The organism is Paenarthrobacter sp. NPDC058040 (assembly GCF_042885775.1).
GTDB lineage: Bacteria > Actinomycetota > Actinomycetes > Actinomycetales > Micrococcaceae > Arthrobacter.
The window spans coordinates 115,343-160,514 of record NZ_JBHVRN010000014.1 but is presented as its reverse complement, the minus strand read 5'-3'; the positions used below and the strand labels follow the sequence as shown (position 1 = coordinate 160,514).

43 protein-coding genes, 1 tRNA gene and 1 rRNA gene (1 of these 45 only partly in view) are annotated in these 45,172 nt (G+C 64.2%); 31 read left to right on the top strand and 14 right to left on the bottom strand.

The features are described 5' to 3' along the window. The 10 genes from rrf to xerD form a co-directional block, all read left to right on the top strand. Positions 1 to 94: ribosomal RNA gene (gene rrf / locus ACFVSJ_RS19375) — 5S ribosomal RNA — on the top strand; the annotation flags it as partial. 259 nt (positions 95 to 353) lie between these two features. Beyond that, complete coding sequence (locus ACFVSJ_RS19370) at positions 354 to 2,183, top strand: hypothetical protein (RefSeq protein WP_387438649.1); 1,830 nt, start codon at positions 354 to 356, stop codon at positions 2,181 to 2,183. After that, positions 2,176 to 3,162 carry an HAD-IIA family hydrolase gene (locus tag ACFVSJ_RS19365; protein WP_387438647.1) on the top strand — a complete coding sequence of 329 codons (987 nt, stop codon included), beginning with the start codon at positions 2,176 to 2,178 and terminating at the stop codon, positions 3,160 to 3,162. The genes ACFVSJ_RS19370 and ACFVSJ_RS19365 overlap by 8 nt, the downstream gene beginning before the upstream one ends. Positions 3,163 to 3,171: 9 nt before the next feature. After that, positions 3,172 to 3,399, top strand: coding sequence for a hypothetical protein (locus tag ACFVSJ_RS19360; RefSeq protein WP_387438645.1), 228 nt, complete (start codon positions 3,172 to 3,174; stop codon positions 3,397 to 3,399). A gap of 3 nt (positions 3,400 to 3,402) precedes the next feature. Beyond that, positions 3,403 to 4,233 (top strand): TlyA family RNA methyltransferase, encoded by an 831-nt coding sequence (locus tag ACFVSJ_RS19355; RefSeq protein WP_387438644.1) that lies wholly within the window; start codon positions 3,403 to 3,405, stop codon positions 4,231 to 4,233. Continuing rightward, a complete protein-coding gene (locus tag ACFVSJ_RS19350) occupies positions 4,230 to 5,252 on the top strand; it encodes an NAD kinase (RefSeq protein WP_387438643.1) in 1,023 nt (340 codons plus the stop codon). The genes ACFVSJ_RS19355 and ACFVSJ_RS19350 overlap by 4 nt, the downstream gene beginning before the upstream one ends. A 3-nt stretch (positions 5,253 to 5,255) precedes the next feature. Continuing rightward, positions 5,256 to 6,995, top strand: a complete 1,740-nt coding sequence (recN, locus tag ACFVSJ_RS19345; RefSeq protein ID WP_387438641.1) for a DNA repair protein RecN — start codon at positions 5,256 to 5,258, stop codon at positions 6,993 to 6,995. Between the two features lie 135 nt (positions 6,996 to 7,130). After that, positions 7,131 to 8,876 (top strand): CTP synthase, encoded by a 1,746-nt coding sequence (locus tag ACFVSJ_RS19340; RefSeq protein ID WP_387438640.1) that lies wholly within the window; start codon positions 7,131 to 7,133, stop codon positions 8,874 to 8,876. 28 nt (positions 8,877 to 8,904) lie between these two features. Then, positions 8,905 to 9,567: an NUDIX domain-containing protein gene (locus ACFVSJ_RS19335; protein WP_387438638.1), complete on the top strand. Its 663-nt coding sequence runs from the start codon at positions 8,905 to 8,907 to the stop codon at positions 9,565 to 9,567. Continuing rightward, on the top strand, positions 9,540 to 10,529 hold the full coding sequence (xerD, locus tag ACFVSJ_RS19330) for a site-specific tyrosine recombinase XerD (RefSeq protein WP_387438637.1): 990 nt from the start codon (positions 9,540 to 9,542) through the stop codon (positions 10,527 to 10,529). Before ACFVSJ_RS19335 ends, xerD begins: the two co-directional genes overlap by 28 nt. On the opposite strand, the gene ACFVSJ_RS19325 is transcribed toward xerD, so the two are convergent. Further along, positions 10,526 to 11,293, bottom strand: a complete 768-nt coding sequence (locus ACFVSJ_RS19325) for a hypothetical protein (protein ID WP_387438635.1) — start codon at positions 11,291 to 11,293, stop codon at positions 10,526 to 10,528. The two genes, xerD and ACFVSJ_RS19325, sit on opposite strands and share 4 nt — an antisense overlap. Positions 11,294 to 11,349: 56 nt before the next feature. Between ACFVSJ_RS19325 and ACFVSJ_RS19320 the strand changes: the two genes are divergently transcribed. Then, positions 11,350 to 11,844 carry an 8-oxo-dGTP diphosphatase gene (locus ACFVSJ_RS19320; protein ID WP_387438633.1) on the top strand — a complete coding sequence of 165 codons (495 nt, stop codon included), beginning with the start codon at positions 11,350 to 11,352 and terminating at the stop codon, positions 11,842 to 11,844. A gap of 21 nt (positions 11,845 to 11,865) precedes the next feature. Here the strand turns inward: ACFVSJ_RS19320 and ACFVSJ_RS19315 are convergent, their stop codons facing one another. The 6 genes from ACFVSJ_RS19315 to ACFVSJ_RS19290 all read right to left on the bottom strand — a co-directional run bounded on the left by ACFVSJ_RS19315 (position 11,866) and on the right by ACFVSJ_RS19290 (position 18,613). Further along, complete coding sequence (locus tag ACFVSJ_RS19315; protein ID WP_387438631.1) at positions 11,866 to 13,005, bottom strand: bifunctional 2-methylcitrate synthase/citrate synthase; 1,140 nt, start codon at positions 13,003 to 13,005, stop codon at positions 11,866 to 11,868. Positions 13,006 to 13,073: 68 nt separating this feature from the next. Beyond that, positions 13,074 to 13,979, bottom strand: coding sequence for a methylisocitrate lyase (gene prpB / locus ACFVSJ_RS19310; RefSeq protein ID WP_387438630.1), 906 nt, complete (start codon positions 13,977 to 13,979; stop codon positions 13,074 to 13,076). Next, positions 13,980 to 15,500 (bottom strand): MmgE/PrpD family protein, encoded by a 1,521-nt coding sequence (locus ACFVSJ_RS19305; RefSeq protein ID WP_387438629.1) that lies wholly within the window; start codon positions 15,498 to 15,500, stop codon positions 13,980 to 13,982. 10 nt (positions 15,501 to 15,510) lie between these two features. Next, positions 15,511 to 16,164, bottom strand: a complete 654-nt coding sequence (locus ACFVSJ_RS19300; RefSeq protein WP_387438627.1) for a GntR family transcriptional regulator — start codon at positions 16,162 to 16,164, stop codon at positions 15,511 to 15,513. A 74-nt stretch (positions 16,165 to 16,238) separates the two neighbouring features. Next, positions 16,239 to 16,952 carry a response regulator gene (locus ACFVSJ_RS19295; protein WP_387438625.1) on the bottom strand — a complete coding sequence of 238 codons (714 nt, stop codon included), beginning with the start codon at positions 16,950 to 16,952 and terminating at the stop codon, positions 16,239 to 16,241. After that, entirely contained in the window at positions 16,949 to 18,613 is a 1,665-nt protein-coding gene (locus ACFVSJ_RS19290; RefSeq protein WP_387438624.1) for an ATP-binding protein, read from the bottom strand. Before ACFVSJ_RS19290 ends, ACFVSJ_RS19295 begins: the two co-directional genes overlap by 4 nt. 140 nt (positions 18,614 to 18,753) lie before the next feature. Between ACFVSJ_RS19290 and ACFVSJ_RS19285 the strand changes: the two genes are divergently transcribed. The 10 genes from ACFVSJ_RS19285 to ACFVSJ_RS19240 all read left to right on the top strand — a co-directional run bounded on the left by ACFVSJ_RS19285 (position 18,754) and on the right by ACFVSJ_RS19240 (position 28,469). Continuing rightward, positions 18,754 to 20,097 (top strand): cation:dicarboxylate symporter family transporter, encoded by a 1,344-nt coding sequence (locus tag ACFVSJ_RS19285; protein ID WP_387438622.1) that lies wholly within the window; start codon positions 18,754 to 18,756, stop codon positions 20,095 to 20,097. 241 nt (positions 20,098 to 20,338) lie between these two features. Beyond that, positions 20,339 to 21,238 carry a ParA family protein gene (locus ACFVSJ_RS19280; protein WP_387438621.1) on the top strand — a complete coding sequence of 300 codons (900 nt, stop codon included), beginning with the start codon at positions 20,339 to 20,341 and terminating at the stop codon, positions 21,236 to 21,238. Positions 21,239 to 21,276: 38 nt separating this feature from the next. Next, positions 21,277 to 22,143 carry a segregation and condensation protein A gene (locus ACFVSJ_RS19275; RefSeq protein ID WP_387438651.1) on the top strand — a complete coding sequence of 289 codons (867 nt, stop codon included), beginning with the start codon at positions 21,277 to 21,279 and terminating at the stop codon, positions 22,141 to 22,143. Further along, the gene (locus ACFVSJ_RS19270) at positions 22,136 to 22,792 is read left to right on the top strand and encodes an SMC-Scp complex subunit ScpB (protein WP_387438619.1); all 657 of its coding nucleotides are present in this window, start codon (positions 22,136 to 22,138) and stop codon (positions 22,790 to 22,792) included. Before ACFVSJ_RS19275 ends, ACFVSJ_RS19270 begins: the two co-directional genes overlap by 8 nt. 134 nt (positions 22,793 to 22,926) lie before the next feature. After that, a complete protein-coding gene (locus ACFVSJ_RS19265; protein ID WP_387438618.1) occupies positions 22,927 to 24,144 on the top strand; it encodes a pseudouridine synthase in 1,218 nt (405 codons plus the stop codon). 2 nt (positions 24,145 to 24,146) lie between these two features. Beyond that, positions 24,147 to 25,253: a prephenate dehydrogenase gene (locus ACFVSJ_RS19260; RefSeq protein WP_387438617.1), complete on the top strand. Its 1,107-nt coding sequence runs from the start codon at positions 24,147 to 24,149 to the stop codon at positions 25,251 to 25,253. After that, positions 25,253 to 25,966 carry a (d)CMP kinase gene (gene cmk / locus ACFVSJ_RS19255; protein ID WP_387438615.1) on the top strand — a complete coding sequence of 238 codons (714 nt, stop codon included), beginning with the start codon at positions 25,253 to 25,255 and terminating at the stop codon, positions 25,964 to 25,966. Before ACFVSJ_RS19260 ends, cmk begins: the two co-directional genes overlap by 1 nt. Continuing rightward, positions 25,956 to 26,690, top strand: coding sequence for a lysophospholipid acyltransferase family protein (locus ACFVSJ_RS19250; protein WP_387438613.1), 735 nt, complete (start codon positions 25,956 to 25,958; stop codon positions 26,688 to 26,690). The genes cmk and ACFVSJ_RS19250 overlap by 11 nt, the downstream gene beginning before the upstream one ends. A 10-nt stretch (positions 26,691 to 26,700) precedes the next feature. Further along, complete coding sequence (der, locus tag ACFVSJ_RS19245) at positions 26,701 to 28,251, top strand: ribosome biogenesis GTPase Der (protein ID WP_387438611.1); 1,551 nt, start codon at positions 26,701 to 26,703, stop codon at positions 28,249 to 28,251. 141 nt (positions 28,252 to 28,392) lie between these two features. After that, positions 28,393 to 28,469 (top strand) — tRNA-Pro (locus ACFVSJ_RS19240). Positions 28,470 to 28,582: 113 nt separating this feature from the next. On the opposite strand, the gene ACFVSJ_RS19235 is transcribed toward ACFVSJ_RS19240, so the two are convergent. After that, complete coding sequence (locus tag ACFVSJ_RS19235) at positions 28,583 to 29,029, bottom strand: MarR family winged helix-turn-helix transcriptional regulator (protein ID WP_387438610.1); 447 nt, start codon at positions 29,027 to 29,029, stop codon at positions 28,583 to 28,585. Between the two features lie 175 nt (positions 29,030 to 29,204). Between ACFVSJ_RS19235 and ACFVSJ_RS19230 the strand changes: the two genes are divergently transcribed. Beyond that, a complete protein-coding gene (locus ACFVSJ_RS19230) occupies positions 29,205 to 30,413 on the top strand; it encodes an MFS transporter (RefSeq protein ID WP_387438608.1) in 1,209 nt (402 codons plus the stop codon). A gap of 64 nt (positions 30,414 to 30,477) precedes the next feature. Here ACFVSJ_RS19230 and ACFVSJ_RS19225 read toward each other — a convergent pair whose 3' ends face one another. Beyond that, on the bottom strand, positions 30,478 to 31,068 hold the full coding sequence (locus tag ACFVSJ_RS19225; protein ID WP_387438606.1) for a hypothetical protein: 591 nt from the start codon (positions 31,066 to 31,068) through the stop codon (positions 30,478 to 30,480). Between the two features lie 117 nt (positions 31,069 to 31,185). On the opposite strand from ACFVSJ_RS19225, the gene gcvH reads away from it, so the two are divergent. From gcvH to ACFVSJ_RS19200, 5 genes are all read left to right on the top strand, one after another. After that, positions 31,186 to 31,572, top strand: coding sequence for a glycine cleavage system protein GcvH (gcvH, locus tag ACFVSJ_RS19220; protein WP_387438605.1), 387 nt, complete (start codon positions 31,186 to 31,188; stop codon positions 31,570 to 31,572). Positions 31,573 to 31,711: 139 nt separating this feature from the next. Next, the gene (locus ACFVSJ_RS19215; RefSeq protein WP_387438604.1) at positions 31,712 to 32,188 is read left to right on the top strand and encodes an FHA domain-containing protein; all 477 of its coding nucleotides are present in this window, start codon (positions 31,712 to 31,714) and stop codon (positions 32,186 to 32,188) included. 23 nt (positions 32,189 to 32,211) lie between these two features. After that, positions 32,212 to 32,928: a MerR family transcriptional regulator gene (locus ACFVSJ_RS19210; RefSeq protein WP_387438603.1), complete on the top strand. Its 717-nt coding sequence runs from the start codon at positions 32,212 to 32,214 to the stop codon at positions 32,926 to 32,928. Then, complete coding sequence (locus ACFVSJ_RS19205; protein WP_387438601.1) at positions 32,928 to 33,431, top strand: bifunctional nuclease family protein; 504 nt, start codon at positions 32,928 to 32,930, stop codon at positions 33,429 to 33,431. Before ACFVSJ_RS19210 ends, ACFVSJ_RS19205 begins: the two co-directional genes overlap by 1 nt. Before the next feature lie 236 nt (positions 33,432 to 33,667). After that, positions 33,668 to 34,261: a MerR family transcriptional regulator gene (locus tag ACFVSJ_RS19200; RefSeq protein WP_387438600.1), complete on the top strand. Its 594-nt coding sequence runs from the start codon at positions 33,668 to 33,670 to the stop codon at positions 34,259 to 34,261. Between the two features lie 87 nt (positions 34,262 to 34,348). Here ACFVSJ_RS19200 and ACFVSJ_RS19195 read toward each other — a convergent pair whose 3' ends face one another. Then, positions 34,349 to 35,158: a ParA family protein gene (locus ACFVSJ_RS19195; RefSeq protein ID WP_387438598.1), complete on the bottom strand. Its 810-nt coding sequence runs from the start codon at positions 35,156 to 35,158 to the stop codon at positions 34,349 to 34,351. A 307-nt stretch (positions 35,159 to 35,465) separates the two neighbouring features. Here ACFVSJ_RS19195 and ACFVSJ_RS19190 point away from each other — a divergent pair, with 307 nt between their 5' ends. Further along, complete coding sequence (locus ACFVSJ_RS19190; RefSeq protein WP_387438596.1) at positions 35,466 to 38,861, top strand: pyruvate carboxylase; 3,396 nt, start codon at positions 35,466 to 35,468, stop codon at positions 38,859 to 38,861. Positions 38,862 to 38,940: 79 nt separating this feature from the next. On the opposite strand, the gene ACFVSJ_RS19185 is transcribed toward ACFVSJ_RS19190, so the two are convergent. Further along, on the bottom strand, positions 38,941 to 40,752 hold the full coding sequence (locus ACFVSJ_RS19185) for an AMP-dependent synthetase/ligase (RefSeq protein ID WP_387438594.1): 1,812 nt from the start codon (positions 40,750 to 40,752) through the stop codon (positions 38,941 to 38,943). Positions 40,753 to 40,939: 187 nt separating this feature from the next. Between ACFVSJ_RS19185 and ACFVSJ_RS19180 the strand changes: the two genes are divergently transcribed. Continuing rightward, positions 40,940 to 41,998, top strand: coding sequence for an ROK family protein (locus tag ACFVSJ_RS19180; protein WP_387438593.1), 1,059 nt, complete (start codon positions 40,940 to 40,942; stop codon positions 41,996 to 41,998). Between the two features lie 30 nt (positions 41,999 to 42,028). Here ACFVSJ_RS19180 and ACFVSJ_RS19175 read toward each other — a convergent pair whose 3' ends face one another. The 3 genes from ACFVSJ_RS19175 to ACFVSJ_RS19165 are packed head-to-tail and all read right to left on the bottom strand — an operon-like array spanning position 42,029 to position 44,128. Continuing rightward, positions 42,029 to 42,553, bottom strand: a complete 525-nt coding sequence (locus ACFVSJ_RS19175; protein WP_387438592.1) for a hypothetical protein — start codon at positions 42,551 to 42,553, stop codon at positions 42,029 to 42,031. Beyond that, the gene (locus ACFVSJ_RS19170; protein ID WP_387438590.1) at positions 42,540 to 43,343 is read right to left on the bottom strand and encodes an alpha/beta hydrolase; all 804 of its coding nucleotides are present in this window, start codon (positions 43,341 to 43,343) and stop codon (positions 42,540 to 42,542) included. The genes ACFVSJ_RS19175 and ACFVSJ_RS19170 overlap by 14 nt, the downstream gene beginning before the upstream one ends. Continuing rightward, positions 43,340 to 44,128 (bottom strand): alpha/beta hydrolase, encoded by a 789-nt coding sequence (locus ACFVSJ_RS19165; protein ID WP_387438588.1) that lies wholly within the window; start codon positions 44,126 to 44,128, stop codon positions 43,340 to 43,342. Before ACFVSJ_RS19165 ends, ACFVSJ_RS19170 begins: the two co-directional genes overlap by 4 nt. 106 nt (positions 44,129 to 44,234) lie before the next feature. On the opposite strand from ACFVSJ_RS19165, the gene ACFVSJ_RS19160 reads away from it, so the two are divergent. Next, on the top strand, positions 44,235 to 45,026 hold the full coding sequence (locus ACFVSJ_RS19160) for a lysophospholipid acyltransferase family protein (RefSeq protein ID WP_387438586.1): 792 nt from the start codon (positions 44,235 to 44,237) through the stop codon (positions 45,024 to 45,026). Positions 45,027 to 45,092: 66 nt separating this feature from the next. Further along, positions 45,093 to 45,172 carry the start of a class II 3-deoxy-7-phosphoheptulonate synthase gene (locus tag ACFVSJ_RS19155; RefSeq protein WP_387438584.1) on the top strand. The gene runs 1,324 nt beyond the window's last position, so the window shows 80 of its 1,404 coding nt (coding positions 1–80); it begins with the start codon at positions 45,093 to 45,095; its stop codon lies beyond the right edge, outside the window.

The following is a 45,172-nucleotide window of genomic DNA, read 5'->3' as shown; positions in this document are numbered from 1 at the left end:
AACGCCCGGTCCCATTCCGAACCCGGAAGCTAAGACCCACAGCGCCGATGGTACTGCACCCGGGAGGGTGTGGGAGAGTAGGACACCGCCGGACACTAATTACAACGGGAGCCCCGACCACGACGGTCGGGGCTCCCGCCATTTAACACCACAAACCACACCCAGCAGTGTGAAAATGGCCACGGGCAGGTTCCAACGGTGCCTGGTCGTTCGGTGGCTGAGTGGCAGTCGCCTAGAATTGCATAAGACATACGAGCCGGTGCAGGTCATGCGCCGGCGGCGTAACAACGAAATAAGGGTTATGAGCGACTACGCACGCGCCACTGGTCGGCTCGCAACAGGAGGAATCCATAATGGCTGAGCACAACGGCGGCAATCGAGGCGGCAACCGCGGAAACTTCGGCGGGAATCGTGGAGACCGCGGTTCCTTCCGACCCAACAACAATTCCGGGGGTGACCCTCGCGGCTTCCGATCCAGGGACAACCGTGATGGCAACGAGCAAGGCCGTTCCTTTGGTGGGGACCGTGACCGTAAGCCGTTTGGTGAGCGCTCTGAGCGTGGTCCGCGTCGCGACGGCGATGATCGCCGCTCGTTCGGCGGTGACCGTGACCGTAAGCCCTTTGGTGACCGTCCGGCCCGCGACGGAGAGCGTCGCTCCTTCGGTGGCGACCGTGATCGCAAGCCGTTTGGTGAGCGCTCTGAGCGTGGTCCGCGTCGTGACGGCGATGATCGCCGCTCGTTCGGCGGTGACCGTGACCGCAAGCCTTTTGGCGACCGTGACCGTAAGCCGTTTGGTGAGCGCTCTGAGCGTGGTCCGCGTCGCGACGGCGATGATCGTCGCTCGTTCGGCGGTGACCGTGACCGTAAGCCCTTTGGTGACCGTCCGGCCCGCGACGGAGAGCGTCGCTCGTTCGGCGGTGACCGTGATCGCAAGCCGTTTGGCGACCGTGACCGTAAGCCGTTTGGTGAGCGCTCCGAGCGTGGTCCGCGTCGCGACGGCGATGATCGCCGCTCGTTCGGCGGTGACCGTGACCGTAAGCCTTTCGGTGACCGTGATCGCAAGCCTTTTGGCGACCGTCCGGCCCGCGACGGTGAGCGTCGCTCCTTCGGTGGCGACCGTGATCGCAAGCCGTTTGGCGACCGGCCCCGCCGCGATGGTGACGACCGCCGGTCGTTCGGTGGCGACCGTCCAGGGAGCCGAGACGAGCGTCCCGCCCGCGTCCCCAACGCCAAGGACATCCGCAGCGCCAACCGCCCTGACCGCGAGCGTTCACCGGAAATCGACCAGGACGTTACTGGCAACGAGTTGGACCGGGCAACCGCCCACCAGATCAAGACCCTCGAAGACCAGAGCGCTGGCTGGGTTGCCAAGCACCTGGTCATGGCCGGCCGCCTGATTGACATCGAACCCGAGCTTGCGTTCCAGCATGCCTTGGCAGCGAGCCGTCGCGGTGGTCGCTTGTCGGCCGTTCGCGAAGCCGTGGGCCTGACTGCCTACGCTGCGGGTCATTATGGAGAAGCGCTCCGTGAATTCCGCACCTACCGCCGCATCAGTGGCTCGAATGTCCACCTGCCCGTCATGGCTGACTGCGAGCGTGGCTTGGGCCGCGCGGACCGTGCCCTGGACATGGTGCGTTCTCCTGAGGCCCAGGACCTGGACGCTCCCGGCAAGGTTGAACTTGCCATCGTCGCTTCAGGTGCCCGTGCTGACTTGAACCAGTTGGATGCAGCTGTTGCTGAACTTGAGATCCCGCAGCTGGACATCAACCGTGCCTTCTCTTACAGCCCGCGGCTGTTCCGGGCCTATGCCGAAGCCCTTACGGCTGCTGGCCGGGCTGATGACGCCGTCAAGTGGGAGCGCCAGGCTGTCGTGGCCGAGAATGCCCTGGGCGTCGGGGAGTTTGCGGAACCGGAAATCCTTGACCTCGGCTGGGACGAAGAGGACGAAGCAGCCGCACGCAAGCCGCGGTTCCAGAAGCCGGAGCGGGACGCCGACGTCGAAAAGCCTGAAGCCGAGACGGTGATCGCGGAAGCGGCGGCAGCCGACGCTGCCCACGATGACATCGACGTTGACGATGCCGAGTCGGACTACTTTGAGTCCGACGATGCGGAATCGGACATCGATTCCCAGGAAGAGGAAGACGAAGAAGGCGACACAGAGGACGACACCCGGAATGGCTGATTCCCTCATTGAGTCCTTTGACGCCGTCCTCTCGGATCTCGACGGCGTGGTCTATGCCGGGCCCCATGCGATCCCGGGTGCGGTGGAGTCCTTGAAGAAGCTGGAAACAGTGGGCGTTGGCCTGGGCTACGTCACCAACAATGCTTCGCGTACCCCGGCCCAGGTTGCCGCGCATCTGCGGGAACTCGGCGCGCCCGCGGAGGACCACCAGGTTGTCAGTTCTTCCCAGGCAGCGGGCGAGTTGCTGGCGTCAATGCTCCCGGCCGGGGCGCACGTCTTGATCACGGGCAGTGCTGCGTTGGCCCATGAGATCGAGCTCGTAGGACTCAAGCCGGTGCACAGTGCTGCGGAGTCTCCGGTTGCGGTTGTACAGGGTTTCAATCCGGAAATCGGCTGGAAGGAACTTGCCGAAGCTTCTTACGTTGTGGCCGGCGGAGCGCAATGGTTCGCCACCAATACGGACATGTCCATCCCGCAGGCCCGTGGCATGGCTCCCGGCAACGGAACGTTGGTGGCCGCCGTAGCGGCCGCGACCGGGAAGTACCCCTTGGTTGCGGGCAAGCCGGAGGCTCCGCTGTTCCATGCCGCAGCCAAGCGACTCATGGCCGACAGGCCGCTGGTGGTAGGCGACCGGCTGGACACGGACATTCTGGGCGGGAACCGTGCCGGTTATGCGACGGCGGCTGTCCTCACCGGCGTCGACACGAGGCAGACCATCTTGGCGGCTCGGACCGATGAACGGCCAACGTACCTCTTGACGGACCTCACGGAGCTCTACGAGCCCTACCCGGAGGTGACGAACGACGGCGGCACGTTCCGTTGTGGAGCGGCGTCGGCTACCGCTGGAGACGGCAGCGTAACGGTGCTCGGGTCCGAGGATGACCTCGATGCCTGGCGCGCCGCCTGCGCAGCCTGGTGGGCTGCTGTTCCGGACGCTTCCGAGGCGCAGGCCCCGAAGCTTGAATGGCGCTCTCACTAGACTGGTGCGATGACCGAGTCCAACGAAGAAGCCCGATGGCCCGGCGCGACACTTCCCAGTGGGGAAGCGGCGGTGGATCGCGTCCTTGATCTGTTGAGTGGAGTACCGGACATTCCGGTATCGGAGCACGCAGGGTTGTACACGGCTGTGCATGACTCCCTGCTGGAGGCCCTCGACGCCGAACCGGGGCTCCCGCCGGCCGCGATCCGGCCCAACAGTTCGGAAGGCAACAGCTAGCGTATGGCACGACTTGATCAGGAACTTGTCACCCGTGGGCTGGCGAGGTCCAGGACCCATGCGGCCAAGCTCATCGGCGACGGCAAAGTCAGTTTCGCCGGCGTTGTTTTGTCCAAAGCGTCCCTGCAAGTGGATGCCGACTCAAAGCTGGATGTCGCATCGCATCCGGAGGACGTTTACGTCAGCCGTGCGGGCCACAAATTGGCCGGAGCGCTGGCAGCCTTCCCCGACGTGATGGTTGCCGGCCGTCGGTGTCTCGATGCCGGTGCCTCCACTGGCGGATTCACGGACGTCCTGCTGAGGCAGGGCGCCGCGCAGGTGGTGGCGGTCGACGTCGGGCACGGCCAGTTGGTCCAACCGCTCAGGAACGATCCCAGGGTGGACGTCCACGAAGGACTTAACGTCCGGTACATGACCCCGGAGCAGATCGGTGGACCCGCCGCACTGACGGTTGCGGACCTCTCTTTCATTTCCCTGACCCTTGTCCTTGCACCCCTCGCGGCGTGCACGGAGCCGGGCGGGGACCTGGTCCTGATGGTGAAGCCGCAGTTCGAGGTTGGCAAGGAACGCTTGAGCCGTTCCGGTGTGGTGTCCTCCGAACATGAACGACGCCGGGCGGTCGCCCAGGTGGCGCGGGCCGCGGTGGACGCCGGGCTGGCACTGAAGGGCCTCGCGGCCAGTCCGTTGCCCGGCCAGGACGGAAATGTTGAATACTTCCTGTGGATGAAACGCAGGATGTCGGCGGTGTTGCCTAAGATCGAAGAGCGGGACGGGGACGTTGCTGCGTTGATGGAAACCCTCTGGCCGAACGACTGGAAAGCAGAAACCCGATGAGCAGGCATGTACTTGTCCTTGCCCACACAGGACGTGAGGAATCGCTGCGCGCGGCGTGGGATGCCTGTACCCAACTGCATTCTTCCGGCCTGGTACCCGTGCTTCAGAAGTCGGAGCTGGCCGATGTTGAGCGCTTTTTCGGCGCCGTGGACACGCCCATTGAGATCCTTCACGACCACGTGAGCCTGGAGGACGTCGAGTTGGTGATGGTCCTCGGCGGAGACGGCACCATCCTGCGCGCGGCTGAACTCGTCCGCGAAGTCGACGTTCCCTTGCTCGGCGTCAACCTGGGCCACGTCGGCTTCCTGGCCGAAAGCGAACGGGCGGATCTCGCCCAGACCGTCGAATGGATTGCCAGCCGCCAGTACACGGTGGAAGAGCGCATGACCATCGACGTCCAGGTGTGGATCAAGGGCCAGAAGATTTGGCACACGTGGGCGCTCAACGAAGCCGCGATCGAAAAAGCCAACCGGGAGCGGATGCTGGAAGTCGTCACCGAGGTGGACGAACGCCCGTTGACTTCGTTCGGTTGCGACGGGGTGGTCCTGGCTACGCCCACGGGCTCCACGGCGTATGCATTCTCATCCGGGGGCCCGGTGGTGTGGCCGGAGGTCGAGGCTTTGGTGATCGTTCCGATCAGCGCGCACGCCCTCTTCGCCAAGCCCTTGGTGGTATCCCCGACGTCCAAGCTCGCGGTGGAGATCATGAACCGGACGGACGCCCTGGGAGTGTTGTGGTGCGATGGCCGGCGTTCAGTAGACCTGCCCCCGGGCGCCCGCGTCGAGGTGACCCGTTCTGCAACTCCTGTCCGGCTCGCGCGGACCCACATGACACCGTTCTCCGCCCGGCTGGTGCGCAAATTCCAGTTGCCCATCCACGGCTGGCGTGGTCCCGCACCCCGCAGCGGCGAAGTCCACACCGGCCCCATACCCGTGATCCGAACACCGTCGCCGGCGCCCTTGCCGAGCCCGCACGAGCCTGGGCACGGTGAACCCTCCGACCCCACGAATGCGAAGTGAAGCATGCTTGAAGAACTCCGAATCCGTGACCTCGGCGTCATCACTGACGCCGCCCTCCCGCTGGGCCCCGGCCTGAGCGTAGTCACCGGTGAAACCGGCGCCGGCAAGACCATGGTGGTCACCGCCGTCGGACTTCTCCTGGGTGCCCGTTCCGACGCCGGCGCCGTACGCAGCGGTGCCAAGTCCGCCTCCGCCGAGGCCGTCCTGAAGCTCGATCCGCAGCACAATGCCGTGGAACGCGCCCGCGAGGCCGGCGGCGAGGCGGAAGAGTACGACGGCGTGGCGGAGCTGCTGCTGGCCCGGACCGTCAGTGCCGACGGGCGCAGCCGGGCTTACGTTGGCGGGCGGACCGCGCCGGTCGGTGTCCTGGCGGAACTCGGCGAGAGCCTGGTGGTGGTCCATGGGCAGACAGACCAGATAAGGCTCAAAGGCGCCGCAGCCCAGCGCCATGCCTTGGACCGTTTCGCCGGTGCGCCGCTGGCCAAGTCGCTGGGGGAGTACCAGGAGCTGTACAAGCGCTGGAAGTCGATCCAGGCCGAGCTGGAGACGCTGCGGAGCGAGGCCCGCGAGCGGTTGCGCGAAGCGGAGTCGCTGGACGCTGCCTTGGCCGAAATCGATGAGATCGATCCCCAGCCCGGCGAGGACGAGGCGCTCAAAGCCGAAGCGGTCAAACTTGCCAACGTCGAAGAGCTCAGGATCGCCGCGGCATCGGCCCACGAGTCCCTGATCGCGGAGGAATTCGGCGAGTCGGGTGACGCAACGTCCTTGGTGGACGCAGCCAAACGGACCCTGGAACAAGTGGCCGACCACGATGAAGCCTTGGGTGCGGCGGCTGCCAGGTTGGCCGAGGTGGGCTTCCTCCTCAACGACATCGCTGCCGAGCTCTCCAGTTACCAGGCGACCCTGGATACCGAGGGTCCCGAGCGCCTCTCCGAGATCGAAGAACGTCGCGCGGCACTGGCCAAACTGATCCGGAAGTACGCTCCGAGCATCGATGAGGTACTGGAGTGGGCAGCCACCTCAAGGGTCCGCCTTGACGAACTCCAGGATGATTCAAGCCGCATCGAATCCCTTGACGCGGAAGTCGCAGGGTCCGAGGAGAAGCTGCGCAAGATGGCGGCGGCCATCACCAAGGCACGACTAAAAGCGGCCAAGGACCTCTCCTCGCGCGTCAGCGCCGAGCTGAAGGCCTTGGCGATGGCCGATGCCACACTGGTCATCGAGGTGGAGGACACCGGCTCCCTGGGCCCGTGGGGCAGCGACGAGATCGCTTTCCTGCTGCGTCCGCACTCCGGAGCCCCGGCGAGGCCCTTGGGCAAGGGCGCGTCCGGCGGTGAACTTTCCCGGGTGATGCTGGCCATCGAGGTGGTCCTCGCTGCCGTGGACCCCGTTCCGACGTTCGTCTTCGATGAGGTGGACGCCGGGGTCGGTGGGCGCGCCGCCGTCGAAATTGGCCGCAGGCTCGCCATGCTGGCCCGGCACGTGCAGGTGCTGGTGGTCACCCACTTGCCGCAGGTTGCGGCGTTCGCCGATCAGCACATCCGGGTCATCAAGACCTCGGTGCGCGGTGCCGACGGCAAGACCACCTCCGGATTCACGTCGAGCGATGTCCAGCTGTTGTCCGAAGAGGAACGCGTCAAGGAACTCGCCCGCATGCTGGCCGGGCAGGAGGACTCGGAGTCCGCGCAGGCGCACGCCCAAGAGCTCCTGGACGACGCGAAGCTCCTTCCGCAGCAGGCGTAAAGGCCAGGTTGCGGACTGCGAGGACAATCACATTCAGTGCACTTTGTTCCGGCCGAACCCTTGATTGCAGGCAGGTAACTGGGCAACCATGGACCATTTGGGGAATCCGGACAGGACGCTTGGAAGGCGTAATTGATGATAAGCTCGAATTCCGTGGTGCAGCGATCAAATTCCCGTGTAAATTCCCGGTTCCCGGGCTCGTCCAAGACGACCAAACACATCTTCGTCACCGGCGGTGTGGCGTCCTCGCTCGGTAAGGGTCTGACGGCTTCCAGCCTCGGCCACCTGCTGCGGGCACGCGGTTTGTCTGTAACTATGCAGAAGCTCGATCCCTATCTGAACGTGGATCCGGGCACGATGAATCCCTTCCAGCACGGCGAAGTTTTCGTCACTGACGATGGCGCCGAAACCGACCTCGACATCGGACACTACGAGCGCTTCCTCGATGAGAACCTGGAAGGATCGGCCAACGTCACAACGGGCCAGATCTACTCCACGGTCATCGCGAAGGAACGCCGCGGCGAGTACCTTGGCGATACTGTCCAGGTCATCCCGCACATCACGGATGAGATCAAGCGCCGCATGCGCCTGCCCGCCGAGGGAAAGAACGCTCCGGACGTCATCATCACCGAAATCGGTGGAACCGTCGGCGACATCGAATCGCAGCCGTTCCTGGAGTCCGCCCGCCAGGTCCGCCAGGACATCGGCCGGACCAACGTCTTCTTCCTGCACGTCTCCCTGGTTCCGTACATCGGGCCGTCCCAGGAGCTGAAGACCAAGCCGACGCAGCACTCCGTTGCGGCCCTGCGCTCCATCGGCATCCAGCCCGAAGCAATCGTGATCCGGTCGGACCGCGAGGTGCCTGAAGCCATGCGCGAGAAGATCGGCCGCATGTGCGACGTCGACATCGATGCCGTGGTTAACGCTGCAGACGCCCCGAGCATCTACGACATCCCCAAGACCCTGCATTCCCAGCAGTTGGACTCGTACATCGTCCGTGCCCTGGACCTTCCGTTCAAGGACGTGGACTGGAGCAAGTGGGACAAGCTGCTTGAGGCTGTCCACAACCCCAAGCACGAGGTCGAGGTCGCCCTGGTGGGCAAATACATCGATCTTCCCGATGCCTACCTTTCGGTGACCGAAGCCCTCCGCGCCGGTGGCTTCGCCAACGAGGCCAAGGTCAAGATCCGTTGGGTTCCTTCCGACGAGTGCGAGACCCTCGCTGGTGCCAAGAAGTCCTTGGCCGGTGTCGACGCCATCTGCGTTCCCGGCGGATTCGGTATCCGCGGGCTGGAAGGCAAGCTGGGCGCCTTGAAGTTTGCCCGCGAAACCAAGCTTCCTGTCCTGGGCCTGTGCCTTGGCCTGCAGTGCATGGTGATCGAGTACGCCCGCAACGTGGTTGGCCTTGAGGGCGCTTCCTCGAGCGAGTTCGAGCCCGATTCCAAGTACCCGGTCATTGCCACCATGGAAGAGCAGCTGGACATCGTTGACGGCAAGGGAGATCTTGGCGGCACCATGCGCCTGGGCCTCTACGAAGCCAAGCTCGATGAGGGTTCCGTGGTTGCAGAAACGTATGGCACTACGTCCGTGAGCGAACGGCACCGCCACCGGTACGAGGTCAACAACAAGTACCGCGACCAGATTGCAGCCGAGGGCCTCGTTTTCTCGGGCACCTCTCCTGACGGCAAGCTGGTTGAGTACGTGGAACTTCCCCGCGAAGTCCACCCGTACTATGTCGCTACGCAGGCACACCCCGAGCTCAGCTCCCGCCCGACGCGCCCGCACCCGCTCTTCGCAGGCCTGGTCAAGGCTGCCCTGGAACGCCGTGAAGGCGGAGCGGCCGGAGCCAAGCAGGCCGCTGACGCTGTAGCTGCCAAGTAAATCCACGCACGAGCAAAAGGACGGCGCGATGCCCGGAACGTCTGAAACCCCCAGCACAACAAGGCAGGTTTCGGATGTTCCGAGCCCGCGCCGTCTTTTGTCTTCCAGCAAGGTGTACCAGGGCCGCATTTGGGATGTGGTCAGTGATTCCTTCAAGCTCAGCGAAGACTCGGACGCGTTGGTCCGGGACTACATCGACCACCCCGGTGCCGTGGCCGTGCTGCCCATGAACGTCGACGGCGAAATCCTCCTGTTGAAGCAGTACCGGCACCCGGTGGCCATGGATCTGTGGGAAATCCCCGCCGGCCTCCTGGACATTGAAGGCGAAGATTTCGTTGTTGGGGCTGCCCGTGAGCTCGCGGAAGAGGCCGACCTCACGGCGGCCACGTGGAACGTCCTTGTGGACTTCTTCAACTCACCCGGTTCTTCCAGCGAGGCGGTCCGCATCTACCTCGCCCGGGGCCTCAGCGATGTCCCCGAAGCCGAGCGGCACGTCCGTACGGATGAAGAAGCCGAGATCGAGCTGCACTGGATTCCGTTGGACGATGCCGTGCAGGCAGTCCTTGAGGGCAGGCTGCACAACCCCTCAGCAGTCCTCGGTATTCTGGCTGCGGCTGCCGCGAAGGCCGACGGCTTCAGCAGCCTCCGCCCTGCGAATGCCCCATGGCCGGCACACCCGAGCCAGCGCTGAGCATGACCGAGGCCACCACACGCACTGCAACGGCCGTTGACCGCGGAATTACCGATTACCTGCAGTACGTCGGCGTCGAGCGCGGCCTTGCCGCCAACACCCTCGCCGCTTATCGGCGGGACCTGGGCCGGTACGGGAAGTTCCTGGCGTCCCAGGGAGTGGATCAGCCGGGGAATGTGACCAGGCACCATGTCACGGCCTTTGTCCAGGCCCTGTCCGACGGTGCCGACGGCGCCTCCGCCCTGGGCGTGCGCTCGGCTGCGAGGACCGTGGTCGCCGTGCGGGGGCTGCACAAGTTTTGGGCACTTGAAGGAATGACGACGGCGGATCCCGCCACCGATGTCCACCCGCCCATGCCCGGTAAGCGGCTTCCGAAAGCCATCAGTGTGGACGAGGTGAGCCGAATCCTCGAAGCTGCCGGCGCGGATACGGCCACTGGCCTGCGGGATCGCGCTCTCCTGGAATTCCTGTACTCGACGGGTGCCCGCATCAGCGAGGCAGTCGGCCTGGACGTGGACGACGTCTCCCTGGAGGACACCGGCGAAGGGCCGGCCATTGTCCGGCTGTTCGGCAAGGGATCCAAGGAGCGGCTGGTCCCGCTTGGCTCCTACGGCGCACGGGCCGTCGGTGCCTACGTTGTCCGGGGCAGGCCACTGCTTGCGTCCAAGGGCAAGGGCACACCGGCACTGTTCCTCAATGCCCGCGGTGGCCGGATCAGCCGGCAAAGTGCGTGGACCATCCTCAAGGCGGCCGCCGAGAAGGCCAACATCACCAAGGACGTCTCGCCCCACACGCTGCGGCATTCCTTTGCCACGCACCTGCTCGAAGGCGGCGCCGATGTCCGCGTAGTGCAGGAGTTGCTTGGCCATGCCTCGGTGACCACCACCCAGGTGTACACCTTGGTTACGGCCGATACTTTGCGCGAGGTGTACGCAGCCGCGCACCCCCGGGCGCTCGGCTAGCCAATCACGCTGAAGGTCAGCTCCACCGCGTCCACGAACACCGCGAGCAGCGACGTTCCCAAACCGGCCACGAGAAGCAAGCCGGGATGGGCCAGTCCCACCACCACGCGCTTGAGCCGGGGCCGCCCACGGAGGAACTTCTTGGGCACCCGGGTCTTCAAGGGTATTTGCCGCCACCCCCGCAGGCGCCTGAGGAACCACGCACAGCGCACAATGAAAGCCATCCACAGCACGGACAACACCAGCGGAACCGATGCCAGCATGAGGTTGAAGCCGAGCGCGGTGACTTCCTTTTCCGAATCACCGATGACCGTTTGGACGGTGGTCGAGATGGAAGCGCTCATCACAACAGAGGCTGCCCAGACCATGAACGCCGCCACGAGGGCCAGGAACCGTACGAAGAAATGCCCCAGCACGGTCGCGTCGACGGCCTTGAGATGGCTCCGCGGCGTCGCGTGAAGGACCGCCAACGTGGAAAGCAACGTTGGCAGGGCGGCCACAAGCACCAGCAGATACCAGGTCCAGCCGGCAAGGTCCACCACTTCGTCCAGGACGATGAGGCCGGACCAGAGCACCGTCCATCCCCATCCCGCGTACAGGGGGTGCGCAACCAGCCAGCGGGGCAACCACGCGTCCCGGTCCGGACGCACCTTGGGCAGGAGCGACGGCGGACTTTCCAGCTCTGGTGACGCCGTTCCGGGTACGTCGGCAGCATGTTCGACGGCGGCTGTCGCCGTCCGCGGTTCACCCCCGGATTCGCTCATGGGCTCACTGTAGCAATGGCGGCAGTACTGGGGGAGATCGGGTTAAGGTGGGCAGCATGACTGCAGCCCATGTGACGTTGTGCTTCCTCCTCCGCGATGACGCGGACGGCCAGCACGTGCTTCTCGGAACCAAGAAGACTGGATTCGGCAAGGGCAAGGTGGTGGGAGTCGGTGGCCACGTCGAAGCCGGCGAGACCGCCGTCGAAGCCGCCTGCCGGGAAGTCATGGAGGAGATCCATGTGGTGGTCCACGCCGATGACCTCCTTCCGGCTGGAAACGTGGATTTCATTTTTCCGGCCAGGTCCGAGTGGAACATGGCCACTACCGTCTTCCTGACGCGTGCCTGGCAGGGCGAACCATCCGAGAGCGATGAAATCGCGCCACAGTGGTATCCGGTGGCGCGACTTCCGGTGGAGCGGATGTGGGCTGATGCCGAGCACTGGCTGCCTGCCATGATCTCCGGCCGCCGCATCGCCGTGCGGGTGGAACTTGCTGCCGACAACCAGAACGTGGCAGAGGTCCAGACCGTGGAATGGACCGGCGTCGACTGATCAGCTATGGTGCCGAACCCGCTAGGGGACGTGCCGCTCCTCAGGCCCGTTGTATTCGCTCAGTGGGCGGATGAGCGAGTTGGAGGCCAGTTGCTCCATGACGTGTGCGGTCCAGCCGGTGATCCGGCTGGCAACGAACAACGGCGTAAACGTCTGGGTGTCGAATCCCATGAGGTGATACGTGGGGCCGGCTGGGTAGTCGAGGTTTGGCTTGATGGCCTTGGCCTCGTCCATGGCCTGCTCCAGGCCGTTGTAGAGTCCCAGAAGTTCGGGACGTCCGTAATGGGCGATCATCTTGTCCAGGGCGGCCTTCATGGTGGGCACGCGGGAGTCGCCGTGCTTATAGACGCGGTGCCCGAAGCCCATGACCTTCTTCTTGTGCGCCAGGGCATCTTCCATCCACGCCCGGGCCCTGGCAGCGGCGTCTTCCAGTGATTCCTCGGGCCGGATACCGATTTCGTCGAACGTGTGCATGACGGCCTCGTTGGCGCCACCGTGCAAGGGACCCTTCAGCGCGCCGATCGCGGCAGTCACCGCGGAGTGCAGATCGGACAGCGTCGAGGTGACCACGCGGGCTGTGAACGTCGAGGCGTTGAAGGAATGCTCGGCGTAGAGGATCATCGAGACGTTGAACGCTTCCACCACCTCGTCCACCGGCTCCTCGCCGAAGGTCATCCACAGGAAGTTCGCCGAGTAGTCCAGCTCGTCCCGCGGCTCAATGACGTCCTGGCCACGCCGGCGGCGCTGGTCGTACGCCACCACCGCGGGCATGGCGGCCCACAAATCCACCGCCTTCTTCATGTTGGCCTCGGGCGAGGAATCCTCGGCCAGCTCGTGCCTGGCACCCAACACGGAAGCGGCCGTCCGGCAGACGTCCATGGGATGCGCAGTTGTCGGCAGTGTGTCCACCACCGACTTGACCACGGGATCCAGGGCGCGGCCTGCGCGCTCGCGGGCAGTGAACTCCGCGAGCTGCGACTCGTCCGGGAGTTCGCCGTTCCACAGGAGATACGCCACTTCTTCGAAGCTGCATTTGGCGGCGAGTTCCTGGACCGGGTATCCGCGGTACAACAGGGAGTTGGTGTCCGGGTTGACCTTGGAAACGGCGGTGTAATCCACCACGACCCCGGCGAGGCCCTTTTTGATGTCTTCAGCAGCCATGCTGAACTCCTTCGTTCTTGTGCAGGCCCGGGGATTCCCGTGACCTGCGTCCCCTTGATGATCCGGACCTAGCGGATGCCAGGAACCTGGAAATTGAAAACGCCGGTATCGAATTGGTTGTATGCCTCGTAATCCACGAGTTCGTAGAGACGTGCGCGCGTGAGCATGTTGTCCACTTGCGCCTCTTGGGTCCCCGCAGCCTTGATCGATTCCAGAGTACGCTCTGCAGCGCCCATGGCAATGCGGAGCAACGTGACCGGGTAGATCACCATATTCACGCCCACTTCCTGGAGCTGGTCCACGGTGAAAAGGTCGCTTTTGCCGAACTCGGTCATGTTGGCCAGGATGGGGACGTCCACGGCCTCGCGGATGGCCTGGAACTCGCTCAAATCACGCATGGCTTCGGGGAAGATCGCGTCGGCTCCGGCATCGACCAGTGCTTTGGCGCGGTTCTGCGCGGCTTGGAGTCCTTCCACGGCGCGGATGTCGGTGCGGGCCATGATGAGGAAGTTCGGGTCGCGGCGGGCGTCTGCTGCGGCGCGGATGCGTTTGGTGGCGGTATCGATGTCGACGACGTTTTTGCCGTCCAGGTGGCCGCAGCGTTTGGGGTTGAACTGGTCCTCGATGTGGCAGCCGGCCAGGCCGGCGTTTTCGAGTTCCTGGATGGTGCGGGCCACGTTCATGGGTTCCCCGAAGCCGGTGTCTGCGTCAACCAGGGAGGGCAGGTCTGTCATGCGGGCGATCTGCCCGGCCCTGGTGGCTACTTCGGTGAGCGTGGTGAGGCCGATGTCGGGCAGGCCGAGGTCGTTGGCGAGGACGGCGCCGGAGATGTAGACCCCGGCGAAGCCTTTTTCCTCGATGAGACGGGCCGAGAGGGGGTTGAACGCTCCCGGGAACTGCTGCACGGTCCCCGAGTTGAGGAGCTCCCTGAGGCGCAGGCGTTTCTGCTCGGGGGTGGTTCTGGAGTACAGCATTTAGAACAGTCCCTTGGGCGCGTTGTTGAGGTCGATCACGCCGGGGGCGGCGGTGATGTTGAGCTGGTCCAGTTCGCCGGTGCCCAGTTCGGTGACGCGTTCGACGGCGGCGAGGAACCTTTCGATCTCGGCCTCCTCCACGAGTCCGGCGGCGAGGGTGCGGAATTTGTTGACGTACTGTTCGCGGGCGAACGGCCGGGCGCCGAGGGGGTGGGCGTCGGCGACGGCGATCTCATCGGTGATGACAGTGCCGTCCGTGAGCGTGATTTCCACGGAACCGCCGAACGCTTTCTCCGCGATGTCCAGGGAGTGGTAGCGGCGGGTCCATTCCGGGTCTTCCACGGTGGTGACCTTGTGCCAGAGTTCAACGGTGTCCGGGCGGGCGGCGCGTTCGGGGGCGTAGGAGTCCACGTGGTGCCAGGCGCCGTCCTGCAATGCGACGGTGAAGATGTAGGGGATGGAGTGGTCCAGGGTCTCCCGCGAGGCGGTGGGGGAGTATTTCTGGGGGTCGTTCGCGCCGGAGCCGATCACGTAATGGGTGTGGTGGCTGGTCTTGATCAGCACCGATTCCACGTTGGCGGGGTCCGTGGTTTCCGGGTGTTCGCGGTTGAGTTTACGGGCGAGGTCGATCCAGGCCTGCGCCTGGTACTCGGCGGAGTGTTCCTTGGTGTAGGTGTCCAGGATGGCCCGCTTGGCTTCGCCCTTCTCCGGCAGCGGAACTTCGTAGGAGGCGTCCGGGCCATCCAGCATCCAGGCGATCACGCCGTCTTCGCCTTCGTAGATCGGCACGGGCGAGGTTTGGCCGCGCATGGAGCGGTCCACGGCTTCGACCGCCATCTTGCCCGCGAAGGCCGGGGCGTGGGCCTTCCACGTGGAAATCTCGCCCTTGCGGGACTGGCGGGTGGCGGTGGTGGTGTGGAGGGCCTGGCCCACGGACTGGAAGATAGTCTCCACGCCCAGGCCAAGGAGCGTGCCGATACCGGCCGCTGCGGACGGGCCGAGGTGGGCCACGTGGTCGATCTTGTGCTTATGGAGGCAGATCGCCTTGACCAGGTTCACCTGGATCTCGTACCCGGTGGCGATGGCACGGACCAGGTCGGCGCCATTGGATCCGACGTGCTGGGCAACGGCCAGGATCGGCGGGATGTTGTCGCCCGGGTGCGAATAGTCGGCCGCCAGGAACGTGTCGTGATAGTCGAGTTCGCGAACGGCCACGCCGTTGGCCCAGGCAGCCCATTCCGGGGAGACGAGCTCGCTGATGCCGAACACCGAGGCGCCCTTGCCGTTCGTGGTTGGCGCGTGGGTCAGTGCCTGCGCACGGGCTGCGACGATCGGTGACCGGTTCAAGGACGCAATCGCCACCGAGGCGTTGTCGATGATCCGGTTGATCACCATGTCCGTCACTTCCGGCGTGACCTTGACGGGATCGGCGGCGACTACGGCGATCTTATGGGCCAACTGCTCTTCGCGGGGGAGGTTTTCCTCGGACTTGTACACGCGGACGTGGTTGTTCGTGACCATGATGCTCCTTCTAGTGGGACGATTTTGAGGCCAGCTGGGCGGCCTTGACGTGGGTGAGGCTGCGGTGGAGGTGCACGGTGGTGGCTGCCTCGGCCAACCGCGGGTTGGAGGCCGCGATGGCTTCGGCAATGGCAGCGTGCTCCGCCGCTGCGGCCGCGAGCCTGGCGGAATCATCGGCGGCGAGCCGCCGGATGCGGACCAGATGGACGCGGAGGCCCCGCATGGCCTGGGCCAGGTACGTGTTCGAGACGGCGGCATCGATGGCGTCGTCCAGGCGGCCCACCAGGGCGTAGTAGTCATGACGTGCGGGGTCGGCATCGCGAAGCAACCCCGGAGCTTGGAGCAATTGGGCCTGCAGTTCGGCGAAGACCCCTGGCTCGCCCCGTTCGGCGGCCAGTGCAGCCGCCCTGACTTCCAGCGTTTCGCGCAACTCGAACAGTTCGTCGATGCTGTCCAGCGAGATGTCGGTGACGACGACGCCGCGCCCGCCTGCCGCCGTCGTCAATCCCTCCGCGGTGAGCCGGCTCAGTGCCTCCCGGACCGGTGTCCGGGACACGCCCAGCCGCTCGGATTGTTCGACTTCCGCGAGGATGGTGCCTGGCCGAAGACGCCACTCGATGATGTCCTCACGGAGGGCAGTGTAGGCCCGGTCACTTGCGCGCATGCGTTCAGTGTATACATAAAAGGCTGCATGCGGGAGTAGTGGCGTGAATTTTGATGCCTATGTATACATTGGGCTCAATTGCGACGCCACCCGTACTCGTTCTCCGGCCTGCCCGGAGTTCCATACCGCGGAGTGCGCGTGACCGTCCCCGCATCGGCCAGGTACTCCAGGTAGCGCCGTGCCGTCACGCGGGACATGCCAACAGCCTCCATGACTTCGCTGGCGGACACCGGCTGTTCCCGGGTACGCACCAAGTCCTTGACCGATTCCAGGGTGGACGGGGACAGGCCCTTCGGCAGCGGAAGTTCCGTCGGAGCCCGAAGGCTGGCAAAGGCTTGGTCGACGTCGCTCTGGGATGCCCCTTTACCTGGAATTCCGGCTGAAGAGCCGGCCAACTGGTCCCGGAAGGTTCGATAGCTGGTGAGCTTGTCCGCGAACGTCGCATAAGTGAATGGCTTGATCAGGTACTGCACGACGCCGATCGATACCGCGCTGCGCACGATGCTGAGTTCCCGCACGGCGGTAATGGCGATGATGTCCGCGAGGATTCCGGCCGAACGCATGCGCCTGGCGACGTCCAGTCCGTGGAGATCCGGCAGGTTCATGTCCAGTAAAACCAGGTCCACGGGCGAGCCGGAGGCAGCGAATTCGCCCAGGATGCGGAGCGCTGATTGACCGTCCGGGGCGGTACCCACCACGGTGAAACCGTCGATCCTCCCCACGTAGACCGAATGGGCATCGGAAGCGATCGGTTCGTCCTCGACCACCAGGACGCGGATGTCTGTCATGCCTTCTCTTCCCCCGGAACCGTTGTGGGCAGCACAACGTGGAATTGCGCGCCGCCCGGGTTATCGGTTGTCCCCGGATTGTCGATGGACATCGTACCGTTGAGCCTCTGGATCGCCTGCCTCACCAGTGCCAATCCAACGCCCCGGCCATGGCTCCCACGGGGATCTCCCGTCGAAGACTTTGTGCTGTAGCCGTACTGCAGGACGTCGTCTATCGAAGCCGGATCGATCCCCGCACCGGAGTCCGTGACCACAAACTCGACGGCGGTGCTTCCGGTCAGGACCTCAAGTTCAACCGAGCGGGGGAGCCCGCCTGCGGCTGCTGCGTCAATGGCGTTGTCCAGCAGGTTTCCGAGGATGGTGACCAGGTCTTGGATTTCCAGGCCGCTGACGCCCGCCGTCCCGGAAGTCCGGACCGTCAGTTCGACGCCGCGCTCATGCGCTTCGGCGGCCTTGCCCATCACCAGGGCGCTCATCACCGGTTCGTCCACGGACGCCAACATGTCGTCCGTCAGTTGCTGGCTGAGTTCGAGGTCCCTCGTGGCAAACTCGAGCGCTTGGGGCGTGCGTCCGAGTTCCAGCAGGGAGACGATCATGTGCAAACGGTTGGCGTGTTCATGCGTCTGTGCGCGCAAGGCATCGGAGAGTGTCTTCATGGTCTCCAGTTCCGTGCCCAGGGCCTCGATCTCCGTGCGGTCGCGGATGGTTGCCACTGTGCCGTAGACCGCTGCTTTCTGCCGGCTCCTGGGCGGCACGGGACCAACGGCCGGGGCTTGGTTGACCACCAGGATCCGGGAACCCGTCAGATGGATCTCGTCGCGTGCGGGCCGCCCCGACTCAAACAAGGCCCGCAGGCTCCCATCGAAGGGAAGTTCTGCAAGCCTGGGCGCCTGGTCCGGGGAACGGTCCGCTTCGGACGGTTCCAGGCCCAGTAGTTCCGCTGCCTGGTCGTTGTACATGACGGCCTTGCCGCGGGTGTCGATCAGGATGAGCCCCTCGCGCACCGAGTGCAGGACCGATTCGTAGTAGGCGAAGAGCTGGGCCAGCTGCTCCGGACCCCAGCCGCGGGTAACGGACCGAAGGTAGCGTCCCAACAACCATGACGCCACGGAGCCAAAGAAGAGGACCCCCAACGCGATGCCGCCGATTACCGCCAGGCGCTCGGCAAGGTCGGTGTCCACGGTTCGCACCGTGATGCCCGCCGCCACCAGGGCCTTGACGGCGCCCGAGTCGTCCTTCACGGGCGCAATGGTCCGCACCGACGGCCCCAACGTCCCTGCCGTCACTTCGGTAAACGTCTCGCCGCGGAGCGCCGGTTCGATCGTCCCGATGTAGGGCTTGCCCAGTTCCTCAGGGCGGGGGTGCGTCCAACGGGTCCTGTCCGGGGCCATGATCGTGATGAAGTCGGCGTCCGCATCGGCCATGACCTTCAGGGCGTAGGGCTGGAGCGTTGTTGAGGGATCGGCGGACGACGCGGCCTGCAGCACCAACGGGTTGTTCGCGATGGAGGTGGCGATAGCCCGCATCCGGCTGCCCGCGTCATCGTAGGCGCGGTCCCTGGCTTCCACCACGGAGAACGCCCCAAAGGCAGCAGTCAGGACCAGGACGAACAGCAGGTTCGCCACGAACAATCGGCGCGCGATGCTCCAGGTATGAAACACGTGTGGCCTCCCATGACCAATATGACCGCAATGGTGATGTGTGTCACCGGCGGCTGAATGATGGATATCACACAAGGGCAGCGGATTGGACACAAGTGCAGGACCGCAGCGCCTTACACAGTATCCAGAAGGAGATTCCCATGACCTCTCAACGAGGAGAGTCGGCAGTGGCCGCTACAGGCGGGCGCAAGGGGCTCGACAAGTCGCACTACCTGTACATCGCGGTCATTCTCGCAGTTGTGCTTGGTGCTGTTGTCGGCCTGCTGTTCCCAGAGGTCGGCAAGTCGCTCAAGCCGCTCGGCGATGGCTTCATCAAACTGATCAAGATGATGATCGCGCCGGTCATCTTCTGCACCATCGTCCTGGGCATCGGCTCCATTGCCAAGGCCGCCACGGTGGGCAAGGTAGGCGGTCTCGCCCTGGGCTACTTCGTGGCCATGTCCACTTTTGCGCTCGCCATCGGCCTGGTGGTTGGCAACCTGATCCACCCGGGCGAGGGCCTCAAGCTGACCCCGTACGACCCCAACAAGAAGGCCGCTACGGACAGCACCGTGGACTTCCTGCTTGGCATCATCCCGGGTGACATCCCAGTCCTCCCCACCTTGCTCGCCGCCATCCTGGTTGGCTTCGCCCTCCAGAAGATGGGCAAGCAGGGGCAGCCGATCCTCGCGGCCATCGGTCATGGACAGCGCCTCGTGTTCCGCATCCTGATCATGATCATGTGGCTCGCTCCCGTCGGCGCGTTCGGTGCCATTGCCGCCGTCGTTGGCGCAACCGGTGCCCAGGCAATCCTCAGCATGTTCACCCTGATGATCGCCTTCTACATCACCTGCGTGTTGTTCATCGTGGTCATCCTCGGAACCCTGCTCCGTGCCGTTGCCGGCGTGAACATCTTCAAGCTGATGAAGTACTTGGCCCGCGAATACCTGCTCATCTTCTCCACCTCTTCCTCCGAAGCGGCGCTGCCCCGGCTCATTGCCAAGATGGAACACCTGGGTGTCTCCAAGCCCGTGGTTGGCGTGACCGTCCCTACCGGCTACTCCTTCAACCTTGACGGCACGGCCATCTACCTGACCATGGCCTCCCTGTTCGTGGCCAACGCCATGGGGACCCCGCTGGACCTCGGTGCGCAGATCTCCCTGCTGGTCTTCATGATCATCGCTTCCAAGGGCGCCGCAGGTGTCACTGGTGCAGGACTCGCCACCCTGGCGGCCGGACTGCAGGCACACAAGCCCGAACTGCTGGGCGGCGTGGGCATGATCGTCGGCATCGACCGCTTCATGTCCGAGGCACGCGCCTTGACCAACTTCACCGGCAATGCCGTGGCCACGGTGCTGATCGGTACCTGGGTGAAGGAAATCGACACCCACCAGGTCAACCAGGTCCTGTCCGGCAACTCGCCGTTCGATGAGCAGACCATGCTGGCCCATGACGAGGCCGCCCAGGCTCCCGAAGCGGACGCCCGCGAAAAGGCGACTGTATAGTCCTCCGTCGTATCCGAGTCCGAAGGAGGCCGGCCCCGCCAGGGTGCCGGCCTCCTTTCGTGCAAGCGAGGGCGTGCGAAACCAAAACCTTCCACCTCAACTAGAGGGTAAAGGCTCAAAGCCCGGGCAATGTCAAGTTCCCCGGATTACCGTGTCGGGCGCTGTAGCCTAGGTGGGTAGGAGTGCTGGCCCCGCAGGGCCGGCGGCCGGGAAGATCGTCGTCGAAAGAGTGGTTGGATACGTGAGCATCGAACGGGGAACAGCAACCCTGGCAGGCACCGAGCTCGATCTGGAAGACGCAATCATGGGGCCCACGGGCCGCCCGCACCGCGACTTCCCGGAACCCGCTCCGCTTGCTTCGCACGGCCCGGCGAGAGTCATCGCCATGGTCAACCAGAAGGGTGGGGTGGGCAAGACCACGTCCACCATCAACCTTGCCGCAGCGCTCGCCGAGTATGGCCGCCGCGTGCTGTTGGTGGATTTCGATCCCCAGGGTGCCTTGTCGGCAGGGCTGGGCGTCAACCCGCATGAGCTGGACCTCACTGTTTACAACGTGCTCATGGACCGCAAGGTGAGTATCCGCGATGCCATCCACCAGACCGGCGTGGAGGGCGTGGACCTGTTGCCGGCCAACATCGACTTGTCCGCCGCCGAAGTCCAGCTCGTCAACGAGGTTGCGCGCGAGCAGGTCCTGGACCGTGCCCTCAAGAGCGTCGAGGACGAATACGACGTCGTCCTGATCGACTGCCAACCCTCACTCGGCCTGCTGACCGTCAATGCACTGACAGCCGCGCACGGCGTGATCATCCCGCTCATCTGTGAGTTCTTCGCCCTTCGCGCTGTTGCCCTCCTGGTGGAAACCATCGAGAAAGTCCAGGACCGGCTGAATCCGCGCCTGCAGGTGGACGGCGTCCTGGCCACCATGTACGACGCGCGGACCCTGCACAGCCGGGAGGTCATCTCCCGCTTGGTGGAGGCGTTCGGGGACAAGGTGTTCGAGACCGTGATCAAGCGCTCCATCAAGTTCGCCGACGCCACTGTGGCAGCCGAGCCGATCACCAGCTACGCGGGCAACCATGTCGGTGCGGACGCCTACCGTCGGCTTGCGAAGGAACTGATCTCGCGCGGCGGCGCGCCGTAGCTGTCGGCGTGGGATTGCCGGCAACCGCGCCGCTTGCGGTGGACCCACCGGACCAGACGCCCGACGCCGACACTCCCGAAGCGCCCAAGGGCGGCTTCGAGGTCCGGCTGGCAAACTTCACTGGTCCCTTCGACCTGTTGCTTGGCCTGATCGCCAAGCACAAGATGGATATCACCGAGGTGGCCCTCGCCACGGTGACCGACGAGTTCATCAAATACATCCGCAGGTTGCAGGAACTGGGGGAGGACTGGGCGCTGGATGAGGCCAGCGAGTTCCTGGTCATCGCGGCCACGTTACTGGATCTCAAGGCAGCCCGCCTCCTGCCTGCCGGCGAGGTGGAAGACGACGAGGACATCGCCCTCCTGGAAGCCCGTGACCTCCTGTTCGCGAGGTTGTTGCAGTACAAAGCCTTCAAAGAGGTGGCCGGGCTCCTCAACGAAACGCTGGAAGAGGAAGGGCGCAGGTTCCCGCGGCAGGTGGCCCTTGAGGGACATTTCGCCGCCCTGCTGCCGGAGCTCGTCTGGCGCCATAGCCCGGACCAGTTTGCGGAACTCGCAGCCAAGGCCCTCAAACCGAAGGTAGCTCCTTCCACCGAAGTAGGGCTGGGCCACCTCCATGCCCCGCCGGTCAGCGTCAAGGAACAGGCCGAAATCCTTGGCTACCGCCTCCAGCTCGGGGCGCCGCTGACGTTCCAGGCGTTGATTGCCGACGCGGAGAACACCTTGGTGGTGGTGGCCCGGTTCCTGGCGTTGCTTGAGATGTTCCGCGACCGTGTCGTCGCGTTCGAACAACCCTCACCCCTGGCTGTTTTGACCGTGCGGTGGACCGGAAATGATGCGGAGTGGGACAGCTCGAACCTGAGCGAAGAGTATGAGGACGGCGTAGATGGAGGCGGCGATGACTGAACAGGATGCGGAACCGGACGGCCTGGCCGGACTCGAAGCGCTCCCCGGCGGCGCGCGGGCGGCCCTGGAAGCGGTGCTCATGGTCATCGACGAGCCAGCTACCTCGGAAGAGCTGGCCGCCGGACTCAACATGACGGTCGCCGCCGTCGAAGATTTGCTGTTGGAACTGCAGCGGGAGTATAGCGGCTATACTGTTAAAGCCCCGGACGTGGATGCTGACGGCTTTGCCGCTCCAAGCAACGCACCCCGGGGTTTTGAATTGCGGAACATCGCTGGTGGTTGGCGGATCTACTCAAGGCCGGACTTTGCAGACATTGTGGGCAGGTTCGTCTTGGAAGGCCAAACCACCAGGCTGACCCAGGCGGCACTGGAAACCTTGGCGGTCATTGCCTACCGCCAGCCGGTCTCGCGGGCCAGGGTGTCCGCAATTCGCGGCGTTAACGTCGATTCCGTCGTCAGGACACTGACCCAGCGTGGATTGATCGAGGACGCCGGAAACGATCCCGAGTCCGGGGCAATCCTGTACCGGACAACCTCGTATTTCCTGGAACGGATGGGCATCGGTTCAGTTGCGGACTTGCCGCAGCTGTCGCCGCACCTTCCCGGCCTGGAAGGGATCGACGAGTATTACGACGCAAGCCGGATGTGAGCATTCGGCATAACTCCATATTGGTTCACGGCGCGCAGCGCGTGCCGAAGCAGCAAGGGCGGGCGGTTGCCCGCCAGGCTGGCTAGTGTTGTTTGCAGCACGGAATGCCGGCCAATACTACACAAGGACGGGTCATGACACAGGCGGGACGCCAGGGTTCACCACGTAACGGTTCGGGACGCAACAGCTCCGGACGCAATGAGGCAAGGGGCGGCGCAGGACGCTCCAACGCCGGCGGCTTCTCTGGCCGCGGCGGCAGTGCCGGCGCTGGAAAGCGCAACTTCAAGCAGGCCGAGGGGCGCCCCTTCAAGGCGGCCAAGCCCCGGGAAGCAGCTCCGTTCGATCCGGACAACCCCACCTCGGCGGGCGGCTACGATGCCGGCAGGCCGGCCAGGCCCGCCAAGCCATTCCGCAAGCCGGGTTCCAACAAGCCAGGCTACGGCAAGGCACCGGGCACTCCCGGCGCCTTGAAGCCGAAGCCCAAGCCCGGCAATGCCAAGCAGTACGGCTCCAAAGCCTTCGGCAGCGAGCGTTTCGGCCAGAACCTTGGTCCGGTGCGCAAGCCGGCCCGAAACCGGGGACCACGCCAGGACGTTCCGCAGTCGGACCTTCATGACGTCGATGGCGTGCGCCTGCAGAAAGTCATGGCGCAGGCGGGCGTCGCTTCCCGCCGTGTCTGCGAAGAGATGATCCTCGAAGGCCGCGTCGAGGTCGATGGGCAGGTCACCACTGAGCTGGGCATGCGTGTCGACCCGAAGACTGCTGTCATCCACGTCGATGGCATCCGCATCCAGCTGGACGAGACGCTCGTCTACATGGTGTTCAACAAGCCCAAGGGCGTCGTTTCCACCATGGAAGACCCCGAGGGCCGCCCGTGCATCAGCGACTTCCTCAAGACCAACAAGAACAAGGGCGAACGCCTGTTCCACGTGGGCCGCTTGGACGTCGCCACCGAGGGACTGCTGTTGTTGACCAACGACGGCGAACTCGCCAACCGCTTGACCCATCCTTCCTATGAGGTGCCAAAAACGTACCTCGTCCAGGTGCGGGGGCCGTTCCCGCAGGGTGTCGGTGCCCAGCTCAAGTCCGGCGTGGAGCTCGAGGATGGCATGGCCGCGGTGGACTCGTTCCGCCTCGTGGACTCCACGCCTGGCCACGTGCTCATTGAGGTTGTCCTGCACTCGGGCAAGAACCGGATCGTGCGCCGCATGTTCGACGCCGTTGGGTTCCCGGTGCAGCGCCTGGTCCGCGTCAAGGTTGGGCCGATTGGCTTGGGCGACCAGCGCCAAGGCAGCATCCGCAACCTTGGCCGCCAGGAAATCGGCCACTTGATGGCAGCCGTAGGACTCTAGGCATGTCGGCATTCCGCACGCACGGACGGGGCCATCTCGATGGCCCCGTCGTGGTACTTGGCACGGGCCTTCTCGGAGCCAGCATCGGCCTGGGCCTGCGTGGGCGCGGTGTCCCGGTATTCCTGTTCGACACCTCACCCACCAACCAGGCCGTAGCTGTGGACATTGGTGCCGGGCGGCCGTTGGCCGAGCTGGAACAGCAGCCGCAGCTTGTGGTTGTGGCATCGCCGCCGGATGTCACGGCTGACGTCGTCGAAAAGGCATTGGCTGACTACCCGGAAGCGGTTGTGGTGGACATTGCCAGCGTCAAGGCAGGCATCCAGGCCGACCTTCGCGAACGCGGCGTGGACCTGACACGGTACGTGGGCACGCACCCCATGGCAGGCCGGGAGAAATCCGGGCCTGTCGCGGCCCGGGGCGAGCTCTTCACCTCCATGCCCTGGGTGGTTTGTCCCACGGAGGAAACTGCCGCCGAGGCACTGCAGGCTGCGCGCTCACTGGCGGGGGACCTCGGTGCAGTAGTTTCCCAGTTCACTGCCGATGAGCACGATGAAGCGGTGGCATTGGTCTCGCACCTGCCGCAGATCATGTCTTCACTCCTCGCGAGCCGCCTTCAGGGGACTCCGCTCCATGCTTTGTCCCTGGCCGGCAACGGCTTGCGCGATACTACCCGTATTGCCGCCAGCGATCCCACGTTGTGGGTGCAGATCCTCGGCGGCAACGCCGAAAAGGTTGTTTCGATCCTCCACGGCGTTCGTGAGGACCTGAACCGGCTGATCGGGACGTTGGAAGCTCCATTGGCCCCTGGCGCCCGCCTGGATCTGGCCCAGTTGATCAGCGAAGGCAATGCCGGGCAGGCCCGGATCCCCGGCAAGCACGGCGGACCACCGCAGGCGTACTCATGGCTGACTATCCTGGTGGATGACAAGCCAGGCCAGATCGCCCAACTCCTGACCGAGATCGGGGAGATCGGCGTGAACCTCGAGGACCTGCGCCTGGACCACTCCTCGGGTCAAAACGTGGGCATGGTGGAGCTTTCCGTCCTGCCGAACAAGCACGACCTCCTTGTTGAAGCATTGACCGACCGTGGATGGCGGGTACTCCAGTAATGACGCGTGAATTTTTTGGTCCGGAGACAGTTGCCCGTCCCGGAAAGCCGCTCGTGATCGCGATCGACGGCCCCTCAGGTTCGGGTAAGTCGAGCGTCAGCAAGGAAGTTGCCAAGCGCCTGAAGCTGGCCTACTTGGACACGGGGGCCATGTACCGTGCCCTGACGTGGTACTGCCTGAAGACCGGTGTGGACCTGCACGACGGGGCCGCAGTGGAACTTGCTTCCAAGACCATGCCGTTGGAAATCAGTACCTCGGCGGCCAATGAGTACGTGGCCGTTGATGGCACTGATGTCACGGAGGAGATCAGGGATCCGCAGATCTCGTCTTCCGTTAGCTCCGTGGCTACCACCCTCGGTGCCAGGACGGAACTGATCCGCCGGCAACGGCAACTTATTGACCAGCACCACCGCCGCATGGTGGTGGAAGGCAGGGACATTACCACCGTCGTCGTGCCCGGCGCCGAAGTGCGTATGCTCCTTACCGCAAGCGAAGAGGCCAGGCTTCGCCGCCGCGGCCTCCAGCTGGGCGGTACCCAGACCAAGGAACAACTGGCCGCCCAAGTGATCCAGCGCGACGCGAAGGATTCCACGGTGGTCAACTTCACCCAGGCCGCCGACGGCGTGGTGACCCTGGATTCCTCGGACCTCGACTTCGAGGAAACGGTCCAAACGGCGTTGGCGATTGTCAGCAAGGTCATCTATGGCGACTGAGCAGCAGCGTCTCCCGGCGGCCTGGAACCGTCTGTGGAGCCGTCCCATCGGATGGGTCCTGGACCACGTCCTCTACCGGACGTCCGTGACCGGCAAGAACAACATTCCGGCTGCCGGGCCTGTCATCTTTGCCGCCAACCACATCAGCTTCCTGGACGGCCCTGTCATGTTCGGCGCTGCTCCGCGGCCCATGCACATCATGGTCAAGAAAGAGATGTTCAAGGGTTTCCTGGGCAAGGTCCTGACGGCGTCGGGCCAGATCCCGGTGGACCGCACCGGCGATCGCGCCGCCCTGCATCTGGGCAAGCAACTGCTCGACGCCGGCCGCTGCGTTGGCATTCTGCCGGAAGGGACACGGGGGACCGGTGCTGCGGAAAGCATCAGCAGCGGGGTTGCCTGGCTGGCGGTCAATTCCGGAGCAACCGTGATTCCCGTGGCCATCCTTGGCACACGCCACGGCGGCGAGCACCGTGACCATATTCCCCAACTGCGCCGGAAGCTGTACGTCAGCTTCGGCGAACCCCTTACGGTGCAGCGCCGGAAGGGCGAACCGGGGCGTGTTTCAATGGACAGGGCGGCGGCGGCAATCCGCGATGCCCTGGCGGGACACGTCCAGGATGCCGTACGAAAGACCGGGCAAGCCCTTCCCCGGGAAGCGGCCCCTGAACCGGACCAGCAGCACCGCCACATCGAAGTAGCCGGAACTCCGGCAGACCACCACTAAGGAAAGTGCAATGAGCGATACGACTCAAAAATCCGGCCACCATGGTGCCGGCGACGACGAATACACGCCCACCGGCACCGACCAGGTGGCTGAAAACCTGGCTGCCCTGGACGACGAGGAAGCGGAGCTTCGCGCTGCCACCCTCCGCGCCGGACTCGATGACTATGATCTCGACGAAGACGATGCCGCCCTCCTCAGCGGCGACTACGAGGACGAGGGCGAGGAGGGGCCGCTCAAGCTGGACCCCGTCCTGGCTATCATCGGACGTCCCAACGTCGGCAAGTCCACGCTGGTGAACCGTATTCTTGGCCGCCGCGAAGCAGTAGTGGAGGACACCCCGGGCGTCACCCGGGACAGGGTCATGTACTCGGCCCGCTGGAACGGCCGCAACTTCACGCTGGTGGATACCGGCGGATGGGAGCACGATGCCAAGGGCATCCACGCCCGCGTTGCCGACCAAGCCGAGATGGCTGTGGAACTTGCCGATGCCGTGCTCTTCGTGGTGGACAGCGCCGTTGGCGCCACGGCCACCGATGAGGGTGTCATGAAGATGCTGCGCAAGAGCAAGAAGCCGGTCATTATGGTGGCCAACAAGGTTGACGATTTTGCCCAGGAAGCCGACTCAGCCACCTTGTGGGGCCTCGGCTTCGGCCAGCCCTATCCGGTTTCGGCTTTGCATGGCCGCGGTGTGGCCGACCTGCTGGACCACGTCATGGATACCCTGCCCGAATTCTCGCAGGTGGAGGGCGTTGAACGTTCCGGCGGCCCCCGCCGCATTGCGCTCATCGGACGCCCGAACGTCGGCAAGTCCTCTTTGCTGAACAAGCTTGCCGGCTCCGAGCGCGTCGTGGTGGACCCCCTGGCCGGAACCACCCGCGATCCTGTTGACGAGTTCATCGAACTCGGCGACCGCACGTGGCGTTTCGTTGACACCGCCGGTATCCGGCGCCGCCAGCATATGGCCCAGGGCGCGGACTTCTACGCGTCGCTGCGAACGCAAGCCGCGCTCGAAAAGGCGGAGGTCGCCGTCGTGCTCCTCGCCGTGGACGAAGTCCTGAGCGAACAGGACGTTCGCATCCTGCAGCTGGCCATTGAGTCCGGCCGCGCGTTGGTCCTCGCCTTCAACAAATGGGACCTCCTCGACGACGAGCGCCGCCGCTACCTGGAACGCGAGATCGAGCAGGACCTGGCCCACGTCGAGTGGGCTCCCCGGGTCAACATCTCGGCCAAGACGGGTTGGCACAAGGACCGCTTGGTTCCTGCCTTGGACACCGCTTTGGAGAGCTGGGACCGCCGCATTCCCACAGGGCGCCTCAACGCATTCCTGGGCGAACTGGTTGCAGCCCACCCGCACCCGGTCCGTGGCGGCAAGCAGCCGCGCATCCTGTTCGGCACGCAGGCCTCCAGCCGTCCGCCGAAGTTCGTGCTGTTCACCACTGGCTTCCTTGACCCCGGATACCGCCGCTTCATCACGCGCCGCCTGCGCGAAACGTTCGGCTTCGAGGGCACGCCCATCGAGGTCAACATGCGCGTGCGCGAAAAGCGCGGCCGGAAGAAGTAAATGAGACGCGCATCACAGCCAACTTTGGCTCTGATGGCATAAGCGGCCTCCAACTTCGTGTAAGCTTTTGGAGGTGGTTCGGCCGGACTGCTTAGGTGGGAATCTTCGGATGAAAACCTTGGCGGAGAACGGTAGAACCAGCGGGCTGTAGCGCAGCTTGGTAGCGCACTTGACTGGGGGTCAAGGGGTCGCAGGTTCAAATCCTGTCAGCCCGACCATGAAGGCCGGAATCCTGTAGAAATACGGGATTCCGGTCTTCGGTCGTTAAGCGCCAAAGCCCTTGTCGCCGGACCGGGCGGGCGCGCGGTCCGGCCAATCAAGGGCCGCGGGGTCAGGCTGCCTGAAGGGCGCCGAGTGCCCTCACCAGGGGCTCAAGTTCCGGAACCTGCTCGGCGGCTGCGAGGGCCGATGCCAAGGTCTCGTCGTGGACGGGCTTGGCATCAAGGAGCAGCTTCTGGCCCGCCGCCGTGAGCTCCGTGTAGATCCCGCGCCGGTCGTCCGCGCAGAGGATGCGCGTGAGAAGCCCGCGATCCTCGAGCCGGTTGACCAGCCGAGTGGTAGCGCTGCTTGAGAGGGCGGTGGCGCGGGCGAGTTGTTGCATGCGCATGTGCCAGCCGTCCTGCCGGCTCAGGGCGTCCAGGACCGTGTACTCCACGACGGACAACTGGCTGGAAGCCTGGAGTGCTTTCTCCAACTCTGCCTCGATGCTCCCGTGCAAGGCCGCGAGGGTGCGCCATCCCTGTGCCCGTACTTCTACGGCGTCATCCTTGATGCCCATGTCTGCTGTGCTCCCTTTGTCATGGTGATCCCTTTGCAGGACGCCACAAAGTAGTTGCTTGCGCAATTATCTAGCGTGTGCAACTATATATACAGCGTCTGCAACTATTATTCTACGGTTCCCGGCGGCGCACTTCCACTCCCGGGGGGACCGACCCATTGAAGGAGCTCTCCATATGCCCGCAGGGTTGATTGCCCTTGCCCTCGGCGGTTTCGGCATCGGACTGACCGAATTCGTCATCATGGGCCTCTTGCCCGAAGTAGCGGCTGACTTCCGCGTCAGCGAAGCATCGGCTGGATGGTTCATCTCCGGCTACGCGCTGAGCGTCACCGTTGGGGCGCTTCTGGTGACCGCCGCGGTCACCAGGCTGCCCCGCAAGCCGGTCCTCATGGGATTGCTGGTCCTCTTTATCGCCGGCAACTTCCTTTCCGCGATGTCGGTGTCATATACGGCCATGCTGACAGGGCGCATCATTGCTGCGCTGTGCCACGGGGCCTTTTTCGGCATCGGCTCAGTGGTTGCCGCAAGCCTGGTTCCGGCCCACAAGAAGGCCGGCGCGATCGCCATCATGTTCACGGGCCTCACCGCAGCGAACGTGCTGGGTGTTCCGTTTGGAACGCTCCTGGGCCAGAACTTTGGCTGGCGCTCCACGTTCTGGGCCATCACCGTCATCGGTGTCATCGCTTTGGTGGGCATCGCCCTCATGGTCCCGAAAGCAAGCGCGGAAGCCGCCAAGGGCCTGCGGAGTGAGCTGGGCGCCTTCCGCTCAGGCCAGGTGTGGCTCTCGATCGTCGTGACCATCCTCGGCTTCGGCGGCATGTTCGGAGCGTTCACGTACATCGCCTTTACGTTGACGGAAGTCTCCGGATTCGCCGCCAGTGCCGTCCCGTGGCTCCTGGTGCTCTTCGGTGGTGGGCTCTTCGTGGGCAACTTCCTGGGCGGCAAGGCGGCAGACAAGGCGCTCGACAAGTCCCTGATCGTGATCCTGGCCGGCTTGGTGGTGGTCCTGGTGTTCTTCGCCCTCACGGCATCCAGCAGCATTGCGACGCTCGTCTCGCTGGCGCTCATGGGAGGTTTCGGATTCGCGACCGTACCCGGCCTGCAGATGCGCGTCATGCACTTCGCCACCTCGGCGCCAACGCTGGCTTCCGGCGCCAATATTGGCGCGTTCAACCTCGGCAATGCCCTCGGAGCCTGGCTCGGCGGAGTGACCATCAGTGCCGGCCTCGGCTACACCTCACCCATCTGGGCCGGCGCCGGGATTACCTTGGCTGCCTTGGCTGTCATGGTCGTGGCCGCCGCAGCAGCCAAGCGGCGCGGCGCTTCGGACACAAAGCCAGCGTCCGACGTCGAACGCGAACCCCAGGCGGCTTCGCTCGCCTGACGCTGTTGGAACCATGGAAAAGCCCGCCGCGGACATCCGTCCGCGGCGGGCTTTCGCTTGTTCGCTACTGGCTTCCAGGTGCGCCGCCATCGGCGCTTTGCGACTCCGCGGCTGCCTTGGCAGCCTTCACCCGGTCAGTCTCTGCCTGCTTGAGTGCCCTCATCTGCTTGCCCCGGCGACGCCACACTGCCCACAGAACCGTGACCACCACAAAGATGACTGCGGCGGCCACGGCGGAGATTGCCGTCCAGGTGGTGAAGAAGCCCGCGTCCACGCTGAGGGTGCGCTGGCCCGCATGGGCGGACTCGGTGGAGCCGAACACGATTCCGGCCGTCAGGAGGTTTGGTGTTGCCAGTGCAACGGCCAGCAGGAGAATGACGATTTTGAGGGGCCACTTCACTGCTTTGTGCGTGGCCTGCCAGGCCACCACGAGGGGAATGAAGGTGAAGACGAACCCGTAGAACATGCCCACGAGGACGCTCGCGCCAAGATCCCGTCGAATTTGTCCGGCGATCACGTCGGACCACCAGCGGGGGAGTATTGCGCCCAAAATAAAGTAGGCTGCCACAGCAACAAGCAATGCCACAATGATCAGGATTATTTTGACGCCCCAATTGCGTTTTTTCCCTGGTGGTACTTGTGCTTGTTCAGTCATGGGTCAATCATGGCAGAGACCTCACAGGGCGTAAGCGGATTATGCCTATACTTTCAGCGGTGGCCGGATGCCCGGGCCGCCGTCGAGGTCCATAAATGTCCCGATGAAAGGCGACCCATGAGCAATATCCCAGCCGATCTTTCCTACACCGCAGAACACGAATGGGTTTCGGCGCCGGATGGCGAAGGCGTGGTCCGTGTAGGCATCACCGATTTTGCCCAGGATGCCCTGGGCGATGTGGTCTATGCCCAGATGCCGGAACCAGGAACCAAGATCACCGGAAATGATGTTGTAGGCGAGGTCGAATCAACCAAGAGCGTCAGTGATATCTACGCTCCGGTCAGCGGCGAAGTCATCAACCGGAATGACGCCCTCGACCAGGATCCCGCCCTCATCAACTCGGATCCTTACGGCGAGGGTTGGCTTTTTGAAGTAAAGCTCGCCGAACCTGACGCAGTGGATTCCCTGCTCAGTGCATCGGAGTACGAACAACAGGTAGGCTAAAGTTATCTGGCCCGCCCGGCCGTATCTCCCTTTCAAGGGAGCGCGGGAAGGCGGGCCAGCAACCGATTTGCCCGGCGGTACCGGGAGGTGGATGTAGCCGGCAGGGTCTGGAACTGCCGGCGGATGAGGAGGAAATTCCATGGTTGGCGGCGACAAGAACCAAGCCAATGTCGGGAACGGCCCGGAGGAACAGCCGACGTCGGAGACCACCTCGATCAGCATCACGCCAACGTGGGACGAACCGAGCATCGCACCCAAGCTGGCGCCGGAAGAGCGCGCTTCGGTTGATGCGTTGCCGCCGGACTCCGCACTGCTTATCGCGCACAGCGGCCCCAATGCCGGCGCGCGGTTCCTTCTTGACGCGGATACCACCACGGCAGGTCGTCACCCCGATGCGGACATCTTCCTGGACGATGTCACCGTTTCCCGCAAGCACGTCGAGTTCCACCGCACTCCTGCAGGCTTCGAACTCGTGGACATGGGCAGCCTGAACGGCACGTACGTCAACCATGACCGCGTGGACCGCGTGCAACTGAAAAGCGGCAACGAAGTGCAGATCGGCAAATTCCGGCTGACCTACTACCTGAGCCCTGGCCGCCCGGCGGGCCAAGCCTGACCCCGGGGTACCTGCCTGTGGCAATGGCCCAGCCGGAACGTCGCGGACCACAGGTCCTGAACATCGGGGAAGTGCTGGCTCAGTTGAGCGACGACTTCCCGGGGATGACCGCGTCCAAGATCCGCTTCCTTGAGGAAAAGGGCCTCATCAATCCCAAGCGCACGCCTGCCGGTTACCGGCAGTATGCGGACAGCGATGTTGAACGCCTGAGGTTCGTCCTTGCCCTCCAACGCGACCAGTACTTGCCGCTGAAGGTGATCAAGGACTACCTTGACGCGATTGACCGGGGGGAGCGCCCCGACAATCTCCCGCCGGGGGTCTCGGTTTCGCCCCGGGCGGTGACGGCCGAGATGGCGGCGGAGGTCCACGGACGTGCGCGGACGCTGACCGAAGACCAACTCCGTGCCGAGTCCGGTGCGAGCGTTCCGTTGCTGGAGTCTCTCTTGAGTTTCGGGCTGGTCAGCCATGTCGGTGGCAAGTTCGATGAACACGCCCTCCAGGTTGCCCGTGCCTGCGTTCAACTGGAAGTCCACGGCCTCGAGCCCCGGCACCTGCGGCCCTTCCAAGCGGCGGCCGACCGCGAGTTTGGCTTGGTTGAAAGGGCCGTGGCGCCCCTGACGTCGCGGAAGGATGCTGCTTCGCAAGCCCGTGCCGCGGAAGCCGCACGGGAAATCAGCGATCTGTGCCTCACCTTGCACAGGGCGCTCGTCCACGACCGCATCTCACGGATGGACACCTGATGATCGAAGTAGAAATTGTAGGCGTTCGCATAGAGCTGCCATCCAACCAGCCCTTGGTCCTGCTCCGTGAACTCAAGGGGGAGCGGCACGTTCCCATCTGGATCGGCACTCCCGAGGCCAGTGCCATCGCGCTGGCACAGCAAGGTGTGGTCCCACCGCGTCCCATGACGCACGATCTGCTGATTGACGTCGTAGAGTCCTTGGGCCACTCGATCATCAGCGTCAACATCGTTGCGGTCGAGGACAACATCTTCTACGGCCAACTGCAGTTCGACGACGGAACGGTGGTCAGCTCGAGGGCGTCGGACGCGCTGGCCTTGGCATTGCGGGCCAAGTGCAGGATCTGGTGCGCCGACGCCGTCATGGAAGAAGCCGGCGTCCGTATCACTGAACACGACGAGGGCGAAGACTCCGAGCCAGGGCCCAGCGTCGACGAGGAGCGCGAGCTGCGCCGCTTCCGCGAGTTCCTGGATGACGTCGAGCCTGAGGATTTCGAAGGCTGAGACACCCTAAGCCTAAAGTTGAGGGTGAAAGTTTCGACACGGCTTTTTTCGCGGCCAACGTCTTTGACCTCGGGGCTTCACAGGCCTAACGTCGAAGTATCAAGTTCCCGTTGCATACACTGCCCGCGCAAGTCACACTGGAAGGTGCTGATTCGTGGGAATTACGCGGCTCGTTTTCAGCGTTGTGTTTCAGTGATGTGCACCGTCCCCAAGGGAGCTGTCAACAAGGAGGTCACGTGAGTCCGAAAGGCGAAGCAGGCGAGCTGAAGCAGGCCTCGACCGGCATTGCTGCGCCCGCATCCGGCGCCCAAGGTTTGCTCTTTACAGAGGACCTGCCCGTGCTGGACGAGGACGCAGGCTACCGCGGTCCTACCGCATGCAAGGCAGCAGGCATCACGTACCGCCAGCTCGACTACTGGGCACGTACCGGCCTCGTTGAGCCTGCCGTGCGAGGCGCAGCCGGCTCCGGTTCACAGCGCCTTTACGGATTCCGCGACATCCTGGTCCTCAAAGTCGTCAAGCGGTTGCTGGATACGGGAGTGTCCCTGCAGCAGATCCGGAGCGCCGTGGAGCATCTCCGGGAGCGCGGTGTTGAGGATCTTGCCCAGATTACGCTCATGAGCGATGGCGCCAGTGTCTATGAATGTACGTCCGCGGATGAGGTCATTGACCTTGTGCAGGGTGGCCAGGGCGTCTTTGGCATCGCAGTGGGCCGCGTATGGCGGGAGGTCGAAGGAAGCCTTGCCGCCCTGCCCAGTGAGCACGCGGCCGAACAATCCTTTCCGGACGACGAACTCAGCAAGCGACGAGTAGCCCGCAAGATCGGATAGCTTCCGCGGTCGCTCCTTATATACAGTGCTGAAGAAGCCGCCTCCCGAACCGGGAGGCGGCTTCTTTGCCTTTGGACCTGCGGTGGCTCAGCCTTGGTGGCGGATCGCGGACGTAGCCTGGCCCGTGAGGAGGTTCTGCAGCAAGGTATCGAAAAGCTTGGCCGAATTCTTGGCCGAGTCGCCGGGCCAGTGGTGGACCGAATGGGCTGCACCTTGGATCTGCTGCCAGTTGGCCTGTTCCGGAATGTGCGGGCTCAGCAGGAGGTCCCCGAACATGGACTCCATTTCGGCGAGCCGGAACGCGTGCTCCGTGGATCCGGTGCGCACCCGGTTGGCAACGATGCCGGCCGGGGCCAGATTGGGTGCGAATTCCTGCTTGAACAACTGGATGGCACGCATGGTGCGCTCCGTCCCGGCAACAGAGAAGAGTCCAGGCTCTGCCACGAGCACCACCCGGTCGCTGGCACTCCACGCCATGCGGGTCAGCCCGTTGAGTGAGGGTGGGCAGTCCACCAGGACCAAGTCATAGCTGTTGGTTCCCGCGAGTACGGCGGAGAGCCTCCGAAGGTCCCTGCGACCAAGGTCCGGCCGGTCATAGATCCCGGTCAGGGCAGAACCCACGGCGACGTCCAACGTGCCGTTCGACGAACCATTGGAGACCCAGCTGCTGCCGGAGACGTTTTCGGGGAGCCTGGCCTTTCGTGGGCTCTTGAGCATCCGTCCGATATCCAGCTTTCCGTTCGGCTGGACGCCGAGGGCGGTGGTTGCATCAGCGTGGGGATCGAGGTCCACCACAAGGGTGGAAATTCCTGCTGCGAGGGCCGCCGAGGCGAGGCCGGTGGTCACGGACGTCTTTCCCACGCCGCCCTTAAGGCTGCTGATGCTGACTACTTGCACTTGAAAACCCAAAACCTAACGCCGGTTGCCGTATCGCGCTGTTTTCCGCTCCTGTAGAGCTGGAGCCCGGGACTTGCCGAAGCCCCTTGAACATCATATGGTGCGTGGCCGCCGATTCCCGCTTTCTACGCGCCCGGGCGCCTCCTTGGAGGGGTCTGACATATCACGCCATATGGCCCTCCGTATCCACATACAGCGCACATGACGAATACAGTTGTGATGGTTGCCACAAAGATTTGTGTTTGATGCTGGCGGCACTACACACTGTGACCACCGACCGATCCACCCGCAATGATGCAGGAGAAGTATGTTTTCGAAAATTCTGGTGGCCAATCGCGGAGAAATCGCGATCAGGGCGTTTCGCGCTGGTTATGAACTGGGCGCAAAAACCGTTGCCGTCTTCCCGCATGAGGATCGTAACTCGATCCACCGGCAGAAGGCTGACGAGGCTTACCTGATCGGCGAGGTGGGCCATCCCGTCCGCGCCTACTTGGACGTGGAGGAGGTTGTCCGCGTCGCCAAGGAAGCCGGCGCAGACGCCATCTACCCCGGTTACGGATTCCTTTCCGAGAACCCGGACCTGGCCCGCGCTGCCGCGGCCCAGGGCATCACTTTTGTTGGCCCTCCGGCCGAGGTGCTTGAGCTGGCAGGCAACAAGGTCGCTGCCCTCGAAGCAGCCCGCAAAGCCGGAGTTCCCGTCTTGAAGTCAAGCAAGCCGTCCAAGGACCTGGATGAGCTGATCGCTGCAGCGGATGAGATCGGTTTCCCCATTTTCGCCAAGGCAGTCGCCGGTGGTGGTGGCCGTGGCATGCGCCGTGTCGAAACCCGCGAGGCGCTTCCTGAAGCCCTGCAGTCCGCCATGCGCGAGGCCGACGCGGCCTTCGGTGACCCCACGATGTTCCTTGAACAAGCAGTCCTGCGCCCACGCCACATTGAAGTGCAGATCCTTGCCGACGCCGAAGGCAACGTCATGCACCTCTTCGAGCGTGACTGTTCGCTCCAGCGCCGCCACCAAAAGGTTGTGGAAATCGCTCCGGCTCCGAACCTGGACGATAACATCCGCCAAGCCCTCTACCGTGACGCCGTCGCATTCGCGAAGGCGCTCAACTACGTCAACGCCGGTACGGTCGAGTTCCTGGTGGACACCGAGGGGGCCCGCGCAGGCCAGCACGTGTTCATTGAAATGAACCCCCGCATCCAGGTTGAGCACACCGTCACCGAAGAGATCACGGACGTGGACCTCGTCCAGGCCCAGATGCGCATCGCCTCCGGCGAGACCCTCGCAGACCTTGGCCTGAGCCAGGAATCAGTGTCCATCAAGGGTGCCGCGCTGCAGTGCCGCATCACCACGGAAGATCCCGCCAACGGTTTCCGTCCTGACGTTGGAAAGATCACCGGCTACCGTTCCGCCGGTGGCGCTGGCGTCAGGCTCGACGGCGGTACCGTTTACTCCGGTGCCGAGATCAGCCCGCACTTCGACTCGATGCTGGTCAAGCTCACGTGCCGCGGCCGTGACTACCCGGCCGCAGTGGCCCGTGCCCGCCGTGGCCTCGCGGAATTCCGTATCCGCGGTGTCTCCACCAACATTCCATTCCTGCAGGCTGTCCTCGCGGACCCGGACTTCAATGCCGGCAACGTGGCCACCGACTTCATCGACAAGCGCCCTGAACTGCTTAGGTCGCACATTTCCGCAGACCGTGGCACCAAGCTCCTGACCTGGCTCGCCGACGTGACTGTTAACAAGCCCAACGGCGAACTGACGGTCCACTCGGATCCGGCCAGCAAGCTGCCCGTCATCGACGGCCCGGTGCCAACGTCGGGATCGCGCCAGCGTCTTCAGGAACTCGGTCCGGAGGGCTTCGCCAAGGCCCTTCGCGAGCAGCAGGCCGTGGCGGTTACGGACACCACGTTCCGTGACGCCCACCAGTCCCTTCTGGCCACCCGCGTGCGTACCCGCGACCTGGTTGCCGCCGGTCCTGCTGTGACGGCTTTGCTGCCGGAGCTGCTTTCCGTTGAAGCCTGGGGTGGAGCGACGTACGACGTCGCGCTCCGCTTCCTTGGCGAGGACCCTTGGGACCGCTTGGCTGCTTTGCGCCAGGCGCTGCCTAACACGTGTATCCAGATGCTGCTCCGCGGCCGGAATACCGTTGGCTACACACCGTACCCCGAAGAAGTAACCGAAGCCTTCGTCAACGAGGCGGCTGCAACGGGCATCGATATCTTCCGTATCTTCGACGCCCTGAATGACGTGAACCAGATGGCTCCCGCCATCCGCGCCGTACGGGCCACAGGAACCGCCGTTGCAGAGGTAGCCCTTTGCTACACCGGCAACCTGCTGGATCCGGAAGAAAAGCTCTACACCCTCGACTACTACCTGGACCTCGCCCAGAAGATCGTCGACGCCGGTGCCCACATCCTGGCCATCAAGGACATGGCGGGCCTGTTGCGTCCGGCAGCAGCTGCCAAGCTCGTTTCGGCACTGCGTGAGCGCTTCGACCTTCCGGTTCACCTGCACACGCACGACACCGCCGGCGGCCAGCTCGCAACGCTGCTTGCTGCCGTCGATGCCGGCGTGGACGCCGTGGATGTCGCAGCCGCCTCCCTCGCTGGTACGACGAGCCAGCCGGCAGCTTCTGCCTTGGTTGCTGCGCTGGCAAACACGCCACGCGACACGGGCCTCAGCTTGGAGAACGTGGGCGCGTTTGAACCGTACTGGGAAGCCGTCCGCCGTGTGTATGCGCCGTTCGAATCCGGACTGCCGGGTCCCACAGGACGTGTGTACAAGCACGAAATTCCCGGTGGCCAGTTGTCCAACCTCCGCCAGCAGGCCATCGCGTTGGGCCTCGGCGAGCAGTTCGAAGCCATCGAGGACATGTACACCGCCGCTGACCGGATCCTCGGCCACCTGGTCAAGGTGACTCCGTCGTCGAAGGTGGTGGGCGACCTTGCCCTGCATTTGGTGGGCTTGAACGCCGATCCGGCCGACTTCAACGAGAATCCGCAGAACTACGACATTCCGGATTCCGTTATCGGCTTCCTCTCCGGCGAGCTTGGTGATCCTCCCGGAGGTTGGCCCGAGCCGTTCCGCACCAAGGCCCTCCAAGGCCGCAGCGTCAAGGTCCGTGACGTCGAGATCAGCGCCGAGGACAGCGCAGCGTTGAAAGCAGACTCCAAGACCCGCCAGCAGACGCTGAACCGACTGCTGTTTGCCGGCCCCACCAAGGACTACCAGAAGAGCGTTGACACGTACGGCAACATCTCTGTCCTTGATACGCGCGACTACCTCTACGGCCTGCAGCGCGGTGCCGAGCACATCATCGAACTTGAGAAGGGTGTTCGGCTCATCGCACAGCTGGAAGCTGTTTCGGATGCCGATGAAAAGGGCATGCGCACGGTGATGTGTACGCTCAATGGGCAGTCGCGCCCGGTGGTGGTCCGCGACCGCTCCGTGGTGAGTAACGTCAAGGCAGCCGAGAAGGCCGACCCCGCCCAGCCGGGCCAGGTTGCAGCTCCGTTCGCCGGAGCCGTTACGGTGACCGTTAAGGTTGGCGACGAAGTCAAGGCCGGCGACACCGTTGCCACCATCGAAGCCATGAAGATGGAAGCCTCAATCACCACTCCGGTGGCAGGCACAGTTTCGCGCCTGGCCATCTCCGCCGTGGAGCAGGTCCAGGGCGGCGACCTGCTGCTTGTGGTTGGCTAGCCACTGAACCGAAAGAGCCCCGCCAGGAAATTTCCTGGCGGGGTTCTTTGCTGCTGCGGGCTTCGTTGCTGTGGTTAGCCTAGGAGGCCCGGGGTGCCGAGTACATCTCCTCGATCACGGTGTCGAAGTCCTTCATGACCTGGGCGCGCTTGACCTTGAGCGAGGGGGTCAGATGTCCGGACGCCTCAGTGAAATCCGAAGGAACAATCCGGAACGACTTGATCGCCTCGGCCTGGGAAACGGACTGGTTGGCCTTGCTGATGAGTTCCTGGACGGCTGCCTTGACCACGGCGTTGTCCGTGGCCTCTTCCAGGGTGGTGGAGCCCGACAGCCCGTGGCGTTCCAGCCAGCCCGGCAGCGCCTCTTCATCAAGGGTCACCAGGGCTCCGATGAACGGGCGGTTGTCGCCTACCACGAGTACTTGGGACACCAGCGCATCAGCCCGGATCTGGTCTTCAAGGAGGGCTGGAACCACGTTCTTGCCGCCGGCGGTGACAATGATTTCCTTCTTGCGTCCCGTGATCTTCAGGAAGCCGTTGCTGTCGAGTTCGCCAATGTCCCCGGTCCGGAACCACCCATCAACAAAGGTCTCGTCGGTGAGGTCTTCGCGTTTGTAGTATCCGCGCATGACGCAGACGCCCTTGGTGAGGATCTCGCCGTCGTCCGCGATCTTCACAGCATTTCCCGGCAGCGGCGCCCCGACCGTGCCGATCCTGATCATCGATGGCGTGTTCACCGAAATTGGTGCCGTGGTTTCGGTGAGGCCGTAGCCCTCCAGGATCTGGAGGCCGATGCCTTGGAAGAAGTGGCCAAGGCGTTCGCCGAGCGGGCCACCTCCGGACACGGCGTGGGCCACCTGCCCGCCCATGGCTGCGCGGAGCTTGCCGTAGACGAGTTTGTCGAACAGTGCGTGCTTGATCTTGAGGCCCAGGCCAATGGAGCCGGACTGGCGGGCCTTGGAATACTCAATCGCGGTGTCCACGGCCCGGTGGAAGATGGCGCCCTTTCCGCCGTCCTCGGCCTTGGTCAGTGCCGAGTTGTAGACCTTCTCGAAAACCCGGGGGACAGCCAGGATGAACGTTGGCTGGAAGCTTTGGAGGTCCGCGAGGAGGTTCTTGATATCAGGTGTGTGTGCAACCTTGACGCCCCCGGCAACCGCCAGGACGGAAATGAAGCGGGCGAAGACGTGCGCCAGCGGGAGGAACATGATGGTCTTGCCGGATTCGTTAATGATCTCGCCGAGTGCCGCGCGGGCATTCTCGGAGAGTTCCACGAAGTTGCCGTGGGTCAGTTCGCAGCCCTTCGGGCGTCCCGTGGTACCCGAGGTATAGATGATGGTGGCGAGGTCGGCGAGTCCGGCTGCGGAGCGGCGGGCCTCCAATTCGTCATCGCTGACGTCGACGCCGGCCGCGCGGAGGGCGTCGAGTCCGGCGCCTTCGAGCTGCCAGACGTTGGTCACCGCGCTGATGTCTTCCGCCGCGACGGCCTGCCGGATGATGTCCTCGTGATGGGCGGCTTCGCCGAAGGCCGCCACGGCACCGGAATCCCCGAGGTTCCAGGCGACCTGGGAGGGGGAGGACGTCTCATAGATCGGCACGGAGACGGCTCCGGCGAACCAAATGGCGAAGTCCACCAGCGACCATTCGTAGCGGGTCCGGGACATGATGCCCACGCGGTCGCCGGCACCCACGCCGTTGGCGATCAGGCCCTTTGCCAGCGCTTTGACGTCGGCAAGGAAGTCGGTGGCGTGGATGTCCTGCCACTGGCCTTGGGCGTCAAGCTTGGAAAACAGTGCAGGATTGGATGCCTTCGCGGCCTCCCGGACGACGAGGTCCGTGATGTTGGTTTCAGGGGCGACATTGACGAGGGGAGGAACACTGATTTCACGCACGGTAGCTCCTTTGATATCCACGGGCCACAAGGGGGCACTGTCCACTCTAGTATGCCCACTCATGGAGGTGTGTCCGATTTCACCTACTGGCGGGTAACTTTACGTAGGCGCTGCCTTTTTCGGCAACTTGGCGCCATGATGCCGGCGCGATGCCGGGCTCGACCTGGCAGCGGAATAGGATGATGGGATGCCTCGAATTCGGTCCAGTTCACGTCCCCGGCTCCGGCCTCCCGTTGCTGGCTGGAAGGACGTTCCATGGGCCGCCCGCCGCAGCCACCTGGGTCGGCGGGGGCTGGCCATCGGCATCGATATCGGCGGCACCAAAGTGGCCGCCGGCGTGGTTGACGCGGACGGCCGGGTACTCGCAGAAGGCCGCCGCGCCACTCCGGGCGCTGATCCCCGGGCCGTCGAGCGGACCATTGTGGAACTGGTGGACGAGCTCAGCGCATACCACCGGATCGCTTCGGTGGGCATCGGGGCCGCCGGATGGATGGATCTCGACGGCGGTACCGTGCTGTTCAGCCCGCATCTGGCCTGGCGTAACGAGCCACTGCGTGAAAGCCTTCAGAACCTCTTGCGGCGGCCGGTGCTGTTAACCAACGACGCCGACGCGGCGGCGTGGGCGGAATGGCGTTTTGGTGCCGGGCAAGGCGAAAGCCGGTTGGTCTGCATTACGCTCGGCACGGGAATCGGCGGTGCCATGGTGATGGATGGCCACGTGGAGCGCGGACGCTTTGGCGTGGCCGGCGAGTTCGGCCACCAAATCATCTTCCCGGGTGGCCACCGGTGTGAATGCGGCAACCGGGGTTGCTGGGAACAGTACGCCTCGGGTAACGCCCTTGGCCGCGAGGCCAGGCAACTCGTCAAAACCAACTCGCCAGAGGGCCGCGGACTTCTCGAAAAGGCCGGCGGCCTTGCGGAGAACATCACCGGGGCGGCAGTCACTGCATTGGCCTTGAACGGGGATGCCACGTCAAGGGAGCTCATCGCCGATCAGGGCGAGTGGCTGGGCCTTGGGCTCGCCAACCTCGCCGCAGCCTTGGACCCGGGAATGTTCGTGATCGGCGGCGGCCTGTGCGACGCCGGCGACCTTCTTGCCGATCCCGCCAGGGCCTCCTTTGCCAGGAACCTGACGGGGCGAGGCTTCCGGCCGATGGCGCGGATCGAACTCGCTGCGCTGGGACCCCGGGCAGGAATGATCGGTGCAGCGGACCTGTCGCGTGTCAGCGGGCGAGCCCACGGCTGAGCCGGGCACATCGAAGGGCGGGCGTCGCGCCTAGATGCGGGCGCCGTCGTCGTCCTCATTCTTCTCGCGGGGAAGCCGCATGATGAGGTAGACCACCGAGGCGACGAACGCTGCAACGATCCCCAGGATGGCCGCCAAGGGCGCCGAGCGCCAGAACATGGCCGTGAACAGCAGGGCCAGCGGGCCGCCGACAGCGCCCAGCCACGCCAGCATGGTCAAAGGCTCGGTTCCGGCCAGGCTCGGCGGCTCTTCCGGAACGAAGGCGCCGTCATCGTCGTCGTCAACGTCGTAATCGCGCGGACGCGTGGGAACGCCCCGGCCGGGTTGCCGCTCCTCGGTATCCCGTATTTCCGGCCCCGTATCCGGTGTGGACAGGCCGAGGGGGTCGAAGTCCCGAAAGGTTTTCCGGTCATCCGCAGGATCCGGCGCACCCGGGCGTTCCTCGTCCAAGGGCGATGATTCCGTGGCTTCCAGCCGGGCCACCAGGTCCAGCCACACGGCGTCGTCATCCTTGTTGGCGCTTTGGTCGGCAGAATTGGGATCAGGCCTGTTCATCGGCTTTGTCCTTTTCGAGCGATGGCCCGCTGCCGGCCAATGCCGCCAGGGTATTCCGGATGAACCCGACAGTGCCCGAGAATATTTCGGGGGCATCGTTATCCAGGGTTGCCACGTGGTAGCTGTTGTTGAGGTAGCTGACCTCCACGGGTGCCTGCACGCGCGATTGCAGGAGGGCGAGGCTGGCATCGGAGACCACATTGTCCACCGTTGAACGGAACACCCGCACCGGGGCGCTGATCCGGGGGAGGAGGCCCGCGGTGTCCTTGTACATGCGTTTCAGCTGGTGGGCTGCGGCAACCGGTGTCCGCGGATAGGCGCCCTCGTCCTGGTCCGGTTTGAGGATGTCGTTGGCGATGGCCGGCGTGCTTTTCAGTACGTACTTCAAGGCACCCACGACCACGGCGCGGGGATCGTCCAGCACCATTCCAGGGTTGACCACTACGGTGCCTGCCACGGGTCGCGTCGCAGCGATCCGCAGGGCCAAGGTGCCGCCCATGGACAGTCCGGCAGCGAACACGTAGTCGCACTCGTCCGCGAGTTCCAAATACGCTTCGTCCACGGCGCGGTGCCATTCATGCCATGAGCGCGTGGCCATGTCCTGCCACGTGGTCCCATGGCCAGGCAGCAATGGGAGATTGACCGCGTAACCGGCGGCTGCGAGGTGCTCAGCCCACGGCCGGACGCTGTGCGGGCTCCCGGTGAATCCATGGGACATGACCACACCCACACGCGGACCTGAACCGGCCCAGGCGCTGCGGAACGGGGAGAAATCGGGAAGCACTTTCATGATGTCTCCGAGGCTACTCTGTCGCCGGCATGGCGGCGGAAAAACTGCGCGGATTCTTCAAAAATAGTGGGGGCATCCACGTCCAGCGTGGCTACGTGTCCGCTGCCGGGGAGGGAGACCACGTTGAGCCGGGACGGGTCCATGTGCTTGGCGATCGTCGCAAGGGAGCTCGGCGGGATGACTCCGTCCACCGCGGACTTGAATACCATTGCAGGTGCCTGGACCTGTGGCAGGGCGCGCGTCGCCTGCCGGAACAGCTTCCTGAGTTCGTGGACGGACTGCAACGGTGTCTTTGAATAGTCGCCGTCATCCGTGGCGGCCGCAGTCGGTTTGTCCTCTTCTATGGGGGAGGTGGTACGCATCACGTACTTCAGCGCGCCGACATAGCGCACGCGGCGGTCATAGAAGCTCAGGCCAGGGTTGACCAGCACTACGCCTGGAACGGGATGCTGCGACGCTACCCGCAGGGCCAAGGCGCCACCCATGGACAGCCCGGCAACAAAACACGTCGCGGTCTGTCCCGCCAGGTCGAGGTAGCTCTTTTCGAAGGTCCGGTACCAGTCCTGCCAGCGGGTAGTGGCGAGGTCGCGCCAACTGGTGCCGTGTCCAGGCAGCAGGGGCACGGAAACGGCGAAACCCTGCTCCGCCAGGTATTCCGCCCACGGCAGGACGCTTGAGGGGCTGCCTGTGAACCCGTGGCAGATAGCGACCCCTGTTGACGCATTTTCTCCATGGCCGGGGTGGTGGAAAGCCAGTGGGGCCGCCGCTTGGTTTCGTTCCGTCATTGCACCATCGTGTCACTGTTCCGGTCATTTCTCACTGGAGTAGGGTTGCTGTTGAATCCTGGCCGCAGCCGGGAGGGCATCTGCCATCGGCCGTGAGAGGACAACCGTGTTCTATTGGGTCATGAAGAGGATCTTCCTTGGTCCTGTTGTCAAGCTCCTGTTCAGGCCCTGGGTCAAAGGGCTGGACAATGTTCCCGCGAACGGTGCCGCAATCCTGGCATCGAACCACCTGTCATTTTCCGACTCGATCTTCCTGCCCTTAATGGTGCACCGGCCCGTGATCTTCCTGGCCAAATCGGAGTACTTCACGGGCAAAGGCATCAAAGGCCGGTTGACGGCACTTTTCTTCAGGCTGAGCAACCAACTGCCCATGGACCGCTCCGGCGGCGCTGCCTCGGAGATGTCCTTGCAGGCAGGCAAGGACGTCCTGGCCACAGGGGGCCTGCTGGGCATCTACCCCGAGGGAACCCGCAGTCCGGATGCCCGTCTCTACCGTGGCAAAGTAGGCGTCGCCCGCTTGGCCCTCCAGACGCGGGTTCCTGTGGTGCCGGTGGCCATGATCGGAACCGAGAAGGTCCAGCCCATTGGAAAACGGCTGCCCAATATCCGCAGGATCGGCCTTATTTTCGGTCAGCCCATGGACTTCAGCCGGTACTACGGCATGGAGGAAGACCGGCACGTCCAGCGGGCCGTCACGGACGAAATCATGTATGAACTCATGAGGTTGTCCGGCCAGGAATATGTGGACGAGTACGCCGCCGTGGTGAAGGCCAGGCTGGCGGGCAAGGGGCCGGAACCGGTGCGGAAGGTCGAAGCCGGCGAGGATGCGCCGGGGGACATCGCCGAGGACCGGGACGAGCCCACAAACGGTGCGGGGCCCTCGGGCAGGACACTGTGACGCATCCGGCAGGGTCGGTTACGGTTGCAGTGCCCCAAGACCGGCGCGGGCTACTACTCTTGTAGGGTGACTGAGCTAACCGCGAACACCGCACCATCTGTAGCAGATCCGCTTGCCAGCACCGCCCAGAGCGGTGCCGCGAACTA

What these genes read in the sequence shown, in the direction of transcription:
- ACFVSJ_RS19370 (WP_387438649.1), top strand. Translation starts at nt 354, where the DNA reads ATGGCTGAGCACAACGGCGGCAATCGAGGCGGCAACCGCGGAAACTTC.
- ACFVSJ_RS19365 (WP_387438647.1), top strand. Translation starts at nt 2,176, where the DNA reads ATGGCTGATTCCCTCATTGAGTCCTTTGACGCCGTCCTCTCGGATCTC.
- ACFVSJ_RS19360 (WP_387438645.1), top strand. Translation starts at nt 3,172, where the DNA reads ATGACCGAGTCCAACGAAGAAGCCCGATGGCCCGGCGCGACACTTCCC.
- ACFVSJ_RS19355 (WP_387438644.1), top strand. Translation starts at nt 3,403, where the DNA reads ATGGCACGACTTGATCAGGAACTTGTCACCCGTGGGCTGGCGAGGTCC.
- ACFVSJ_RS19350 (WP_387438643.1), top strand. Translation starts at nt 4,230, where the DNA reads ATGAGCAGGCATGTACTTGTCCTTGCCCACACAGGACGTGAGGAATCG.
- recN (WP_387438641.1), top strand. Translation starts at nt 5,256, where the DNA reads ATGCTTGAAGAACTCCGAATCCGTGACCTCGGCGTCATCACTGACGCC.
- ACFVSJ_RS19340 (WP_387438640.1), top strand. Translation starts at nt 7,131, where the DNA reads ATGATAAGCTCGAATTCCGTGGTGCAGCGATCAAATTCCCGTGTAAAT.
- ACFVSJ_RS19335 (WP_387438638.1), top strand. Translation starts at nt 8,905, where the DNA reads ATGCCCGGAACGTCTGAAACCCCCAGCACAACAAGGCAGGTTTCGGAT.
- xerD (WP_387438637.1), top strand. Translation starts at nt 9,540, where the DNA reads ATGGCCGGCACACCCGAGCCAGCGCTGAGCATGACCGAGGCCACCACA.
- ACFVSJ_RS19325 (WP_387438635.1), bottom strand. Translation starts at nt 11,293, where the DNA reads ATGAGCGAATCCGGGGGTGAACCGCGGACGGCGACAGCCGCCGTCGAA.
- ACFVSJ_RS19320 (WP_387438633.1), top strand. Translation starts at nt 11,350, where the DNA reads ATGACTGCAGCCCATGTGACGTTGTGCTTCCTCCTCCGCGATGACGCG.
- ACFVSJ_RS19315 (WP_387438631.1), bottom strand. Translation starts at nt 13,005, where the DNA reads ATGGCTGCTGAAGACATCAAAAAGGGCCTCGCCGGGGTCGTGGTGGAT.
- prpB (WP_387438630.1), bottom strand. Translation starts at nt 13,979, where the DNA reads ATGCTGTACTCCAGAACCACCCCCGAGCAGAAACGCCTGCGCCTCAGG.
- ACFVSJ_RS19305 (WP_387438629.1), bottom strand. Translation starts at nt 15,500, where the DNA reads ATGGTCACGAACAACCACGTCCGCGTGTACAAGTCCGAGGAAAACCTC.
- ACFVSJ_RS19300 (WP_387438627.1), bottom strand. Translation starts at nt 16,164, where the DNA reads ATGCGCGCAAGTGACCGGGCCTACACTGCCCTCCGTGAGGACATCATC.
- ACFVSJ_RS19295 (WP_387438625.1), bottom strand. Translation starts at nt 16,952, where the DNA reads ATGACAGACATCCGCGTCCTGGTGGTCGAGGACGAACCGATCGCTTCC.
- ACFVSJ_RS19285 (WP_387438622.1), top strand. Translation starts at nt 18,754, where the DNA reads ATGACCTCTCAACGAGGAGAGTCGGCAGTGGCCGCTACAGGCGGGCGC.
- ACFVSJ_RS19270 (WP_387438619.1), top strand. Translation starts at nt 22,136, where the DNA reads ATGACTGAACAGGATGCGGAACCGGACGGCCTGGCCGGACTCGAAGCG.
- ACFVSJ_RS19265 (WP_387438618.1), top strand. Translation starts at nt 22,927, where the DNA reads ATGACACAGGCGGGACGCCAGGGTTCACCACGTAACGGTTCGGGACGC.
- ACFVSJ_RS19260 (WP_387438617.1), top strand. Translation starts at nt 24,147, where the DNA reads ATGTCGGCATTCCGCACGCACGGACGGGGCCATCTCGATGGCCCCGTC.
- cmk (WP_387438615.1), top strand. Translation starts at nt 25,253, where the DNA reads ATGACGCGTGAATTTTTTGGTCCGGAGACAGTTGCCCGTCCCGGAAAG.
- ACFVSJ_RS19250 (WP_387438613.1), top strand. Translation starts at nt 25,956, where the DNA reads ATGGCGACTGAGCAGCAGCGTCTCCCGGCGGCCTGGAACCGTCTGTGG.
- der (WP_387438611.1), top strand. Translation starts at nt 26,701, where the DNA reads ATGAGCGATACGACTCAAAAATCCGGCCACCATGGTGCCGGCGACGAC.
- ACFVSJ_RS19235 (WP_387438610.1), bottom strand. Translation starts at nt 29,029, where the DNA reads ATGGGCATCAAGGATGACGCCGTAGAAGTACGGGCACAGGGATGGCGC.
- ACFVSJ_RS19230 (WP_387438608.1), top strand. Translation starts at nt 29,205, where the DNA reads ATGCCCGCAGGGTTGATTGCCCTTGCCCTCGGCGGTTTCGGCATCGGA.
- ACFVSJ_RS19225 (WP_387438606.1), bottom strand. Translation starts at nt 31,068, where the DNA reads ATGACTGAACAAGCACAAGTACCACCAGGGAAAAAACGCAATTGGGGC.
- gcvH (WP_387438605.1), top strand. Translation starts at nt 31,186, where the DNA reads ATGAGCAATATCCCAGCCGATCTTTCCTACACCGCAGAACACGAATGG.
- ACFVSJ_RS19215 (WP_387438604.1), top strand. Translation starts at nt 31,712, where the DNA reads ATGGTTGGCGGCGACAAGAACCAAGCCAATGTCGGGAACGGCCCGGAG.
- ACFVSJ_RS19210 (WP_387438603.1), top strand. Translation starts at nt 32,212, where the DNA reads ATGGCCCAGCCGGAACGTCGCGGACCACAGGTCCTGAACATCGGGGAA.
- ACFVSJ_RS19205 (WP_387438601.1), top strand. Translation starts at nt 32,928, where the DNA reads ATGATCGAAGTAGAAATTGTAGGCGTTCGCATAGAGCTGCCATCCAAC.
- ACFVSJ_RS19190 (WP_387438596.1), top strand. Translation starts at nt 35,466, where the DNA reads ATGTTTTCGAAAATTCTGGTGGCCAATCGCGGAGAAATCGCGATCAGG.
- ACFVSJ_RS19180 (WP_387438593.1), top strand. Translation starts at nt 40,940, where the DNA reads ATGCCTCGAATTCGGTCCAGTTCACGTCCCCGGCTCCGGCCTCCCGTT.
- ACFVSJ_RS19175 (WP_387438592.1), bottom strand. Translation starts at nt 42,553, where the DNA reads ATGAACAGGCCTGATCCCAATTCTGCCGACCAAAGCGCCAACAAGGAT.
- ACFVSJ_RS19170 (WP_387438590.1), bottom strand. Translation starts at nt 43,343, where the DNA reads ATGAAAGTGCTTCCCGATTTCTCCCCGTTCCGCAGCGCCTGGGCCGGT.
- ACFVSJ_RS19165 (WP_387438588.1), bottom strand. Translation starts at nt 44,128, where the DNA reads ATGACGGAACGAAACCAAGCGGCGGCCCCACTGGCTTTCCACCACCCC.